The organism is Paenibacillus sp. SORGH_AS_0306 (genome assembly GCF_030819345.1).
Classification (GTDB): domain Bacteria; phylum Bacillota; class Bacilli; order Paenibacillales; family Paenibacillaceae; genus Saccharibacillus; species Saccharibacillus kyungheensis.
Genome location: NZ_JAUTBP010000001.1, coordinates 5,053,701 through 5,111,371, shown reverse-complemented (window position 1 = coordinate 5,111,371; position 57,671 = coordinate 5,053,701). Strand labels below are relative to the sequence as shown.

Here is a 57,671-nt window from a genome sequence, read left to right as displayed (position 1 = left end):
CATGCGTAGCAATAGAAATATGACAGCCCCGCTGTACAGCTAACTCGAATAGCTCTTCATACCGCTGATCTAGCTCTGCTGAACGTGAGAGTGCAATCGTATCTGGCTCCTCGTATGCTCCTTTAACAATCCGTACACGTGTATCTTTAGCTAGCACATCTAATGCATCGCTTGATGTCCGATTCAGCTGTGCTTGTAACGTAATACCGATCAGCGGATAGATTGCTACCGCTTGGCGATAGACCTCCAAGATCGACTCCGTTTTCGCCGACTCTTCCATGCTAATAAATAGCTCGATTGTATACCTCTGCGATAACTCTCCTAACTCCAGGAGATGGCGAAGCGCTAGCTCACGATCTACAAGCAGACCAATATGCGACAGGTCAAACGAGACACGTCCACGCATTCCCTGCTGCCCCATCTCAAGGATTAATCCGATAAGCTCTTGCTGTGCCTGCTGACAGGCTGCGACCGATAATGTATTTTCACCAATGTATTCTAGCGATATCGCATAACCATAGTCTATCAGCTGATTAGCCACCTCTAACGCTTGCGACCGCTCTTCTCCTGTCACATAACGTGCTGCTGCACGCTGTAGTAGGGCATAGCTAGACGGATTATGCTCTATATATCCTTTAATATCTGGACGACGTGCAATCGCCTTTAGCGCCGCGGATGCTTGTGTAGCAAGTCGCTGCTCACGCTCTCTCATTTGATCCATCATTCATCACTCCTCTTCCCTATACACTAGCGAAAAGGAAAAGAGAATTATTGTACAAAATTGCTATGTAGCTACTTTTCTATACAAATCTTATACTTTAAGTTCACAAGTCAAACCATAACTAGCTTCACTACAATACACCTCACCCTAAGTAACCGAAACTTTATATTTTCGCGGTGTAACTCCAACGACACGCGTAAACATCCGGGTAAAATGACTCTGATCATAGAATCCGGCTTCTGTTGCTACATCTACAATAGGACGCTGGCGATGTAGCTCTGTTTTGGCATAATTAATACGTAGCAGATTTTGGTAGACGTGTGGTGGTACGTGCTGCCACTGTTTAAACAGTCGAATCAAGTGAAAACGGCTAATGGATGTGACCTGCTCCAACTCTTCTAACAGGATCGGACGATGGAAGTTCGCATGTAAATACTCCTGTACAATCCCAACATATTTGCGGTCAGCTGGTGAGGTCATGCTTTGGTGCTCCAGATCGCCATGCTCACTACACGTAAGTTGCTGTAGCAATCCAATCAATGCCGTTTCCGTTTCAAGTGGTTCATTCCCATTTATTAGTGAGTTCATCGTCTGCTGCATCTGTATGGTACAATCTTGATTTTTCTGTGTGGACAGCAAATAAGGAATATCAATCTGTGCCAATTCTTGCTGTTCCATGCCTTCTAGCCATTTCGGATCAATAAAAAGCATATCATAGCTCCATTTCAGTCCTTGCTTTGGATGACAAGCATGCAGCATATGCGGAGGAAAACTAATCATACGACCTGCTTCTACTTCCCACAGCTTACCATCACACCATGCCTCCGTATGCCCATGATGAATCAGACCGATTGAATATTCCTCATGAAAATGTCGATGATAGGTTAGTTCATCCGCATAGCAACGCTTACCTTCTACAAAGGGAAGCTGGAGATTGCGATAAAAAGATACATCCGCCATGAACTCCTCTCCTCTCATCTGTTTATTTACTTCTAGTATAAAAAAAGGATAGACACAGGCAATTATGCCCTGCTAATCTTTACTTGGATATTAGCCTATGTTATTCTTCGTTGTTATTGTAGCTCGTTTAAATGTACTATATTACATCTTTATCTAACATAATGGTACATGAAAATAGAAAAATCTCCACTGTACACCTAATGTAACGTATAGATTCATATGTGATTAAATCAGTCATGCTTTATGCAAAACAAGATAAACGTCCAATAAAATCAAACTTACAGTGGAACAATCGTGAATTCAAAGGTCATATTCTTTTTAGACGGAATTTGGTACTCGTCATGGGTCGGAAGCACACTGGCTATCTACGTTATCAGCTATATCATGCTGATGATAAGCTGTCTATAAAATAGGAGTATAGAAAGAGAGGTTGTTATGCGAAAAAGACTTGAAGTGATTGCGACTACTCCAGAAGATGCGATGATTGCAGAGCAAGCAGGTGCAGATCGGATCGAACTGATCGCCGCTCAACAAGAAGGTGGACTCACACCTAGTCTCGGAATCATCGAATATATTACTGAAACGGTACATATTCCGGTTAATGTGATGGTGCGTCCTCATAGTCGTCATTTTCGATATGATCATGCGGAACTAAACAGTATGATACGAGATATTCGTCATATCTCCCGTACAGGTGCAGCAGCGATAGTAACCGGTGTTCTGACTGCGGATGGGCAGATTGATACGAATGCTTTAGAACGATTGCTGGATGCAGCAGATGGCAAGCCTTTTACGTTCCATCGTGCGTTTGACGAATTGGATAATCTGGAGCGCGGTCTGGATATATTGTCACACTATCCTCAGATTACTCATATTTTAACGTCTGGTGGTCAACCTTCTGTGCTACAAGCTGTTGATCAGATGATTGCCCTGAATCGCTTAGCTATACAGTACCCGATACAATTGATTGCTGGAGCAGGATTAACTTTGCAGAGTCTGGCTGATTTTGTTACACATACTTCGATACAAGAAGTTCATTTGGGTAGTGCTGTACGTATCCATAGCGATATCAATCTTGCTCTTGATCCTGTACGTATCGCCCAAGCACAGCAATTATTACAAGCTAGCATTTAACATCGCAATCCGAGCGGCTCCTACCATGCCTGCATGATTACCTAGTTGTGCAGGCATCAATAATACCGGTCTACCACCTAATTCTTGAATACGCTGAAGCAATAATTCCCACCACGTTCCACGTGTAACAATGATGCCCCCACCAATAATAATCGCTTGTGGATCAAAGATTTGATCCATATTAATAATCGTATTTGCAAGATCATTAATCCAACCATCTAATACAAAAAGTGCTTCTGTTGTGCCTTGTTTCGCTTCTCTCATCAACGTATACGCATTCCAGCCCGGTACATATTCATCTGCGCGCCGATGTAGAGCTGTTCCTGATATATACTGTTCTACACATCCTTTTTTACCGCAATTACAAGGCAGACCGCCCGGATGCAGAATCATATGCCCTAATTCACCTGCGCCTCCATACTGACCGGAGATCACTTCGCCATAATGAACAAGTGCACCTCCAACTCCTGTTCCTATCGTTAACATTATCGAAGATTGCACATGAGAAGCCGCACCAATCCAGTCTTCGCCTGCCGCTGCTGCATGAGCATCATTAACAATCCATGTCGGTAGTCCTGTAGAAGCTGTAACTAATTCAGCCAAGCGCATACCTTTCCAACCCGGCAAATTATCTGTCGCATCAATTACGATTCCGCTTTCTCGATCGATTCGACCGGCAGAGCCTATACCGATACCATGAATCGTAATAAAGCGTTGTTTGACACTATCATAAACAATACTTTTTAATTCATTAGCGATATATAATACTCGTCCTAAAATAAATTCAGCACCTTGTTCTGCTTGCGTAGGCAATTCCATACGTTCTATCATCTGCCCTTGCTCATTCACCAAGGCACCTTTGATGCCAGTACCTCCTATATCTATCCCTATCCAGCATGATTGCATGTGTTCATCTCCGTTTTTTTAGATTTCTATGTAGTTGTATACTATAAAATAAATGTCTTTTCAGGTCATTTTAGTCTGTTGGTTTTTCTTTATCTGGATATGCACTATTTTTCAATCCATTTTTAGAGTTATCATCATTATCGTCTTTTCAGCAAAAATAATGAGTAAAAATTAAGATATTGTCTATCTATCATAACATTAAAAAAAGGTCACTTCCTTCACCAATCTCTGTGAAAGAAATGACCTTTTTTTAGACTTTTAGAACCAATTCATTTTGCTCTGTATCAGATACTTGAATCAAAATATCTCCACTATCTTCATCCATACTCCAACCTGATTTTCCTTCAGCAAGATCGTCTAGCGAAATACGCTCTAATCCTACAATCTCTGTCGGTTGAAACTCCGGTTGACGCAGTGTAAAGCGTAACTGATCACGAACAGCTACATACTGTCTATTTGCATAACGGATCGACAATCGCAATTCATCCTGTCCACCACATGCACGAATATCAAGTTTCGAATGATTACCATTTTCATAAGCAAATGTCTCTCCATCATCTTCATACAGGCTATACTCTGCTGTAAATGAAGCATCTGCAACAGCACCATAGATATGGAAAGTAATGGATTCATCTGCCTGATCGCCTGTGTATTGACGTAGCGACCCTTCAACTACAATCGAACCTGCACGTATAAACATCGGTAATACATCTAGCGGAGCATCCACCAAAATATGTCTGCCACCTTCATGACGCTCGCCTGTCCAATAATCATGCCATGTTCCTTCAGGTAGATATACTGCGCGACAATACGTATCCGGTCGGTAAATCGGAGCAATCAACACGTCTGACCCAACCAAAAATTGATCGCAAAGATTAGTAACCTGCGGATCGCGTGGATATTCTAGAATCAATGGACGAATAATCGGCATTCCTGTCTGCGCGGCTTCATGGAACAGATTATATAAATGGGGTAACCAGCGATAACGCAGTCCGATATATTCTCGTAAAATACTTTCCGTCTGCTCGCCAAACGACCACGGTTCTTGACGTGCTGTACCAAGCGATGAGTGATTACGACAATACGGGAAAAAGGCTCCCATCTGTGTCCAGCGTACAAGCAATTGATCTGAAGTATGATGCGCAAATCCACCGATATCCGGCCCGGCAAAAGGTAACCCTGACAATCCCATATTGAGTACCATTGGAATCGCCATCGCCATATGCTCCCAGAAACTGCGATTATCCCCTGTCCAGATTGCCGCATATCGCTGAATTCCTGAATAACCTGCACGTGTCAAAATAAAAGGACGACGACCATTCATATTGTTTTTCATACCTTCATACGTTGCTTTGGACATCAGTAATCCATACAAATTATGCAATTCTTCATGCGTCATCGGTTTACCATTATTTTTATGAATAACATCCAGATCCATTGTTTTGAGTGTATTAAATACAGCAGGTTCGTTCATATCGTTCCAGATGCCTTCAATACCAAGCGATGTATAATAATCGTGCAGTTGTCCCCACCACTCTGCTGTTCTGTTATCGGTGAAATCAGGAAAAGCACTGGTTCCTGGCCATACATCTCCGAAATAAATATCTCCTTCTAAGTAACGACCACAGAAATGATCTTCCTGCACCCCTTCACGATAGACCGGATATTTAGGATCTTTTTTCACTCCGGGATCGACAATCGGCACAATACGGATACCCATTTCTTTTAGTTCCGCAATCATCTCTTTCGGATTCGGAAAACGAATTTTATCAAATGTAAATACACGATAGCCTTCCATATAGTGAATATCCAGATAGATCACATCACAAGGAATTTGTTTTTCCCGAAAATCACGAGCTAACTGCATCACTTCACTTTGATTCATATAGCTATAACGAGATTGATGATATCCAAGCGCCCATTTAGGAGGCAACGAAATCCGTCCAGTCATCGATGTATAACGACGAACTACATCTTTCAATTCCGGTCCATAAATAAAATAAATATCATATTGCCCTGTAGAACATCCAATCGTATACGCTACTCCATGTGAACGCATATCAAAGTCAGAACGTCCGGGATTGTCTAGAAATATGCCGTATGTCGTCTCCCCTTGCATATGCAATAGTAAGGGAATCGATTCATATAGCGCTTCGATCTCTGGCATATGAGGAGCATAGACATCGGTATTCCACATCGTATAGCGCTCACCGCGTTTATCCAAAAAGCTAGATTTCTCACCTAATCCGTAAAAATGAGAGCCTTCCTGCATATTGAACAAACCATTGATCGCACCCCGAGGGCTCCAACTGACGGTTTCTTGACGCGCAATTTCGTTTCCATCTTTATCTAACACCGTTAGTGCAAACGTTTGCCTATTGAGCAAAACTTGAATAAGCGATGTTGTAAAAACCAGGTTTTCTTCCTTTTCTTCGACTTCAGGTTGTGATGTTTCACTGCGAGGTAATACAGCTATTGTTGTCGATAGATCAGGATATTCTCCTTGAAATACTTTAAAGCGAAATTCTCCCTCAGAAAAAAAAATCAGTGCGGCATGACTACGTTCTCCGTAACAAAGATAAGCTCCATTATGTTCTTGCCAGCGAATCATATGTCCAAATGAGTTCCATGTTTCCTGTACAACAGGTAATCCTGCCTTGTCCGGGTGTATCGCTTCGCTTGTATCTTCCATTCTACTGTTCCCCTCCGCTGTTGGATGTTGGTAGACATATAGATACCTTTGATGTAGATCAGGCTTGTATCTATTGCTCGCTTCGCCTGATCTACCCAAAGATATATTCATGTCAGACTATCTTAATTGCAAATTAACCCATTCTGCTTGCATTTGTTCCAGCATTTCATCTCTGGTCAACTCTCCAGCGATATAAGCTTGAATCGTACTGCCGTAATCTTTGGTTAATCCTGTTGCAAATCGTGGGAATACCCATTGGAGCGTTTTGCCTGCTTCATTGTATTTCACAATATCCGAACCAATAGGGCCTAGCTGTTTATCGGTCGTTGGAATACTTTTGAAAGCAGGTATAAATTTAAATTCGTCAGTGATATAGTGTTTTCCTGTATCTGAAGTCACTAACCAATTTAAAAATTCTTTGGCTTCTGCTTTGACTGGTGAATTTTTGTTCACGACCCAGTTGTTCGGCACGCTTACAAATAAGCGATCATTCTCTTGTTTGTCATTATTGATCGGAATCGGCATCAGACCGATATTCATATTTGGCTTAATTCCATCGATCTGTACTTGTGTCCAGTTCCCTTGTTGCATCATCGCTGCTTTGCCATTTGCAAACAGTGTTACCTGTGTATTGTAATCAGTTGTTAAAGGATTACTATTTCCGTATTTTACCATAAGATCGACTAGATTCAACCAATCTGTAAATTTCTCATTTCCCGGTATTTGCGCTGTACCTGCATCCAATTGTTGCAAGAATTGTACCGGATCTTTCTGATGAGCAAATGGAATATTGGAATTATGATTACCCAGTACCCACCACTCTTGGAACGCATTCGAGAATGGAATATAACCAGCAGCTTTCAGTTTTTCGCAGACTGCTTGTAATTCCTCTAACGTAGTAGGTAACTGTTTAATGCCTACTTTATCAAAAATATCTTTGTTATAAATAAATCCATATCCTTCTAGACCAATCGGCTGACCATAGATGTGTCCATCCCGACTAATCGATTCTTTGGCTCCATCGACCAGATCACTTACCCACGGCTGATCCGACAAATCTTCCATATATTCAAACCAGAGATTCATTTCTTCATATCCGCCATTGCTGAAAATATCAGGTTCATCACCTGAAGCGAATTTGGCTTTGAGCGAAGCCGCATAATCACTACCCCCACCGACAGACTGAATATCTAACTTCACGCCCGGATGAGTTTTCTCGTATTCTACTTTTAATTTGGCAAGAGCGCCGGATATCTCTACTTTATATTGATAAATATGAATCGTCTTGGTTCCACTTGCATCTTCTGTATTCTGATTGCCACAACCGGATAATACGGCCGCTAATCCGAAGAGCAAAGTCAGTGGTAGTAAAAGTATTTTTTTCATACTTCAATCCTCCTGTTTTGCTTATTTCAATTCTGTCTCTATTTCATATTGGATATTCATTTAGGTGCTATAAATATTAACCTTTAACAGATCCTGAAGTGATACCTTCAATAATATAGCGTTGCATAAACAGGAAGAAAATAATAATCGGTGTAATACCAAGCACTAGCGCCGGCAATGCCATATCCCATTGCTTCGTATATTGACCGAAAAAGCTGTATGTTGCGATCGGAATTGTACGTAATTCAGGGCTGGATAAGATAAGAGAAGGCAATAGATAATCGTTCCAGATCCATAATGTATTCAAAATAATAACCGTTACAAACATCGGTTGCATTAACGGACACACGATACGGAAAAAGACACCATAACGTGAAGAACCATCTACACGAGCCGCTTGTTCGATTTCAAGAGGAACCGTTTTGACAAATCCATGGAAAAGAAACACAGACAAAGGTGCACCAAACCCAAGATAGCTTACAATCAATCCATACATACTATTATTAAGACGATATTTGCTCGCCATTTCCATTAACGGCAACATAATCGATTGGAAAGGAATAACCATTGCAGCTACAAAAACAAAAAATAAGATGCGATTAAACAATGATGGATGACGTACCATCTGATAAGCAGCCATCGAACTGATTAATACTAATAATAGATTGCTGACAATCGTCACAATCAATGAATTTTTAAGCGCTGTAGGGAAATCGATAGCTGTCCATGCTTTGGCATAATTGCTCCACAAATACGCTTGAGGCAAGCCTGCTGAATTGGACAAAATATCGGCAAAAGATTTCACTGAATTGACCAGTAAAAAGTAAAAAGGAATCAAGAAGATTAAGCCGACAATCACAACAATAATTTCGAGAATTAGTGTACGAACACCGTATCGTTTTTGAATATCCATTATAGTTCAACCTCCCTGCTTTTCGTCAGACGTACCTGCACACTGGTAATCAATGCCACAATGACGAAGAAAATAACAGCTTTTGCTGTACCCAATCCTAGACGGTTATTCGTAAAGGCTTCATTGTAAATATCCAGTGCTACCGATTCAGTCGCTTTGAACGGTCCACCATTGGTTAACGCTAAGTTAAGATCAAACATTTTGAACGCCCATGAGATCGCTAAGAACAAGCAGATCGTAATCGCAGGCATAATTAGTGGGAAAATAATATGACGCACTACTTGCCAGCGTGTAGCTCCATCAATCTCTGCCGATTCCAAAACATCTTTCGGTACATTGTTTAACGAAGATATGTAAATAACCATCAAATAACCTGCGGTTTGCCAGACAAAGACGATAACGATACCCCAGAATGAAGTCGCGCGATCACCTAACCAGGGAAGATTAAATAAAGATAACCCTGTAGCTTCACCGACAGCGGCAAAACCTTTGATAAAAATAAACTGCCAGATAAATCCAAGCAACAATCCACCGATCATATTCGGCATAAAGAAAATTGTACGCATCAGATTACGTGTAAATAGTGGCTTCGTCAAAATATACGCTAAAGCAAACCCTATAACATTGGTAATAATAATGCCTACTACTGTAAAGCGAACGGTAAACCAAAACGCATTACGAAAATCAGGATCTTTGGTAACGATATGTGTGTAATTGCTAAATCCAACCCAGTTGATTGTTTTTGAAATACCATTCCAATCTGTAAATGAATAATACAGACCCAAAATAAATGGAATAATCACAATTAGTGCAAAAAACAAAGTGGCGGGCCCTACAAAAATAATCTGTTGAATCCATTGTGACGCTTTTTTACCGACCATATTCAGTGTCCTCCTTCAAGTCCCTTTTATCAGATGAAACAATCAACATATTGTTATATACCCAAGCTTTGACAAATTGATGACTGTTTTAACAATATTTCTATTCACAAAATGATAGCGCTATCATTTTTATGCTTTTTCAATATGATATTTTAGCACCAACATGCTTCTACTATTACAGGTTACGAAATAGTGATTGCTGTGTAACTACGCTTTGAAATGGGTATATAGTTAAAGCATTCTGTATACCGAATGTCAGCTTTACATATGATCTCAAAAAATAAGGAGGGACTCCTATTGTCCAAACTCAATACGTACAAATGGCTGAATGTAGTAGCTATTGCGGCGGTATTGGTGATGAATTATCTAGCAGCCACCCTACCACTATTCGGTAGAGGTACAGGTGAAATTTCGGATATGTTCGAAATTCTATTAACACCTGCTAGTTATGCATTTTCCATATGGTCTGTGATCTATCTATTGTTAGTAGGCTTTGTGATTTATCAATTCCGCAATTCTTCTGAAAGTAACGAAGGCATCGAAGCGGTTGGAATCTGGTTAATCATCAATTCATTATGTAATATTATCTGGTTGTTCTTCTGGCATTCGTTGTTAACAGAAATTGCGACAGTGATTATTGTTCTGTTATTATTAACCACGATTGTATTGTATGTACGCACAAGAAGAATTGTTCGTCCATCGGTCGCTCAGATTATTCTGGTCAAATTACCGTTCAGTATTTACATGGGTTGGGTATCGGTTGCTACCATTTTGAATATCGGGATCGTGTTACACAAAAATGATTGGTCTGGTTTTGGACTTCCACCGACTGTCTGGTCAGTCATTGGACTAATCGCCGGTGCATTGATTGCTCTTGTGATTGGATATCGCTATCGTGACAGTATTTATCCGCTTGTCTTTGTATGGGCGTACAGCGCGATTGCATTCAAACATCAAGACTCCCATGCTACATGGTTAACGGCTATTATTTTAGCAGTGGTGTTGTTTATTTATGCGATTATTATTTTCTTTGTTCGCAATCGTACACGAGATTAATAGAATTGTCATTTTGTTTTTATATGCAGAGCCCTTTCTTTTATCGAAGAGAGGGCTCTTGTTGAATTATGTATTTTATATTGAGTTATATATTTTCTATTATCAAAAAAAGACATTCTCATCCAACGAGAACGTCTTTTTTTGGTTACAATGAATTATTTTTTCAAAGCGATAACTTCGATCTCAACCAAAGCATCTTTCGGTAGACGAGCGACTTGCACAGCACTACGCGCGGGATACGGTTCTTTGAAAAATTGACCGTAGATTTCGTTCATAGCTGCGAAATCGTTCATATCTTGTAGAAAGACTGTTGTTTTCACTACTTGATCCAGACTGCTTCCTGCTGCATCTAAAACAGCCGTTACATTTTCAAGAGCGACACGTGCTTGTTCTTGTACGCCTTCTGCTAATTCTCCACTTACAGGATCAAGTCCCAATTGACCGGATGCAAAAATAAACATCCCTGTATCAATCGCTTGTGAATAAGGGCCAAGTGCTCCAGGAGCACGATCGGTAGAAATCGGTTGCTTGCTCATGCGTAATAACCTCTTTTCCTAAAAGTAGTATATGTCTGACATCATTTTAAGCGTGCAGACTGACGTTTGGCAATCCTCACTACAAAGTTAATCTAGTCTAAAGCGCTACAGGTTAGCTCAGATCATCTTTGCAACAGATCAGGTTGCGTCCAAGTTAACCACTATACTCGCTGGTTACAACTGTTGCGGACTTGGATTTTTTAATACTTTGCGTCCTATCGTTACCGCTAGAACTAACAATAAGACCCCGACAGCCGTCTGAAATCCAAATACTTGTACCCATCTAGGTAAAGGTTCGATCCACTCAAAGATTTTTCCTCCGACCAATGGCCCGATAAAAGAAGTGAGCCCTGTAATTGCTGAATAGACAGCGATAAACATCGGACGATCATTTTTGGGTGTATCGCCTATAATAAAATTGAACGATAGCTGATTAAATCCACCTACTCCGATCCCAAGTAACATATGAATAATAAGGAGTGCTAACACGACCGGAATAATTGCATTTAGACTCCATGCGATACAAGAAGCTGCAATAAAAGGTAGCGTCCAATATAGCAATGTTTTGTTACTAAAGCGTGCATTCATATTGCCCCAGAAATAAAAGCTGATCATCATAAATATCGTCTGTACGACAGTCATCGTTGACGTAATCGAGTAACTGACATGCAATACTTCTAACATCACATACGAGTATAACGGCACTACCAAAGTCTGCAACAATAACCAGAAGGCTAGAAACCATGTTGCTTTCATAAATAAACGATCATAGAGTGGCTTGCGTAACATCGGTACAAACTTCGTCTCTGCTGATCGCTCAAAAGGCGCATCTGGATAAAATAGAAAAATAACCACATTCATCACAACACAGATCCATACAATAATATACAAAATCAGAAAGCCTTGCCCGCCCGGATACTTATCAAGCAAAAAGCCTCCTACAAATAAAGTGATACTTCCTAACGCATTCAAGATCGTATTGCGAATCCCAAAATATCTACCCCGCAATCGTCCAGGAACAATATCTCCGATTAACGAAGCCCATACGACACCGATCACGGCATTGGCTACGAATGCTGAAATATACAATACGATAAAAGCAGGAACCCAGAGTTCTTTGGTAAAAATAAAGGGGACTAATCCGGTGGCTCCCCATAATACGCGATGCAGAAATACAGATAAAATCAATACCCATTTCCGCTTATGTAAACGTTGGATCAAAAAAGCAACGATCACCTGTCCAACATTTACAAGTGTAGTCAATGCGATTACTAATCCGATTTGTCCTGCGGTTGCTCCAAGATACAATAAAAAACCTGTTAAAAAAGGCCCGCTTAATAATGTGGAAAAGATTGTAGCTGGAATCCCTTCGGTTGTAGCGATTCGTAAATGATTGCGATACATCGAATATCTTCGTTTCTGCAAATTCAAACGGTTGAGTCCAAGAGCACGTCTTCGTTTGATAAGTATCCTCTCCTTTGTACATTACAAAAGATGACTTTGATTACATAAACTTTAGAATGAATTAGGTTTGTTTACCCTCTCTGACGATAACCAAACGTTAACCGCGCTCTTTTTTGGAACATGTATCCGTATTCATTGCAGTACTCATCTAGCATTACAACATTATTAATCTTTTCAAAAAAATCATCGATGAGCATCATAGCAATGCGGAATAGCTATAATGCTTATACATAGATCGTATACAGGATCATTCTACAGATGGAGGTTGTAGCAATGGCAGATACAGTGAAAATATACTGCCTTCATGCTCTCGGCTCTCCATACCCAGATATCCGCCCAACATCGTGGCTAGATCGCGACTGATCGACAATCCTAGACCTGTACCTCCATAACGACGAGTAATCGAACTATCCGCTTGTTCAAAAGCTTCAAAAATTACTTGATGTTGAGAAGGAGCAATGCCTATCCCTGTATCCTGAACAGAGAATACGATCCATTCACTCTGATCTTCACTATTCCAATGTTTGTGTATACGCATAGTGACACTGCCTTTTTGAGTAAATTTAAAAGCATTGGTCAGCAGATTACGTAAAATCTGTTGGATTCGCTGAGCATCTGAAAAAATCGTTTCTGGAACATGAGAATCTTGTACAGTGGCAAATGTAATGCCTTTTTTCTGAGCAGTAATTTCAAAATGCATGCGTAATACTTCTACTAATTCCCACAATCGTACTTCTTCATACGTAATTTCGAGTTTGCCGGCTTCTACTTTGGATAGATCGAGCACATCATTAATCAATTCCAGCAAGTCTAAGCCTGATTGATAGATCATCTGGCTGTACAGAACCGTTTCTTCTTCTGTACGTTGATCTTCTTTGTCAGCCATCATCTGCGCCAGATTAATAATGCTATTGAGCGGTGTTCGTAATTCGTGAGACATATTTGCCAAAAATTCAGATTTGTATTGAGATACTAACAACAATTGCTTTGCTCGTTCTTCTAACACAAATTGAGTCTGTTGCAGTTCCTCGGTCTGTTGATACAGCAGTTCATTGGCATGTTCAAGTTGTAACATTCGTTGTCGTTCGGTATGAAAATCACGCAAAATAAAAACAAATACACCGCTCATTAAGATAGACATCGGTAAGGTAAATGGCATAATTTCGAATACATAAATACGTATTGGCACAACACCCAGTACAGCAATATCAAACGTATTGATTATATTGACGACAAGCACTGTTATAATCGCTTTGATATGAAGTTTGACTGTACTATTGCGCATCCAGATATTCAGAACCGCACAAACTGCTCCCAGAATAGATAGATTCAATACGCCTACAAACGCAGCCATATCGATGCCAAACGTTAAGCGAGTTAATCCAATGCCGACACCGACCAACATGATCACAATAGGTCTAGAATAGACAGCCGCCGCAACAATCAGAGGTAGAAAACGAAGATCAAAAATAACGTTTTCACTTAATCGAAAGCCAAAAAAGCAACTTGCCCAACCAGCAAAAATTAATAAAAAGATCGAACTCACATATTTGATACGTGCCGAAAAACGGATAAGTGCATATTTATAAATAATATTTGCCACATATGCAATGGTGACCATCATCCCCGCATTCATCAGGAAATTCTTTATGAACCCCATATGATCACTCCTGCTTTTAATGTAAAATAAAGTAAAATATATATCGCATATTCCAATTTAAATTGTAGCATAGGTACTTCGTTTATTCCTCTTTTATAACCTTTCTCAATTCTGTTATGATGGATATATCTCAATATCAGGAGGTTTTTATTCGCTATGAAATTTCGCGTATCGGCGGTACAATATCGCCTTCACACCATATCTTCTTTTGAAGAATTTGCTGCTCAAGTCACTCATTATGTGAAGACTGCGCAAGAATTTGAAGTAGACTTTATTCTTTTTCCTGAATTTTTTACCACTCAATTGTTATCGATTGGTGATGAACATGGACAAGCACTAGGTATTGAGAGATTGCCTGATTTTACTGAAGCTTATGTGCAATTATTTCAACAACTGGCTCAGGAAACAGGTACTCATATTATCGGCGGAACCCATGTGATCGAAAAAGCAGGAAAATTATACAATACAGCTCATTTATTTTATCCAGATGGACGGGTCGCTGTACAACCCAAACTTCATATTACGCCAACCGAAGTGACAGAATGGAATATGTCAGCAGGCGATGGCTTAACTGTATTTGAAACAGATAAAGGAACGATTGCTCTGTTAACCTGTTATGATATTGAATTCCCTGAAATTGTGCGTATGGCAAAAGCAAAAGGTGCAGATGTGATTTTCTGTCCGTCTTGTACTGATGATCGTCATGGCTTCCATCGTGTTCGTTACACCAGTCATGCTCGTGCTGTCGAGAATCAAGTCTATGTAGTTACAACGGGTACAGTCGGTTCTTTACCAACAGTAGACTTTATGCGTGGCAACTTCGGACAAGCGGCTGTAATTACGCCGAATGATGTTCCTTTTCCACCACGTGGCATTCTAGTGGAAGGCGAGATCAATGATGATATGATCGTGACCGCTGACCTTGATCTGGAACTGTTATATCAAGTCCGTGAAAAAGGCTCTGTCACTACGTGGCGTGATCGGCGTACAGATTTGTATACCGATTGGTCTTAACATATGACGATGAATGAAGGTACTCTTCCATCATATTATAAATCATGTTATGTATTCCATAACCGCACCCCATATCCTGCTATTGTCCGGTCATATACACAAAAAGATTTTGAACATTTAATAGAGATTCAGCGTGCTGCTTTTCCACCGCCATATCCTTCTGAGCTATGGTGGAATACCGAGCAACTGCATGAACATATAACACGCTTTCCTCAAGGTGCACTTTGTATTGAAATTGATGGTGTGCTAGCAGGTTCAATGACTTCATTATTGATTGATTTCGACCCTAATCATCCACAACACACCTGGGAAGAAGTCACAGATAACGGGTATATTCGCAATCATCAACCGACAGGAGATACATTGTACGTTGCCGATTTATGTGTACATCCTCATTATCGGCAATGGGGGCTTGGTAAATTACTCATGCAGTCCATGTATGAAGTCGTCACTGCGATGGGGCTTACACGATTACTGGGTGCAGGTCGTATGCCCGGTTATCATCAGGTCGCTCAGGACTATACACCACAGCAGTATGTAGAAGCGATCACGCAAGGAGCATTGTATGATCCTGTCATATCATTTCTACTCCGCTGTGGACGAACACCGCTCACGATTATCGAACATTATTTAGACGATGAAGAATCACTCCATTATGCTGTGTTGATGGAATGGCAGAATCCGCTCCTAATTACACGTAACTTGAAAGGATGACTATACTGATGGAATTTGTACGTATTACGAATATTGAAGATCTTTTATTTGCAGATATGCATGGTTTGATGGGACGTATTTTCCCGGCAGAAGAAGTATTATCGTTTGATCTATGGAAAGAACCGTTAGAAGATCCGGGTATTCGTGTTTTTGTAGCTGTACATGAAGGCAAAGTCGTAGGAGCTACCGAGTACCGTTATTACGAAGATGATAACGTGGCGATGACTGATTTTACGATTATCGGCGAACCGGGATTAGGTATCGGAGCTTTTCTAGCTAATCAACGTCAAGCTGATCTACAACAAGTCGCTAGCGAAGCAGGCAAAGAATTATTCGGGATGTTCGCTGAAATCTACGATCCTTACCGTATCGAACATCATGAGTTTGGTGGTATCAAACCGATGGACCCTTTTGTCCGTCGTGAAGTTCTGTCTCATCTGGGTTATCGCAAATTAGATTTCCCTTATATTCACCCATCATGGAACAACGATGGCGAAGCTGTATCTGAACTCGATTTCTGCTTTCTAGCCTATGATCCAACAACTACATCTCTACCTGGATCACTAATCGAAAAGTTCCTACGTCGCTATTACGCCGTTCTCGCTCAAAAACCAGAAGCATGGGAACAAATGGTCACCCAAGTCGGTCAACGCTCCCAAGTTGCCCTACTTCCACTCTAAATCTATTTATAAAAAAATAAAAAAGCTGATGCAAAGCGGTCCATTCTCCCCCTTTGTCATCAGCTTTTTACTTTTCATATGTAGTATTTTATACGTAATATTTTTAAATATAATATATCTTAATTTTATTCCTACTTAAAAGTAAACCATCCCTTCATTCTATCCGTACATAAATTATAACTCTTTCTATTACACAGACTATACCCTAATATCTTTTTAAATATTATTTCTCTACAAATTCATATGTCTTATATATTTTTTCTATCTCTTTCCTAACTCAATTTTTTGAATCACCCTGCCACTTCCGCAGCGGCAGAGCCGCAAGAAAATCATTACTGTATGCTTCAGCACGTAGTGAGCGAAGAGAAGGGGAATCTTCTGAAAGTCGCCTTTGAACGGTGATCCCCACCGCATAGCGGTTATTCAAGGGATCATCGTTCACCAGCGACGCCAAGAAGATCCCCTTCTCGCAGCGCCTCACCACGCGCCCCAGCATTCCAATCATTTTCCCATTACAAATGAATAAGGCGATTGTGATATCCCCGATTAAGGATATTACAATCGCCCTTTATGTTATGTGCCATCTATGTCGTTGTTAGTCACATGCAAGACCAATTCTACGATACTTTTGACCATTCTGGCAAGCCTAAATTGCAAAATTATAAATGCACAGCTTATAACAACGTGTTATTAGCATCATTTTCGTAATGACGTTTACTCCACGTATTGTACTCTTCTTCAGCTGCTTCTTTACTATGACCGTAACGTTCTTGCAATTTCCCGATAAATTTCTCTTTTTCACCGTTGATTACATCTAGATCATCATCCGTCAATTTACCCCACTGCTTTTTCGCTTCACCTTTAAATTGCGTCCATTTGCCTTTGATAATATCATCATTCATTGTTATTCGCTCCTTTATCATTTTGGGTTGGATCAACATTGATAGGTATAGATATGCCGATCAGATGCTGATACTGACTTATTTGACTCAAAGCACATCCATATGAAAATTGTGGTACAATAAAATAAATAGATAGCCTACCTAAATAAAAAGATAATATTCACTTGCTTGTTGAGCCTATAGCGTTTATTATCCATACTCAAGGCATACAACCTGTTGAAGGATTGATATATAAGCTATCCTACGTTGTATTTAACCTGACCTTTTACTTCTGAATCGTTAGGGTAGTGTAAGGAGTTAGAGGTTAAATGATAGTATGAAGTATTGAATTTATTATAGGCGATTAGGTGGTATAACGAAGTTATGAGAAACATTTGGAATATTTATAAAAGTGATTGGAAAAACATTTTCGGTGTCTCTACAGGTATTTTGTTAGTCATTGCGATTATGTTATTACCTTCGGTATACGCGTGGTTTAACCTCAAAGCGATGTGGGACCCGTACAGCAATACGTCAGGTATCAAAATTGCCATCACTTCTCAAGATAAAGGAACCACAATTGAAGGAAAAGAGATTAATGTCGGTGATCAAGTACTGGAGAATCTGAAAAAGAACACAACATTAGGTTGGACATTTGTAGATGAAGATACCGCTAGACATGGTGTCGATACAGGCGAATATTATGCCAGCCTACTTATTCCATCTGACTTTTCCAAAAAAATTGGCAGTATTCTAACCGATAATCCGGTAAAGCCTAAAATTATCTATACTGTAAACGAAAAAATCAGTGCAGTTGCGCCCAAAATTACTGATAAAGGTGCTACTACGATTACACAACAGATCAGCGATGAATTTGTAGAAACCGCCAGTGAAGCAGTTCTTACCAAAATGCAAGACGCTGGAATCAAATTCGAAGAAGAACTTCCAACGATTCGCAATATTGAAAACAAAATTTTGACAGTAGAAGCACGCTTACCAGAGATTGATGAATTTGCGGATAAAGCTTTAGAGCTAGAGAAAAAGCTTCCACAAATCGATGCTCAAGCACAAAAAATTGTCGCTTTGCAAAAACGAATTCCTGAGATCGAAGCCGCCGGTAATATGATTCTCAAAGTAGAAGATAATCTGCCGAAGATCAAAGAAGCAGGCAATCAGATTTTATTGTTACAAAAACGACTACCCGAAATTCAAGCCGCCGCAGATAAAGTGAGCGAACTTGATAAAAACTTTTACAAAGTAGAAGATGCACTCAACCAAGCGATTGAGGATGCTGACAAATTATCCGGTATTATTACAGCTGCTCAAGAAGCATTGCCAAAAGTAAAAGAAATTACAGATATCAGCGCTGATTTTACCAATCGAGTTAATACTTTTTTAGATGAAAATGATGGTGCTTTTGATTCAGTGGCACCGATTATTCGTCAAAATTTAGTTCTGTTACAACAAACAGCCGATGCGACTACTCAATTAGTCGATGCAATTCAAGGCGCAGATATTGATCCGCAAGCGGCTCTGGATGCTCTCTCATTTCTAGATACACGCTTATCTCGTGCTGTCGGTATTATCGAGCGCACTACCGATCTATTAACGCGTCTTAATAATGTATTGCCGAACCATCCGCTGGATAATCCAATCAGTCGACTCAATACGGTACATGACAAATTTGAACGTCAATTGGAACTGGTACGCAGTATTCAGCAAGCGATCACCAATGGTCAACAACCTGCTGAAGATATTTTGAACAATCTTCGTCAATTGTCTACAGATGCTAGCGATACATTAGGGGATATCATCTCAATCTATGATAGTCAGATCGTACCTGATATTAATCAAGGGCTGGACAATCTTAGAACCGTAGCCAAAGATGCAGCAAGTGTGTTGCAGACGGCTCAGCAAAAGTTACCCGATGTTGAAGCGGTGCTAAATGATGCTCAAAGCGGAGTACAGTTCGGTCAAGAAGAATTGAAGCAATTGCAGACCGATCTTCCGAATATCGAGAAAAAATTACATGAGGCTAATCAATTATTACAAAGCAAAATGGCCGAGTTCACCAAGCTTATTAATAATGCGGCTGACTTTGTAAATAACGATCTGCCCGGTATTGAAACGAAAGTTCATGATGCCGCCGATTTTGTACGTAACGACCTACCCAAAGCAGAAAAAGAGTTAGATAAAATTACAGATTTGATCCAAAATAAATTACCAGAAGCCGAAAATGCGGTGCATAAAGTAGGCGATTTTATACGTGATGATCTACCGGGACTTGAAAAATCGGTGCACAGTGCAGCCAATAAAGTCAGACTGCTCAAAAATAGCGATAGCGAGCTGTCCCAAATTATCAAATGGTTAAAAGGAGATATTCAGCAAGAAAGTGACTTTTTATCAAGCCCAGTACAGCTAGAAGAAAATCGCACTTATCCGATTCCTAACTATGGTTCAGCGATGTCGCCATTTTACACTACCCTCTCGATCTGGGTAGGCGCAATGTTATTAGTATCTATGTTCAAAGTCGAAGTCGAAGATATAGAAAAACGTTACCGTCCGTATCAGATTTATTTTGGTCGAATGTTTACCTTTATGACGATCGGTATGGTACAAGCGCTTATTATTTCGCTTGGAGATATCTTTATATTAGGTGCATATGTCGTCGATAAAGTCTGGTTTGTCGGGTTAAGTATATTGATCAGTATGGTTTTTGTAACACTAACCTATACACTCGTATCGGTATTCGGCAATATCGGTAAAGGACTGGCTATCATTTTGCTTGTACTGCAATTTTCAAGTTCAGGTGGTACATTCCCTGTCAGTATGACCGGGACTTTTTTCCAAGCATTACATCCATGGTTCCCATTCACCTACGCTGTAGAAGTGCTACGTGAAGCAGTCGGCGGGATGCTGATGGAGACAGTGTATCGAGATGTACTGTATCTGATTGGATTTATGATATTGTTTATGCTATTTGCAGTTGTATTCAAAAAACCATTAGGACCACTAACTGAAAAAATGGCAGAAAAAGCGAAAAAAACAAAACTAATTCCTTAAGCGTTTGGCATTATAAACGCGACTTCTTCTACTTCAATCAATAATGATTTTTGCACAGCAAAATATCTTACATCTAGCACTTGGCATTATAAGCGCGACTTCTTCTACTTCAATCAACAATGATTTTTGCACAGCAAAATATCTTACATCCAGCGTTTGGTATTATAAACGCGACTTCTTCTACTTCAATCAACAAATATCTCAATCCTATATCCAACCAAAAAAAAGAGCCGATCCCTTAGGAGATCAGCTCTTTTTTCTTACGGTAACTATCAATAAAAATCGAAGCAAATTGCGGGTCCCACTGAGTTCCCCGTCCTTCTTCCAAAATCATAATCGCTTTTTCGGAAGGCATTCCTTTACGATAAGGTCGGTTCGATGTCATCGCATCATACGCATCCGCTACAGCAATAATCCGTCCGAATAACGGAATATCTTCACCTTGTAACCCGTCAGGATAGCCTTTGCCATCATAACGCTCATGATGAGAACGTACACCTGGCAAATACGGTTGCATCGCATCTTTCGGTTCGACCTGTTGTAAAATACTTTCGCCTAGAGCTGGATGTTTTTTGATCTGATCAAATTCTTCATCTGTCAGCTTACCGTCTTTGAGCAATACCGAATCTGTAATCCCGATCTTACCGATATCATGAAGCAAAGCTGTTTTGCGTAAGCGATCCAATTCATATGTGCTTAGACCAGCATTTTCACCAATAATGACAGCATATTCAGCTACACGTAACGAATGTCCGGCTGTATAGGGATCACGCGCATCCAACGCCGCCGCTAATGTAGCAAAGTAACTATCCTGCAATTGAGCACTACGACGATCACGCAATTGTAATCCTTTGATCATATGATTAAATCCTGAAATCAATAGCGAAAAGTCATCTGAGTAATAATCTTCCGCTTCTCCGCTAAAATCACCGTTTTTGACATGTTCCATCTCGCTGTACAGATTACGAATAGGATGCTCTACATCTCTTGCCAGTAACTGTGCTCCGACAATACTAAAAGCAATACTGACTAGAATAACAGCACCTGCCCAGCTCCAATATTCGCCACTTTGCATGCCTGTCATTTCTTGCAAGCGTATCTGCGCCGCCAGACTAAATAACACTAATGGAAACACACCGATCAAAAAAATACTCCATTGAAATTTACGACGAACCGATACATGAACTTGCCCTAATTCCAAAATGTCTTTGCCATACAGACGATGCAGACGTTCTTTCATCAGGATCAACATCGGACGAATCGCGGACGCTGTTAGAAAAAATTCAATAAAAGCGTGCATACTCGCTACCATTAATGCTCCTGCGCCGCCGATCCACAAATAGTAGGTGGGTAACGTAATCCAACCTTTTCCCATACAAATAATCATCAGTATCAATGCCGGCACAGTTAATCCTAAAAAGTGTGGCAACATAATGCGATACACCGATAGCTTGGGAAATTTATGTAGTTGGATATAAGCGCGTTTGATCATTTCTTCTGTTGGAAAATCAATCACACATGCTTCACGAATCGTACGGATATGATGTCTAAATACAATACTTTCAAGCCCTAACATCACGACAAACGAAAACATCATAATGCCAACCATTCTTATATTTTGTAAGAGTGGTGCATCAACCGTTGTTAAAACAAATAATCCGCCAACGACAGCGACTGCAATCACCGATCCGATAATATAGTTCAATAAAATTTGCTTGAGGAACGTTCGATATGACTTCAAAGTAGTCTCCTCTTTTCCTAAATACGTCACTTGATAAACTAGCAATTGATTCTTACTTTATTTATTTCGGTTCTACCTGTTTAAAAGTTGATGTTTTTATAAAGATGATTTCGTTTATATATAAAAGCTTAATATATAACTATAGATATATTTTATGATAAAAAGGGGCTTGCCTATGCATACAACAGAAATGACCAGTAATTTGATCTTACTTCTTGGAAGCCTTCTACTGATTGGCGTGCTTTCTACCAAATTTTCTTCTCGTTTCGGGATGCCTGCACTTGTGTTTTTTATACTAGCTGGTATGGGACTCGGACGTTTTATTTATTATGATAATGCTTTTATCACTCAATGGTTCGGCGTATTAGCACTTGTCATTATTTTGTTTGAAGGCGGGATGCAGACAAGGATGGATATGGTGAAGCCTGTGATTCGTCCTGCTTTATCTCTGGCTACAATAGGTGTATTGCTAACTACTTTTATTATCGGTTATTTTGCTCATTTGATTTTAGGGGTAAGTCTTACCGAAGGATTATTATTTGGAGCGATTGTAGGATCGACCGATGCAGCAGCCGTTTTCTCTGTGCTTGGCAGTAAAAATGTCAGCAAGAAAATTACGTCTACGCTAGAAGCTGAATCTGGTAGTAACGATCCGATGGCGGTATTTTTAACGATTATGTTTATCGAATTAATTCAAGATCCTTCGATTAGCATTTGGAGCAAAATCTTTTCATTTTTCTGGGAAATGGGTTTTGGACTGGTACTCGGTATTATTTGCGGTAAGCTTGCGGTAATGCTGATCAACAAAATTAATTTTGAGACAGCGAGTTTATATCCAGTACTAGCGATTTCAGCCGCACTTTTTACATACGGGGTAAGTTCACTCACTCATGCTAGCGGTTTTTTGGGTGTATATGTGATGGCTCTAGTGATGGGGAATTCTGATCTAACGTATCGACGTTCTATTTTACAGTTCAATCAGGGTTTTGGCTGGATTATGCAAATATTAATGTTTGTATTACTCGGTCTGCTTGTCTTCCCTTCACAATTACCTGCTGTAGCATGGCAAGGGATTATTTTATCAGTCTTATTGATTCTAGTAGCCAGACCTCTTGGAGTATATGCCAGTCTATTGATTAGTAAATTTTCATTTCGTGAAAAAACACTGGTAGCATGGGCAGGGCTTCGCGGAGCTGTTCCCATTGTACTGGCAACGTATCCGCTATTAGCAGGTGTGCCTAATGGACATTTATTTTTTAATGTGGTCTTTTTTATCGTTCTGTCTTCTGCTCTTATTCAAGGAACGACCATATCATCGCTCGCTGACAAATTAGGTTTAACTGAAAATATACCGGATCAACAACCTTCGATTATTGAACTTGTAGCGACCGGTCGTACCACTTCAGAGATTAGCCATCTTACTCTAGATAAGCGAAGTTGTATGATCAATCGAGAAATTCAAGATATCCATTTACCTCAAAGTGTATTGATCACTGCGTTGATTCGTAATGAAGAAATACTGACACCACGCGGCAATACTGTGTTGCTAGCAGGTGATAAAGTGTATCTGCTCGGGCCCAAAGCCAAGCGTGAAGATATTCGCAAATTATTTACAGGTGAGATCGATCCTACGTCTCCACCTCTTACATGATGTAGCCAAATTCTTTTCTGTTGCCTATACACAAAACAAGCGCTCTTCCAATAATGGGAGGGCGCTTGTTATAGGTGTACATATATGATCGAACACGAGATGAAAGTAAACTGGTTACCCCTGAATCTCTGCTGCCAGAATAACAGGTCCTCTTGGTTGATCACCTTTTTCATCCGGTTCAAGTGTAATCGCAATGGTGTCATAATTTTCTGGTTGGAATGTATAATACATCGCTCCTGTTCCGTCTTGAGTAAGGAACGTTCCTGCACTTTGCTTCACATCACCTTTAATCAACCAGACTTGAAACGCTTGTTTACCTTTTAGCTTGGGTAAGTTATCTGCTTGAACAAGTAAATGGGTTCCCTTATCATCAATAACAATTGATGCGAGTCCCTGCGCAACAATATCGGCTGTAGCTGGATTCAGCTTCACTGCTTCATCTACTTTAAGCCCTTGTGTAGGCATAGAAACAGTCGCTAATTTTCCTTGTAGACTATTCACCTGCGTACTTGAAATAGCTAGTTGTTGCTGTAAGCTGTCAATCTCCCCGCGTAAATTAGAAGCATATACTCCTATAATAACAGCAGCAGCGGCAACAAATGTAGTAGCAATGCGCCAGAATCTGCCTTTGTTTTTATCTTTTGTCCATTCTTTATCTTCTTGCGTACTATATACGACTGGTGGCTTCACGATAGACTCATCCGATGATTTTTCCACTTCTATAGGAGTGGTTCCCCGATCATCTGATATTGTCTGTTCTGTATGGCTAGGTGTAAGTATATGACTCAACACACGATTCTTCATACCTTTTGGTGGCGCAACGTCTTCAACGGCGAATGGCAAAATGTCCATCACCTCCCGAAGTTCTTCAACCGCCAGACGGCATTGTTCATCCTCTTTCATGTATGCTTCGAACTGTGCTTGTTCTTCTGGATCCAAACCGCCCAGTACATACATTTCAATCATATCGTTTAGTTCATTTTTATTATATTGATTATCATTATTCATAAATAGTTTTCCCCCCTCACCGCTCCAGCAAGCTTCTTGTGAAGCTGCCTTATGGCAAGTCTTACTCTGCTCTTGACGGTTCCTAGCGGAATACTATATCGCTCGGAGACTTCATGCTGAGTCAATCCTTGAAAATATATAGATTCAATCACTTGCTTCTGATCTTCTCTCAATTCATCCATTGCTTCTTTAATACGCTGCCGCTCCCAGTTCAGCGTCACTTGCTCTTCGGTATTGGCCTTCATATCAGGTATACCACGAAGTGTTTCATCTTTAGTAGGGTCAACAGGTGCCCGTGATGATTTGCGTCGTAACATATCTACAGCGATATTACGCGTAATCGTAAACATCCATGTAGATAGTTTCCCCTGGCTTTGATCGTAACGCTCTGCATGATTCCATACACGCAGAAATAATTCTTGTACTACTTCTTCTGCTGCCATCGTGTCTTGTACAATCCGATAGGCGAACGAATACACTGCCCGTTCATAACGGTCATATATGCATTCAAGTGCTTCGGCATCTTTTTGGGAAATCCGTCGCATAAGTTCTCTGTCTTCAGCTATATCGTTCATCCAAGGGCTCCTTTCCTGTTCCCTTATATTATAACCTTCGCAAGAAAATTTGCTATGGATGACTTTTTAAAAAATATTATTGCTTCTCTGCTTTATTTACATTAAAAGTTTATTTTTGGAAATTTGGTTCAAGTCTAAGTGAATAGCTTATTAAATTAGAGTAAGCAGTTTAGTTGTTACATTTTTAAGAAATGCGTCACAAAGGGGTTACAATTCAGTTAAACATTTTTAATTTTTTTCAGGAAAGATGATCCACTGCTCTAAAGTAAGCGTATTCTTCTATGAAGTACCTGTTTGATGAACACAATGTAACTGATCCCAAATTACCTAAGGAGAGTGGAAACATGTACAAGTCTGTTCTATCTAAGATTGGTATTCTGCTAATGGCAGTTGTATTGATCTTACCAACAACAGCAGGAGCTGCCGCTGCAACAACTAAAGGCGCTAAAGCTGATCTTCGTTCAGCATTGGGGCAAGTTCTTGGAGAACATGCGTTGCTAGCTATTATTGCAATGCAAAAAGGAATTGATGGCAAAGCTGATTTCGATCAAGCTGCCGCTGCTCTAAATGCTAATACAGATGATTTGAGTGCTGCTGTTGCTTCCGTATATGGTAATGAAGCTGGCGCTGCTTTCAAAACGATCTGGGCTTCGCATATCGGATATTTCGTGGATTATGTAAAAGCAACCGCTGCAAACGATAGCGCTGCTAAACAAAAAGCGAAAGACGAATTAGCAGAATATAAAGTAACACAAGCCAAGTTCTTTGCAGACGCAAATCCTAATTTGCCACAAGCTGCACTAGAAGCAGGACTGGAAGAACATATCAATATGCTGTTGACTGCATTTGATGCTTATGTAGCTAAAGATTATACAAAAGCATATACAACAGCAGATGAAGCTTACAAACATATGTTTATGTTTGGTGATACATTAAGCGCTGCAATTGTAAAACAATATCCTGACAAATTTACAACAGATATGTCTACAATGGGAGCTTCTGACTTGCGCTCTGCTCTAGGTATCATCTTGGGCGAGCATGCAACATTAGCTGCGTGGGCAATGCAAAAAGGAGTTGACGGTGCTCCTGATTTTGAACAAGCCGCTGCTCTACTTAACAAAAACACAGATGATTTGAGTGCTGCTGTTGCTTCTGTATATGGTAACGAAGCTGGCGCTGCTTTCAAAACAATCTGGGCTTCTCATATCGGATACTTTGTAGATTATGTAAAAGCAACAGCTGCTGGCGATGCAACAGCGAAGAAAAAAGCAGTTGATGAATTAGCAGAATACAAAGTAAAACAAGCGAAATTCTTCGCAGATGCTAACCCTAACTTGCCTCAAGCTGCTCTTGAATCTGGGCTTGCAGAACATATCGGAATGTTGCTTAAAGCATTCGATTCTTATGTAGCTAAAGATTACACAACAGCTTATTCTGAAGAACGTATGGCTTATCACCACATGTTTGGATTTGGAGACATTTTGAGTGAAGCAATCGTTATGCAATACCCTGCCAAATTCGGCGGTACTGCAACTCCGACTCCTACAACACCAACTACACCATCTATGCCGAACATGCCTAATATGCCAGCTACACCACCAACAACACCTTCTACAGGTGGAGCGAATGGTACTAGCGCTGATACCAGCCCTGAATTGAAAACAAAAGTAATTCAATTTACACCTGGTAGCAAAATGTATATGGTAAATGGCGTATCGATGACTATGAGCACTAAAGCTACAGTATACAATGGTAAAACATATGTGCCATTGCGTTACCTTGCAGCTAATGCAAATATGAAAGTATTCTACACTAAAGAAACAGCTACAACTTGGTTGGATACAGGTATCCAACGTTACGAGTTCTGGGTGAATTCTAAAGTATACAAAGTAGACAACATGCGTAAAGGCATGAACGATATGGTTATCTCTCGTAACGGACAGACTTTAATCCCTGTACGTTGGTTTGCAGATAACTTTGAATGGAACATGAGTGTAAATAATAATACGATCACAATTAGCAAAACGTATTAATATCTCGTTTGCTAGGTAGTATCATATTTCATATCTATACTTCATGATTGTCCACATGGCGACACCTTGTGCAGATTCAATGCGCAAGGTGTTGTTTTTATGAATTGTTAGCTGATGTATACAAGATTTTATCTTTAATTTTTGTATTCCCTGCTAAATATTACTCTATTGTCATTTTTTTTTAATTATTAGCTGATTAGTAATCGGTAAATTGGTTTATAAGTTAGTAAGAGAGCAAAAAATATATCTATTAGACGAAGGAGCACTACACATGAAATTAAACAAATTGCTAGCACCTGTACTTGGATTATCCCTATTGTTACCAGCTGCTGGAGCATTCGCAGCAACACCTACAACAGCAGATATGAGTCCTGAATTAAAAACAAAAGTAATTCAATTTACAATGGGAAGTAAAATGTACATGGTAAACGGCGCTTCAATGTCTATGCCAATGGCTCCTGTTGTATATAAAGGAACTACATATGTACCATTGCGTTACCTTGCAATGAATGCAAACATGAAAGTATCTTACAACAAAGAAACATCTACAACTTGGTTGGATACAGGTATCCAACGTTATGAGTTCTGGGTGAACTCTAAAGTATACAAAGTAGACAACATGCGTAAAGGTTTGAACGATATGGTTATCTCTCGTAACGGACAAACACTTGTACCTGTACGTTGGTTCGTAGACAACTTCGAGTGGGACATGAACGTAAGTAACGGCATGATCACAATCAACAAAACTTATTAATCTGCTAAGTCTAACGTAGATCATATATACAAAAAGAACATTCTAGATCATAGAGTGTTCTTTTTCTTTTGTAAAATATACAGTCTATGGTCTAAAAGTTAATTCTTGCTTTTTATCTGAAATAAGCGTATAATAATTACTGTTATTGTTTAGCCCTCGGTTTTATCCTTCGCATTCTTTTTTCGGTATGCTGCCGGAATCATCTCAAATTTCCTTTATGATTAAAACCCAAGAAATTTGAAGTTTGCCGATTCACACTGGCGCGGTCATCGGAGCCGCAAGGACAAGAGAGAGGTAGGGCTTTTGTTGTTTTGGACTCAACTGTTACTTAGATGTAATACAGAGCGAACCAAAACCGTCCCCGTCCATTTCCAAATTCGGGGTTACGGGTTAAAAATAGCTGCAGTCAGCAGCCATATTATCATCAGATTGGGCAGATTATAGTAATCGTGCTCCTACGAAGTGTATTTTGTATACGCGGCAACTTTGAATATAATGATTTATCACATATTTCTGATATTTTTTACACATATGGCTTTTCGGTTGCAATCAACCGGCATAACCTTTGGATATTATGCCCACACATCCCCGGGAACTTCTACACCTGCTTACAGGTGAGGTTCCCGGGGATTTCTATGTCTTATTCAGATTGGAGTATGATCGATGTCTAAGCAACATCTGCGTTATGTATTGTTATTATGTTTATGTTTTACTGCTGGATTAGTAGATGTGATCGGCTATTTACGGCTAGAGCATGTATTTACAGCAAATATGACAGGAAATATTGTAGTGCTCGGTATGTCACTCGGTCGCTTGCACGATCTGGCGATTGCACGTGTACTTACAGCACTTGTTGGATTCGTCATCGGCAATATGATCGCCGCAATCATTATCGGAAGCGATAAATCTCCTTCGCTCTGGTACTATCGTGTGACTACAGCATTAATCGTGGAATGGGGCTTATTATGTACCTTTGCTCTACTCGCTTATCTTCCTTTAACAGAAACGCTTGTATTTGTATGTCTGGGTAGTTTGAGTATGGCGATGGGGATTCAGACCACCGCAGCTAGACGATTAGGTATAGCAGGTATTTCTACAACTGTACTTACCAATAATCTGGTCAATGCTGTAGAAGATATGGTCGCTCATGTACGTCAACTGTTGTCTGGTCATCCACAGTCGACCAGTCGATTATTATCGACTGAATCCCGGTTACGCATTTTGGGAATTGTTCTATATGCGTGTGGTGCTATTGTAGCGACTGTGTTAGAAAGACATGCCCCTCTTCTGCTTAGCTGGATTCCTGTGAGTCTAGTAACGATCGTTATTGTGATTGCCCTTTGGAAATACTCCAAATCAGACACCACTCCATCTACAAAGAAATTATAATTTTTTGTCAAAACAAAAAAAGAGACCTCAACGGTCGCAGCCGCTGAGGTCAAGGTATAGTAATTCAAAAGGGGTTATTACAGTCATTATAATAGGTACATCTTAATATTACCTTAGGCGAACCTGAAAGAAACATTAATTTTTCAATTTTAGGTATCTTGCTTTATAATGTCTTCCAAAAAAAAGGAACTCCACGGTCGCAGTCCATGGAGTTCAGTAATGCTTATATATTCAAAAGGGGTATGTCATTACTATAACCGCTGTATCTTAAAAGTTTATGAAATGCACCTAAAAATCGCATTAAAATTCATTTTTTCTATTTTTTTAAGATTGCAGCTTTTGATTCACTGAATCTAACTTATACTGTGCTGATGTTGGATGATCCCGTCGATCATCAATTTTGATCGATGTGGATACACGCCCTGCTCCCTCTTGAAAAGGAGATTCATGCAATGCTAGAATCGCTTTCATCACATCTCCAATCTCACCTTCAATAATCGTACTCATCGGTGTTAGTTGTGTCTGTACACCTGTCTGCTCACTTAATACCCGTTGCATCTGCGCTACATAACTACTAATACTGGTACTTCCTGTTCCTAATGGAATAACGGTCACTTCAGCAATAGCCATTTTTTTATCCTCCTTTAATAAATTACACTCGTCTATTATATAGTTTACCCATTCTGCGGTTTGATGCATGTTTATCATCATTGCGATCGTTCATATATGACTACATACCCCTACTTATCCAAAAGGTAAAGAGACAATTATCACTTACATAATCAATATATTGATATAAATTAATAAAGTGTTAACTAGATATAGATAATAATTGAAATAACGAATTATTTTAGGAATGTGATGATCTGTAGATTAGACTTCACTTGATCGATATGTAATCTCTGCTACCCGACACCAGTTGTCTTTATGATGTCGGGTTTTGCTTTATCTGTGAGTTGGATTTTTATTTATATTCTAACGAGAGGAAGTGTGATTGATGTCTATTTTGACTCCACATACTAAATCAGCTTACATAACACCTCCTATATCATCCGAACTGCAATCGGTACTCGATATGGGCGAACATATTATTGAAGGTGAACACGAATCCGCACGTGAAAATGCTAATCTGAATGGAGCAAGCTTTTCTGGAAAAATGAGTCGGTTGGGTAGTGAATATGCGAAATGGTACACCAAACGCCAACTGTTACCTCAACCAATCGCTGAAGCGGTTGCCCAAAATCGTATCTATATTCACGATCTGGATCATTATGCTGTGGGTACGACGAACTGTATCTTTATTCCATTTGATAAATTATTGCGCGATGGATTCAGTAGTGGCAACGGTAGTCTACGGACACCTAATTCGATTATGACTGCTATGGCGCAAGTAGCAATTATTTTTCAATGTCAGCAAAATTCGCAGTATGGCGGTGTAGCAGCGAATAAGCTTGATTATGATCTTGCTCCTTATGTAACCAAATCGTTTCGCAAGCATCTACGCAAAGGATTCCGCTATTTTCAAGAAGAAAGCGAAATGGTTGAAACGATCGTTCAGAATGCAGTCATGGATGATCAAGTGTTAGCTACTGATTATCCGCGTGCATATCAGTATGCTCTTGAAGAAACCAAAGTCGAGACACTGCAAGCCGCAGAAAGTCTTATCCATAATCTTAATACAATGTCCAGTCGTGGTGGCGGACAGATTCCATTTACCAGCATTAACTATGGCACATGTACATCGACAGAAGGACGACTAATTGTACAATGTCTACTCTCTGCAACCGTACGTGGATTAGGTCATGGAGAAACACCGATTTTCCCTATTCAGATTTTCAAATGTAAACAAGGGGTGAATCAACAAGCTGGTGAAGTTAACTATGATTTATTTTTACAAGCGATCGATTGTTCAGCTCGTCGTCTTTATCCTAATTTTGCAAATCTGGATGCTCCAATCAATCGAGAACATGAAATTTCAGGTCAACCGGATACTGAATTTGCAACAATGGGTTGTCGTACACGTGTAATGGCAGATCGATTCGGACGCAATCATCTGTCTGGCAAAGGCAATCTTTCTTTTAATACGATTAATCTTGTGAAATTAGGCATCGATTATGGAATCACCGGACAGCGATCGGTAGCCGATGAGCAAGGGTTTTATCGAGAACTTGATGAATGTATTGAACTTGCGGCTCAAGGGCTGTTGCACCGTTACCGTCTTCAAGCATCTCAACCTGCCAAAGCGTCTGACTTTATGATGCGTGAAGGGGTATGGGAAGGTGGCGATCTACTTGCACCTGACGATCGTGTAGAAGACTGTATTAAGCATGGTTCATTATCGATTGGCTTTATCGGACTTGCCGAATGTATGAAAGCTTTGTACGGCAAGCATCACGGGGAAAATGATATGGTGTATGAGCAAGCACTCTCACTGATTGCTTATATGAGAACAGCTTGTGATGCGCTTAGCGAACAATATAATCTTAACTTTTCATTGATGGCTACGCCAGCAGAAGGATTATCCGGCAAATATTCGTTAACATCGATCGTGAATATTATGGTTCGATTGAAGGAGTAACTGATCGCAAGTATTATACTAATTCTTTTCATATCCCTGTCTATTATTCGATTACAGCCGCTCGCAAAATTCAGCTAGAAGCACCTTTTCACCATTATTGTAATGCAGGAGCCATTTCATATATAGAATTAGACGGTAACGCTCGTCACAATGTCAAAGCCATGTACCAGATTATTCAGTATGCGCTGGCTCAACAGATCAGCTATTTTAGTATCAATCATCCGATTGATCGGTGTACTGGTTGTGGACATGAAGGCATTATCGGAAGTCATTGCCCTGCGTGTGGCGTCTCTGAATTAGAAGTGCCTATCGCCCGTTTGCGCCGTGTCACAGGATATCTGACCGGTGATTATCAGACTCGATTTAATCCTGCCAAGCAAGCTGAAGTGCGGGATCGGTTGAAACATTCACGATGAATATCTGCGGTTATATTCCCGAGTCGGTCAATGAAGGCGATGGATTACGAGCTGTTATTTTTATCAGTGGTTGTAGACATGGTTGCAGTGGGTGTTTTAGCAGACACACCTGGTCGTTTCAAGCAGGCGAACAATTCACAGACAATCTACAACAACAACTGATAGACGAAATGAAGCAAAATCCTTTGTTAGACGGATTAACGATAGCTGGAGGAGACCCTTTCTTCTCCGCTATCGCAGTGTCTGCTTTTGTTCAACAAGTGCGTCAGCAGATTCCTGATTTCTCAATCTGGATCTATAGCGGATACACATGGGAACAATTAATTCATTCTTCAGTAGAGGGTGCGGTTTCTTTGCTACATCTGTGCGATGTACTGATCGATGGTAGATTTATAGAGCAACAACGTGATGTTTCTTTGCGTTACCGGGGAAGTCGTAATCAGCGAATTATTGATATTCAGCAAAGCATAATACAGAACAAACCTATTTTATGTCAATCCAGTGATATGTACGATAATAATGCTGATATCAACGCTATGACTACATTAACATAATTGACTTATTTTCTTAAATTGCTTATGATTTGTTTAGCAAGATAATGGTTAAGTAAGAATTGTAAGAGATTTACTAACCACATAACTCTATATTCCTGTTAAAGGGGAGTAGCTGTACAGGCAAAGTCGTCATTACGGGATTTATCCCCGGTTTTGCTTGGCAATGATAAACATTGTTAGCGAGACCTTTACCATGTTTTGGTGAAGACTCGTTATTTTTCGGGAGACCTTTACCAATCATGGTAAAGGTCTTTTTTATATACTAACGCACAAAAAAACGAGATTTAGGGAGGCAATTCTATGGAAGTAGCATTGTTATTGGAGTACGGATGGGTATTACTTGTACTGATCGTACTGGAAGGTCTGCTCGCAGCAGATAACGCTTTGGTACTCGCAATTATGGTTAAGCATTTACCTGAAGAAGAACGTAAAAGAGCATTGTTCTATGGATTATTCGGTGCATTCGTTTTCAGGCTAGGTTCATTATTTATTATTTCGTTCCTTGTCGATGTATGGCAGGTTCAAGCGATTGGTGCATTGTACCTTCTGTATATCGCGTTCAATCATATTATTCGTAAAATTATTTCCCATCGTTCCAAAATTGATCAAGCTGCTGAAGAACCAGGGCCAGACGGTAAGCCTAAAAAGCAATCTGGTTTCTGGATGACGGTATTCAAAGTCGAAGTTGCTGATATTGCTTTTGCTGTCGATTCTATTTTAGCGGCTGTTGCTCTAGCTGTAGCATTGCCTGCAAGTGGATTGCCTGCGATCGGCGGTATGGATGGCGGACACTTTATCGTTATCTTCCTGGGTGGATTTATCGGTCTAATCATTATGCGTTTTGCCGCTTCTTATTTCGTGAAATTGTTGCAAAGTCGTCCAGGTCTAGAAGTTGCTGCGTTTGTTATCGTAGGTTGGGTAGGTGTGAAGCTTGCGGTTATCACTCTTGCGCATCCAGCACTAGGTGTATTGCCTGAGCATTTCCCTGAAAATACGATCTGGAAATTATCGTTCTATATTGTGCTTGTAGCGATCGCTGTCTGCGGTTGGTTGTTATCAAGCAAAGTGGAAGTCAAAGACGAAGACAATGCTGTACGTGAAGTCGAAAAAGAGATTAAAGAAGATCTATAATTAACTTATGCATGAATGGTTAATAGGTCTGATCGAAGGATTCAAAAGTCTGGGCTATGTTGGCATTGCATTAGCCCTGACGTTCGAATTCATCCCGGCAGAGTTGGTTCTTCCACTCACCGGCTTCTGGATATATGAAGGTGATTTCAATATGATTCTGGTGATTCTAGCAGGTACGATCGGTGGTGTAACCGGTCCATTAACATTATATGCACTGGGTCGTTATGGAGGCAGACCGCTAGTTCTGCGCTTCGGTAAATACTTTTTAGTTCGGGAAAAAGAAATCGTCAAAGCCGAACAGTTTTTTGAAAAGTATGGTAGTGGCGTAGCCTTCTTCGGCAGATTTATTCCCGGTGTACGTACCGCAGTATCGATTCCTTGCGGGATGGCAAATATGAATGTCTGGAAATTCAGTATTTATACATTTGCGGCTATGTTACCGATCACCAGTCTGTATGTATATCTAGGCTATAAGTTAGGCCCGCGCTGGGAAGAAGTAGGTCCACTCGCTTCTCAATATTTAACACCTGTAGCGATTGTGATTCTTGTTGTTCTAGCGGCATGGATCGGTTGGAAGTGGTTAAGTGCTCGCCGAAAAAAAGCGAATACTTCCTCTACTGAACGTGATGCTGAATAAATAATATATCAAGAAAGCGTCTGTTGAATCTCGAAATGTATCTTATTTCGATGATCTACAGGCGCTTTTTTTGTATAGATGCTACAACGATAGAAATGGGTCACGCAGATATTTCAGAAAATGTATAGACTGGCAAAAGCAGTCCTGCACAAGATTGTGGTATTTATAAATCGCTATTTTGAAAAAAGCCTTTATAGACAAGGTTTATAGCCTCTACAGCCAGCAAATAGATGTAGATATTTTGGACGATGTATTTTTTACAATTGAATTGTTATCCACTTATTTACATAATTTATTTACAAAAAATTGAAAAATAGTATTAATAATTGTAATTTATAAGACGACATAGTAAGTATAAACGCTTATTTTGCATAAATACGAAAATAAGCTGCTTTTAAAATTTGATCGATGTAATTGATAATCAAATTACATATCGATATGGAGTGGATAAAATGAGAATAGGTGCTAATTTTCAAACATTTACTAAATTAATTGCTGCTTTTATCTTAGTGGCATTAATTGTAGCGGCTATCGGTTTGTATGGTTTGAATAATCAGAATCGGATGAATGAAAGTGTAAACGGTTTGTACAATAACAATCTAGTATCCATGCAAGCCTTATCTGCTGCCGAGTTGTCTTTGCAAAAAATGCGTGTCGCTTCACGAGATATTGCTCTAACCGCAGATGATGTTGCGAAGAAAAAAGTTGTAGATTCTATTCCTGACCTTATTACCGCTGTTCAACAAAACATGTCCCAGTACAGCAACACCCCGTTATCTGATCAAGAAAGAAACGAATTGCAAAACTTCAATAAATTCTGGGCAAATTATAACGATGTCTACAGCCAAGCTGTGAATCTAGCAGAGAACTCAACGCCAGCCGAATTTCAGACGTATGTTCAAAATAGTGTCGTTCCGGCAGGTACAGATATGTATGATAGTATTGCCAAACTGAACCAAATCAATGAACAAACTGCAAGTGCTGCTAACAATAATGCCAAAGCTGTTTTTGCAAGTGCTAAGTTCTGGACGACTTTATGGATTGTTGTGGCGTTCTTATTCTGTATTTTATTAGGAACGATCATTTCTCGGATGATCAGTGTGCCATTAAAACAGATTAGTCGCTTGCTTAAACAAGTAGCAGCCGGTGATCTACGTGAACAATCCAACCTGACTGGTAAAGATGAAATCGGACAATTAGCGATTGCTGCTAATGATATGACTAACCGTCTAAATGGTCTGATTGCAGATATTATTGAATCTGCTCAAAGTGTAGCGGCTACTTCGGAAGAAATTTCGGCAAGTACAGAAGAAATTGCTGGAAGCAGTGCTAATCAATCGCAATCAGCTCAATCGATCGCTCAATTGTTTAAAGATATGTCTATAGCTATTGATGATGTGGCTCGCAGTGCAGAACAAGCGGCTGAACTTTCTAATACTACCGTAGAAAAAGCACAACATGGTGGTCAAATTGTGGATCAAGGTACACAAGCGATTCAAGAAGTGACTCAGCAAATGTCCAAACTTGAAAATGATTCTACTCGTATCGGCGATATTATCGAAGTGATTGATGAAATTGCGGATCAGACTAATCTGCTTGCTCTCAATGCAGCGATAGAAGCCGCTCGTGCCGGTGAACAAGGTCTTGGCTTCGCTGTAGTCGCTGATGAAGTACGTAAGCTAGCAGAACGCAGTAGCGCTGCGACTAAAGAAATTACAGGCATTATTCGCTCTATGCAGACCAATATGAAACACAGTATTGAAGCGGTAAATAGCAATGCAGAACACTCTGTATTAACGAGCAACGCTTTTGAAGATATTGTGCATCGTGTCAGTGATTCTTCACTCAAAATCAATGGTATTGCCGCAGCTAGTGAACAACAAAGTGCTCAATCTGTCGATGTAATGCATTCTGTTAATGAAATTGCAGCCGCTACAGAAGAAGTAGCATCTGCTTGTGAACAAACAGCTTCTTCTTCGCAGACACTGGCTCATTTGGCAGATCAACTTCATTCATCTGTCAATACGTTTAAAATTTAATTTGTAATGTAGGTTAGTCGGTAAATAACAAAAAAATTGGAGGTCCTACTTATGATCAGATCGTCCGACCAATATATTGAATGTATGGCTGATAATCAACGGATCGCTCTGCCTATTCATGGGGTACAGGAAATTATCCGTTTTGAGTTATTTACCCCTACCCCACAATCCGATCCGCAAGTATTAGGAACAATTAGTTGGTATGGAAATACATTGCCTGTGGTTCGTTTGCAGACCAATCAGGCAACCAACCATACTAATGAACGTGCACAAACATCAGCTACAGCACGCATTTTAATTTTACGCCAGCATAATCAAGCTATCTTAGGCTTATATGTAGATCGAGTATGCAGAATCGCAACATATCCTCAACATCTATGGATAGCTACGTCTACATACCCTTGGATTACACGTTGTGTAGAAGAAGACTACACGCATATTTCACTATTGGATATTCATTGCTTGAATCATACATTCGGTCTTACAACGACTCGATAAGATCACCTGCAAGTAAAGATGCAGGATTACCTGTACGTTGATACGCGGCAACTTCACCAGCATGACCATGTAAATGCACACCAAATGTGGCGGCTTGTATGCCGTTTAATCCTTGAGCTAGTAATCCTACGATGATACCTGTTAATGCATCTCCAGAACCGCCTGTAGCCATTCCCGGGTGTCCGGTAGTATTTACGAATACTTGTCCTTCTGGTGAAGCAATAACCGTTCTAGCGCCTTTGAGCACTAACGTAATATGATGCTTCATTGCAAATTCACGAGCAATGCCGATTCGGTCACGCTGTACTTCCGGTGTAGAGATGCCTGCTAATCTAGCCATCTCTCCCGGATGTGGAGTTAGGACAGTATCGGCTTTTCGCTGTTGCCATGTAGATAATCCATCTGCTTCAGCAATCATATTCAGACCATCTGCATCTAACACAAGCGGTTGGTCGGTTTGCTCCCATAGCGTCTGCAACCATGCTCCATCCTGTTCAAATCGACCTAGTCCTGGTCCTATCGCTAATACATCACATTTTTCTGCCAATGTTAAAATCGATGTTGCGCTTTTATATTCCCATTTGCCTTCTGCTCCGTCTACCGCAGGAGCAAGCATTAACTCAGGTACATGCCCTGCAATATGGGGTAACAATGCTTGCGGAAGCGCCCATGTCACCAGTCCGCTACCGATACGTAATGCGGCTCGGGATGCAAGTAAGCCTGCACCACTCATATTCATACTGCCACCTATAATAAGTACATGTCCGTAGGTTCCTTTATGTCCATCTACTGCTCGAGCACGTTCAGGATCGACTTCCAAAACATCCTCCAACACTTGCTCTGTGACCAAATGAGTATCCACCGCTAGCGTTTGAGCAGTAAACCGAGGAATACCAATATTACGCACAACGACATCGCCTGCTACTCCTGCTCCCGGGTATTGCACTAATCCACGTTTGAGAAAAGCAAGGCTTACAGTTAATGATGCTTGAATACAGGTATCTGCTACTTCGCCTGTATCTGCATTTAGCCCACTTGGAATATCTGCTGCAATGATTGGCTTACCGCTACAATTCGCCGCATGGATGATCGCATCATACGGTGCACGTGGTTCTCCTTGACTCCCTGTACCCAAAAGCGCATCCACAATTCCTGTATACCCTTGCCAACGGGATTCAGTCTCCCATTGTTCACTCCAGATATCCGATACAATACCAGAATATTGCGCTGCATCACGCTGGGTCGCTGCATCACCTGTTAATTCTGCCGGATCTTGAGCATATAGCACAGTCACTTGAATACCCGCATCTTGAAGATAGCGAGCAACGACTAATCCATCGCCTCCATTGTTTCCTTTGCCGACAAGAATAAGCCAGTGTTGCTTATGGTCTTGAACGTTCCATGTATGGTCGTTACGAATCTGTCCTACTTTTGATAGACTTTTGCCAAAAGGGATATCCGCTTGTTCTTGCTTGGAAGTATTATTCCAATGAATCACTTCTTCAGCGATAGCTTTGCCAGCACTCTCCATCAGAGATAAAGCAGGTATTCCTAATTTCTGAATCGTATGTTGATCCAAATCACGCATTTCTTGTGCGGTCACAATATACATTATCTATTCGCTCCTCTATAGCTCAACGTGATGACGTTTGGCTTTGTTGATTTACTTTTACAATCTATTTACTATGTATTAACCGCATTTAGCGCATAACAAAAACACCGCCTACCTAGACGGTGTTTTGATCAAGTATAGCAACAGCTCTATACCTTTTAATATGCGACTGTAAAACGAGTGCGTGTAAATAATGGATCAGCCACTTCATCAAATAAAGCTGCTGCATAATCTTCTACCGAGATGCGACTTGCTCCATCATCATCTGTGATCAGGCGATTGGTTCCGATACGGAAATTACCTGTCCGTTTGCCCGGTTCGATCCAACTTGCCGGACTGATATACGTCCAATCCAGATCGCTCTGGCTATAAATTTCGTAAGCATCGACATGAGCTTGTGCCAGTGGTCTAATTTCTGCTGGAAAATCAGGTGTATCCATCAAGCGCACACCCGGTTCTACTTCCAGACTTCCTGCACCACCAACGACTAGAAGACGCTGTACTCCTGCTCTTTTCATCCCTTCTACAATAGCACTCGCTGCTTCTGTTAGTTCGCCTTCATTTCCAAATTGAGGGCCATACGCGTTGATTACTACATCATGTCCTGAGACAACCGCTTCTACACTAATTGGATCAAGTACATTTAAACTTATACCTTGTAGACGTTCTGTATTTTTATCGATTTTGGAAGAATCACGAGTAGCTGCTGTGATCTCATATTTACGTCGTAGTCCTTCTTGTACAAGGCGTTGTCCGATCGTTCCGGTTGCGCCAATAATAGCTATTTTCATTTGTGGTTCCATCCTTTCCGTCATGAGCGGTCTTTTCTTTTACATACCCGACTCAGCCGATGATGATTCAGTATTAGTTCTGGATCGCTTGACGAACCTGTTCCATTTCCTGCAAATCAGTTGTCACCTGCTTGAGTGTAATCTTTTCTAGCTCATGTTCCATAGCTCGCTGTGCCCGTTGAAATACGCTTTCAAGTTCTGCTTGAATATTACGTCCAATATCGCAATTGGGATTCGGATTCTCGTGAATAGCAAACAGCTCATCTTTGGCATCATTTTGCGCTGCACGATAAATATCCAACAAGGTAATTTCAGACGCAGGACGTGTCATTTGCGCTCCAGCTACTCCTGGCTGAGTACGAACAATACCTGCTTTGGCTAATTGACTAATCATCCGCCGGATCACAACAGGATTGGTATTCACACTTGAAGCAATCCATTCTGAAGTGATACGTCCATCACTTGCATCCAATAATGACAATGTGTGAATAGCCACAGCAAAACGGCTATTATATGCCATACATGTACACCCCTTCTTTATCTTTTTATAATCATTTGATCAAGTTATATGAGACTCATCTATATAAGAATGATTTTTGTGAAAAATAAAACCAGCACTACACTTCAAAAAGCATCTTATTTCAAGCACTTATATACTATAGTATACATCAAAGAGTTATACTTCTAAAAGAAAGTTACTCTGTTGTACAAAGAATTATTGTCAGGACACTTATTCTGTAATAACCATTTTGGTTAAGGATAAGATGTACGCACAAAAAACGATATATACAAGTACGGATGATAGCTAAAGGAGTGAATCTGTTGGATTGGTCTATGTTACTGCGTTCTCATGCTCTCGGATTATATATGGTCGGGATGATAGGACTGTTGGCTTTTGCAGTTGTGTATGGATTTACAGCCAAGCAACGTAAATATAGAGATGATGAACGTATGCGCCGGATTCAAAATAGTCTCGATCGATTAACCCGGGCAGCCGGAGAAGTCTATCCAGCTATTATGAACAAAAATCATAGTGCTCATACAAATCAAACTGCTTTCCCTGTTCCTGCTGAAAGTGTACTGGCTTGCAAAGCCGCTACGTATGCTTCTGATGAATTGTTAGAGCGAATTGATCAGTATATGGAAGAACGAGATCGCAAAAGTCTGGTGTTACTTTATCGTACGTTAGATAGTGATATTCGCCGCTTAACTCGTGAGCGCAAAATGGTACTTGCTCGTGGTGAACATCCACGTTGGGGATTATTGTTATGGCTAACAATTCGACCAGCTATCCCTTTTATCGTTATTATTGCAGAATCATTATTACTATGGAATCTATGGCATGATCTATCTACCGCTATGTCTGTACAACCTTCTTCTGTAGCATTATTTGCTATTTTGCGCTTTATCTCTTGCACAGGAGCTTTGATTGTACTGTATGCTGTTATTACGGCTGATTTTCGTGAAAATGCGCGCAGACTGGTATTTATTTGGTTAGCTTTGTTGATTAGCGGATTATGCTTTATACATATATTCAGTCTTCAAGCCGCTCCTTATCTACTGATTGCCCAGATTCTTATTTTTGTGACCGGATTCCGTTTTACCCGGGAACCCAAGCGCAAAGAACGTCCTTTTGTAGGCGAATACGAATAAGATTGTTATCGCAAGCAAAAACACTTCAGTTATAGAGCAGATACAGTCTGCTTATACTGAAGTGTTTTTTATTATAAAGTATGATTTATAGCGTATTGCTTGCTAGTGATGGCGTAGTATCAATCAATCGTTTATTGTACACCAGGTTCTGGTTGTTCAGCCATTACACATACTGGACGACTCAGTGTTAATTCATTGCCTGTGATCAACAATTTACCTGTATCCGCTTCAATCGCAAATTGTACAATATTGTTGCTATCCTGATTGCTGACGAGAATATATCCACCCGGTACAACAGCAACATTACGCGGCGTTTCCCCTTTGACAGGTACCCATTCGATAGGTGTTAATGCACCGGACATTTCATCGATATTATAATGCACCAGACTGTTATGCCCACGATTTGAAGCATAGACAAAGCGTCCACATGGAGAGATACGAATATCTCCGCCTGTATTTTCACCTGTAAAGTCTTCTGGCAATGTCGATACATGACCAATAATCTCTAATTGACCATCTTCCGGATTACGACCATATGCTGTTACAGTACTATTCAGCTCATTGATTCCATAAGCTAATTGTCCGTTAGGATGGAAAATTAAATGACGGGGACCTGATTCCGCGGATAGCTCAGTAGCCCCTTCTTCTGTTAATGTCCCATTATCTTCTAACCGATATGTAAATACCTTATCCAACCCTAGATCAGATACATACACATGATGATTATCCAAAGAAGCAACAGCAGAATGTGGATGTGGCGCATCTTGACGATCTGGATTAGTGCCACTTCCGGTATGTTTGACTTCACCTGTCATTTCAGCCAAAGCGCCTTGATCCCCTACAGCAAACACATTAACATTAGCACCTGTATAATTCGATGCTACTAAATGCTTACCATCTGGAGTCAATTGCACATAACAAGGAGCGCCTCCACCTGTAGACTTGCGATCTAACAAATGAAGTTCACGCGTCTCTGGATTGATTGTATACGTTAAAATTTCACCTTCGTCTTTTTCACTAGCGGCATATAATGCAGTGCTATCTGTCGATAATGCAAGATACGAAGGATTTTCAATACCTTTGATCCCACCCACCAGACGCAATTCACCTGTATCTGTATTCATTACTGCGGTCTGAATACCTACTTCTTCTTCACTTGCATACGTACCGATATAGAACCAGACTTCATTTTCAAAAACAGACATGATTATATCCCCTTTCAGATCATCAACTGGATAAAGACTTCCTCTATCTTATAACGACCCCGAGAAGGGATTGAATCATTTATCTAGCAATTCGCCGGAAAATCAGCTTCAATAACGGTGGTACAGCAAGAAAAATAAACAATGTTCGAAATAACTGATAACAGCTTACGGTCGCGATATCCGCACCTACTTCATGTGCAATAATACTCATCTGATCCATACCGCCCGGCGCCATACTCAACATTGCTGTAGCTGGAGATACGTGATGCCATTTCATCAATATAAAAGCAAGTATGCATGCAAATAGCAACAGCACAATCCCACTGCCGATTGCTAGACCAATCATCTGTATTTTGTTGGTTAACAGTTCAGGCTTGAGCATAAGACCGATAGAACTACCGATCAATAATTGAGCGATATCTAACATCACAGACGGTAACACTGGTGCAGAGATACCAGCAAATTGAATCATCGCAGTAGTGATCATCGGTAACAAAATAAAGGCGGTTGGAAAATGAATCTTTTTCCCGAGTAGCGCCATACCTGTACATGCTATAGCAAATAAAAAGATATTGGGAAACAGCCCATTCCAACTGGCTGTTGAATGTTCTAACGCCTGTGTCACCATCTCCATATCCACACCGAAAATAGGGCTAAATATCAATAATGGCACAAAAATAATAATCATCATTAAGCGAGAAACCTGAAGAAAAGTAACGACTGTGATATCGATTCCTTTCACTTCTTCGGCTAGAACTACCATCTGGGTCAAGCCACCTGGAATACTTCCTAACAAGACAGTAGGAAAAGAAACACCAGAAATTTTGAAAATGATATACGCTGTAAGCAAAGCAAACAAAATCAGCAATGTAGTCAAGCCGATCATAGAAGGCAATTGTCCGCCAATCTGTTGCAAAGTTGCCGCAGTCAATGATAATCCAATCGAATAACCGACAATAATCATACCTGCATTACGTGCTGCTCCCGGCCATAGCGGTGGCATCGAAGGCCATAATTTAGAACCGATGAAAATAATAATCATCGGTCCTAGTAACCATGGAATAGGTAAATGAGCCACTTTGAATAACAATCCACCGATCAAAGCAAGTGCCAGTGTATACAACCATCTGATCCACGGCTTGGGCTTAATCACGAAGGATTCACTAACTCGTTAAGTCGTTGTTGAATATCTCCTTTAAACAATCCACCATGATAACAAACGATCGCTTCGATCGGAAGCTTCTGAAAAGCTCGCAAAGAATTTGTCGCTTGTTCCATATCTAACGTAAATGATGGATTTGGACCATGTAATTCACCATTTTCTACAATCAGAGCATCTGCAGCGATAAGTGTTTTACTAGCGATATCATAAAAGCTAGTATGCCCTGGCGTATGTCCCGGTGTATGTATTACTTGTAGTCCTTCACCAAAAGGCAGAACTTCATTTCCTTGTAATACATGGTTCACATTTTCAGGTGTATCGGTTGAAAATACGCTACGAAACGATTTTTGGATCGATTCTGGAAATTGTTCTAACATAGAATTAATTCGTTCAGGATTCGCTTTGGAAAAAGGTTCTGTACCGTTAATAGCCCCTACATTTTGCGCATGAGTATACACATCTAACGTACCTGAAGCAGCTTCTAAAAATTGTGGAAAACTTCCAATATGATCGAGATCATCATGAGTCAAAATCACCGATTGAACAGGATAAGCTGGATCGATCTGCTCAATAATCTTGTCGTAACAACCAGGCACTCCAGTATCAAACAATACAGCTTGATTGTCTGCATAGATAACGACAGGATGAATCACCATTTCATGTTCACCCATCGGTACTTTAATTTCTAACATTTCGATATGATCTGCAATTTTCATAAATAGCCCAGAGCCTTCAATAAGAACTCTGGTTCACCTCCTTATGGTATATAAATCATAAAAGTCACTGCTTCTTATATCCAACCATTCTAGTCCGTTCTCAAACAGCATATATTCTGTTACGTCCTTGATGCTTCGCTTCATATAAAGCTTCATCCACTTTATCGAGCATCAGATTAGACTTTGTATCTGGAAAAGTAGCTACACCGATAGAGACGGTAATTGCTAATAAACGATTATTCGGCAATACAAATTCATTTTGTTCGATCAAAACACGCAACTTTTCAGCGATATGAATAGCATGATCACGAGTGCATGAGTTCAAAATAATAATAAACTCTTCGCCACCTTTACGAGCGCAGACATCCCCGGAGCGTACAAAATCTTGAAGCAATTCTCCGATTTGAGACAATACCGCATCTCCACTACTATGCCCGTACGTATCGTTAATCGCTTTGAAATGATCGATATCTAGCATCAATAACGACATATTTTTTTGATGGGATTTGGCATAATTCAGCGTTTCTTCAAATAAAGCTTCAAAAGCACGAGGATTATGCAATCCTGTTAGATGATCGCGATTAGCCAACTCTTTGAGTAGTACAAATAAATGATTGGAACGTGTGAGATACACAAGAATAATATACGTAAATAATCCGCCTACCAAAAATACAATTAAAATCGTAATAAATTGCCAGAATATACGGGTCTGTAATGTAAAATAAAACAAAATAGAAGGCAAAATCATCGAGCAACAAATAATGATCAACCAGCGGCTCAAAGATACCCGATAATCTCCTTTAAGCAAAAAGGAAGATAAAATCCAGGCAATCATAACAATACTTGCTCCTACAACTAATACGTCTATATTACCATACTCAAAAAACAAAACGCGACCTGAGATAATAATCAGAGCTGCAATCAGACCGGCTACACTACCTACCGTATAGACAGCTCCAATAACTGCAAGTGCTCTCAAGTCAATCAGTATATGACTTTCAGGTAAATGAAATCCCCATAAAATAAGAACCAGACCAAATAATCCATATGTTATACCTGCTAGACTGATAAACAGTCGTTTACGATTTTCAAATTTATTACGAATTTTATTTAAAAGCAAATTGCCTAAAAATAAAAAGGTTGATGTTAATGTTAAATTGTTAATTAAGTCAATCGCCATAAGATTTACTTTCACATCCTATTACATTTCTTTTATGCCCTCTCTTATATTTCGACATATAGCGCCAAAAAGTTCACAGTAGCGAGCCAAATTTAACGCTATTTGGATATTTAATTGATAAATATAGAAAAAGCCTGGCAATCAATCGCCAGGCAGAACATATAAATAGGATTTTTTTTAATTTAGAATGAGTTTTTGATAATAGCTTCACTTAAATCAAAACGTCCAGAAGCATAAGCAGGTTTAGCTGCTTTACCTACACTGATTAAGATGGTAGGAATATAACGAGCCGGTACATTGAAATGTTCTACAAATTTATTTTTATCGAATCCACCCATAGCACAAGTGTCATAACCAAGTGCTTTTGCTGCAAGCATTAAGTTCATCGCTGCAAAAGAAGAATTGATATTCGCGCTATCACGTGCTACTTCTGCACTTTGATAAGCTCCATTAATTTGACCTACTAATGAATCACGAATTTCTTGAGTCATTGCGCCTGCTTCAACAGCTCCATCATAGATTGTTCCTGCATTTTTGTTCGCTTCTAGATCACCTAGAATAGCAACTACAAAAGAACTATCTGCTACTTGAGATTGGTTGTAAGCGATTGGCAACAATTCTTGTTTTTTCGCTTGATCATCAATCACAAGGAATTTCCAGTGTTGTAGGTTCCAAGCAGAAGGAGCATCATTAGCAGCTTGCATAATCGTATCTATATCTTCTTGTGGAATTTGGTATCCTTTTTCGTACGATTTTACAGAATGGCGTTGCTCAATAACCTGAATAGTTTCTGGCTTAATTGCATTAGACATGGGTGTATTCTCCTTTTGGATGGGGGGTTATAAAACATATCAACTAACATAATTTCATTTTTGAATTAAGTAATATTTAGTAACTATCTATATAATTCATTGTTATTGTAATAGATATACTAACAGCTTGTCAACATATGTTAAATAGTATGAAATTGGCTCTTTACTTTAGTAAAATCAAATAAGCTCTCATCCAAAATCTTTTGTAGGATCTAAGGATTTTTGATGTAGAGCTTATACTATATTCAGTTATTTTTGTAGCGTGCCTGTCCAGTCTTTGACCCATTGTAGTAAACGGATATCTTGACCTTTGCCTGCAATAATAGATAAGCCTATAGGTGCTCCTTGTAAAGTAGCTACAGGAATAGTGATCTGTGGCAGACCGGATAGACCAGCAATACACGATAATTGCATCGTTTGAGAACGACGACGTTCATTCGCTTCTCCTTGAATATCCAATGAAGGGGCTGAACTTGTCGCTGTTGGCAAAACAAGTAATTGATGAGTATCTAATAATTGATGCAGACGCTCACTAACTTGCTGTTTGAGAGCAAATGAATGTTGATTCTCTTCTGCACGCAAAGTCGAAGCCCAATCAAACCGATCTGCTATATCTTTGCCAAATACAGGCTGTGCTGTTTGAATCCATTCTTCATGTTCTTGCCAGATCTCTAGCGCTTGAATCGTGCGGAAAGCGGTCATCCATGCAGATAATCCTTCAGGAGCAATTTCTGTCCATGATGTGCGACCGTTAGTGCTTGTCATATGATAGGTGATCTGCTCCAACGATTTTTGCAAAGCCTCACGTGTCTCCGGTTCTGCCAGAGCCCATGCTTCTTCTGGAAAATAAATATGATCAAATGCAGACTGCTCTGCCTCTTCTTCTGAATCATGGATCAATACTTTGCCGACTTCTAATAACACATCGGCAGAATTAGCCATCCATCCCACTGTATCAAACCCCGGTGCAAGTGGAATCACTCCATCAATAGGAACCAGACCATGCGTAGGTCGCATTCCATAAATACCACAATACGACGAAGGAATACGCACCGAACCCCCTGTATCTGTGCCGATAGCGAAATCTCGCAGTCCAGCTGCTACTGCTACAGCAGAACCGCTCGATGATCCTCCTGGAATACGATCTGTCGCTTGTGGATTCGTAGGAGTGCCATAATGTATATTTTGTCCATTCAAACTATACATCAACTCATCGGTATGAGTCGTTCCTTGAAGCATAGCTCCTGCTTCGAGCAATCGCTGGATCGCCGATGCAGTCTGCGTTGCAGGTGAATGAGTACGTAACCAATCTGGATTACCTGCGCTAGAAGTATGACCTGCAAGTGCAAATACATCTTTGACTCCGAACGTCCATCCCGATAATGGCCCTTGTACCGCTAGAGGCGAAGATGAAGTCATCGTCAATTGTTCATTCATAAAGGCATTCCATGTTGATCCCATATCTATTCCTCCTACCGATAACATTTCTGTATATCACTACATCACCGCGTAAGCTTTGTGTAAGTGAATTTTGATTTTTATGTTGAAAACGATTTTTAATCATTATATATTTAAACATATCGTAAATGAAAGAGTTATTTTTTGATCAAAATGAAATAAAATAAACGATAGATATTACATACAAGGAGGCACACTTATTTATGAACCACCACCGTTCTACATCCGATAATCAACCGGTTGATATTGATGAGATCGATCGCAAAATCATTACGATTTTGAATAAAAATGGTCGCATCTCTTATACCGATCTTGCTAAAGATATTGGGTTATCTCGTGTAGCTGTGCAAGCACGAATTAATGCGTTAATCGAAAATGAAGTGATCGAACGATTCACTGCTGTGATTAATCCTGCCAAAATTGGGATTACGGTTTCTGCCTTTTTTAATGTAGAAGTAGAGCCCAAACATCTACAAGAAACGGCTGATCAATTAGCAGAAGAACCTTTTGTAACCAGTCTTTATCATATGACAGGTCCGAGCAAATTGCATATGCATGGATTATTTATGGACAATCAAGAAATGGAATCGTTTCTTAAAGACAAATTATACAATATGCCTGGTATTATGAGCGTGGACTGTCAAGTGTTGATCACCCGTTACAAAAGCCGGATGGGAATGAGGTTGTAATACATGAGTACTCAACCGACAATACCTTCAGAACATAGCTCAACTGCTCCTTCTTATCATAAAGCCACTTATCGTGAATTATCATGGGCCATGGTGCGAACCGGTATTCTTGGTTATGGCGGAGGGCCTTCGGTTATGCCACTGTTCCGCTATGAAGCAGTTACCCGTTATCGCTGGTTAAGTGATGATGAATTCGGCGAAATTCTGGCGCTTGGTAATGCACTTCCCGGGCCGATTGCGACCAAGATGGCGGCATACCTGGGTTATCGTGGCAAAGGAGTCCTAGGCGCTATTCTAGCAGTCATCGCTCATATTCTCCCTTCTTGCCTGGCGATGATCGTCTTGTTATCTGCGGTGTCTTACTTGAGCCATTCCAAAATCATTCAAGGAATGATTGCCGCTGTAGTGCCTGTCATTGCTGTTATGCTAGGTGTTATGGCGTATGAATTTGGTGAGAAAGCTGTAAAAGGGCTAGGAATCAAAGTAGGGATCGGACTGTTTATCGTTGCTTTTATTTTACTGCAACTGTTGAGCGTTCATGCCGCTATAGTGATTGCATTATTTTTAGCATATGGAGCAGTTCATTTCAAATTTGTACAATGGTTAAAAGATCGACGCAATCCACCTAATCCACCTAATCCGCCTGTGAAGAAAACCGAAGGCGGTGAGTCTTAATGCATACATTCACGATTGAATGGGTCGAATGGCTGCGGTTATTCTGGGGATTCTTTCTAGCCAATGTACTCGGTTATGGTGGTGGCCCTGCTTCTATTCCGTTGATGTACAACGAGATTGTCACTCATTATCACTGGTTAGATGATAAGACATTTTCGAATGTGCTGGCACTTGGGAATACACTTCCCGGGCCGATTGCAACCAAAATTGCGGCATTTGTTGGTTATGATGTATCTGGGATAGGCGGTATATTTATTGCATTATTCGCAACGATTGTGCCTTCTGCGGTTGCATTGATTTTACTGCTTAATCTATTGCAAAAATACCGTACTTCTCCTGTAGTCAAAGGATTAACATTACTCGTTCAGCCTGTTATTGCTGTAATGATGGCGGTACTGACATGGCAATTAACCGCAGGTTCTTTTGTCTCGATAGGTATCTGGCAAAGTCTTGGTATTGCTGTCGTCGCCTTCTGGGCGATGCAAATTCGTAAAATCCACCCTGCCTTTGTGATTCTGGCGGCATTTGTCTATGGAGCATTAGTTCTTCCGAATTTTATTTGAATATCAAAAAGGACGGTATAGATTATCTATACCGTCCTTTTTATTAATTACTTTTCTTTAGATGTAATTGACCATATTAGATACACAATTCCTAATATTATAAATAATATAGGAATAATAAGTGAATAAGGTTGAGGAACGTATTCTAATCTAGTCTCAATTAAACTATCTGACATACCACTTACTTTAAACGTAAGTGCTGAAGCTACTAAAAAACGAATTGCATCTTTGAAAATAAACAATAATAAACCTAACGATAGAAAAATAACACCTGCACTACGTTTATTCATTAAGTCCTCCCGTTAAACACAAAATAATATTAATAGTTTGGTAAAGTAGTTGACTCTTTAACTGTATATACTCCATCAGGAAGTTTTGTTGTTTGTTGTTTTTTAGGACCATAAACATTTAAATTTTTACTAACTGAGCTAATTAATGTTGTAGATCCAGTATCGGTAATATTATAAGTATTTGTTGTAAGTGTACCGTAAGAATAAGTCATTATTGGATAAAAATCCATCCAAGCATACTTTCCTTTAGGAATAGATTGAGTTATTGAATCATCTCCACTTTGAGATTGGAGTTATTTTTCCGTCCGTTACTGTGAATGCTTTAACAATTTCTACATTATCCTTATAAGAGTTCGCATGATCTTCAGAATCTGCTTTTACTGGAACTGCTGTTGTCATATCTAATGTTATGCTTATTGCTAATGTAATACCTGCTACTTTCTTCATCAAATTCTCTTCAAAACCATATTTTTCCTTCCATATGTTAACATATAAATATATAGTAAACAATTTTAATTATAATCAACAAAAATATACTTTATTAATATAAAAAAACGACTGTATCTTATCTACAGTCGTTTTTATATACCTATTTATATTATTAATCTGCAATATTGCTGTTATCACTTACTCCGCTGATACTACCTGCTTTGCCTTGTACCGGTGAACCGTCGCCATTACTTGCAAATTGAAAAGCATAGCCGTAATTTGTATTCGCTTTGAATTGTTGCAATTGATCCGCTGTTAGATAGGCACCTACATACGTGTAATCTACTTTTTGCAAATTCCCTTCATATGTCCATGCTTTAGCAAAATCAATATCATAATTCAATCCTTGTAGACGTTTTACTTCTGCTTGTACTTCTTTGCTATTGGTAGCTAAAGGAGTTCCATTTGAGAATAAATCGATCGCTACAAAATACTTCACATCTTGTCCTGCATGTTGATCCAAAGCCATTTTTACTGCTCGAACATATAGTTTTTCTCCGTTAGTTGGTGTGGCATAACTTTCAGATACCATACTTCCATTATTCGGCTGAGTCACAGGATTAGACCCTTTTTCCTCATGTGGTAATACATCAATCGTAGTTTGTTGGCCTTTCATTTTGTCCTGTGCACTTTTATTCAGATAGTCTAATGCATCATAAAGAATAACGGCTGCTTCTGCGCGTGTGATTTCTTTTTGCGGGTACAAGTTTTTGCTGCTATCTAGCTTCACGATACCAAGTGCAATCGCTAATTGAGAGGAATCCAACATAGCAGGATCTAATTTGTCGATATCTTTGATATCCGGTGTAATCACATCAATAGCTGGCATTTTTCCTACTGTTTGTAGGGCTGTCATCACATAATCGATATATTGTTCGCGTGTAATCTTTGTTGTAGGATTAACAGATTTAGGAATATCTACACCGTTTTTATAAGCGTCACGAAAAGCATCGGTATACCATGCATTGTCTTTAACAGATGGGAATACTGTAGATAACTTTTGATTATCTTTCAAAGCAATTACGCCTGTTTTGGCATCTAGTTTGAATCCTTTTACGATAAACTGAATCGCTTGTGCCTGTGTTAAAGAGGATTGCGGAGCAAATGCTGTATCACTTAATCCATTCAGAATGTGTTGGTCATGTAATTTCACAATTTTGTCTTGCCCGTTTACCCCTTTCAAATCTTGAAACGATGATGTTGTAGCAGCAAAAGATACACTTCCTAGCGATATTGATAAAATAGATGCAGATAAGATTGAAGTTACGATTTTTTTGTTCATTTTGTTTGTTTTGTTATTCATGGTAATTCCTCCTCGAATGTTTGAATCATAATGGCTTACACTATAAAAGACGACGTTTAGCAGATCAGGTTATTTTTGATTTCAATTATTTTTTAAAATTTATATGGATACCTTGATCCGCAGATACAGGCGATCCATCTCCATTGGTGGCAAAGTGGAATACATATCCATATTGAGTATTGATAGCAAAGTTTTTCAATTGATCGGCTGTAAAGTAACCAGCGATATACGAATAATTTACTTTTTGTTGATTGCCTTGATATGTCCATGCTGTCGCATAACCAACGTTATAATTCAACGCTGTCAGACGTTCTAACTCGGCTTGAGCTTGTGGACTGTTGTACTCTACAGGGTTCATATTGGCAAATAAATCGATCGCTACAAAATACTTCACATCTTGCCCGGCGTACTTGGTTAATGCTTGTTGTACTCCTGCATCATAGACTTTGCTTCCATTGGCTGGTGCAACCGTACTGCCTGACAAGACATCGCTTGGAACCCCTTCTATATTTTGAATAACAGTTCCAGATGCAGTGTAGATCTGACTTTGTTCATTCCATACACTGGTAGCCATAAAGGCGATAATAACAGCCGCCGCGGCAAAAGCAACAGTGCTAGACCATTTCAGCCAATAGGTAGACTTCGGTTGACGGCGTGCTTCATATCGAGTCAATAACTCATCGTCAATCTGACCGATAGCACGATACAGTTGTTCACTATTCATAGATAGATTCCTTCCTCCATAAGATAAGCTTTGAGTTTGGTACGCGTTCGAAACAGACTGGCTTTGACATTGTTTTCTTTCATAGCAAATTGCTCTGCGATCTCTGCTTGTGACTGACTATACCAATACCTGGCTAAAAATAAATTGCACTCCCGTTCAGGTAACGTATGCAGAAATCGATTGATCGTTTGACTCAAATCTTTTTCCAAAATAGCTTGTTCCACATCATGTTCGGAAGGAATACAATCATCCAGTTCACCTAAAATAATAGTCATTTCGCCACCACGCTTTTGAGCTTTTTTGGCTTTGAATTTATCAAGTGAAAGATTTCTGGTGATTCTGCCTACAAAAAAAGACAGCTTATTCGGTCGTTGCGGAGGGATCGCGTTCCATGTACGAAGCCATGTATCATTGACACATTCTTCCGCATCTTCAGAATCACTTAAAATGTTATAAGAGATCGTATAGCAATATCTTCCGTACTGACGGGAAGATTCGGTTATAGCTGATTCGTTACGTGTCATAAACAGTTCTACAATTTCGTTATCCTCCACCTGTATGCTCTCCTTTGTTATGAATACGCCCTTCACTTATACAGACGATAAATAAAGGGTCAGGTTATTTTTAAATATAAAAAAATATCATTAATTTCTTACCTCTTACAAATGTAATATAATTCCAATCAAAATAAAATTCATTTTGCTAATTGGTATCTGATTGTAGTGGTGCTATTTATATGTAACTATTTTCTTTTTACTGTAAAAAGAAGGATAATTCTGTCTTGTAGCGAATGCTACCGTTAGGCTTACGATGCCAAATTAAAAGTACAGGAGGGATTATTTTTGAAAAAAAGCAAGTCGCTTGGCGTAATTGTTGCTATGACGGGGTGTCTGTTGTTATCGCCATCGACAGGATGGGCAGCAGAAGCAGTGGATTCAGATCTCCAAACGATTATTGAAGGCACAAGCACCAATTGGGATAGCCATTTGATCGGAAAAAGCCTATACAGCCCTTACGCGGTAGTGGCTACTCAGTTGGGCGCTCAAGCCACATGGAATGCTGAAAAAAATGTATTAACATTGACTAAAGGAAATACTACATTCACATTACATGAAGAATCTTCATCTGCTACGACCACCTCACCAGCGCACCATACACTACAGCTTGTAGGGGATAATGTACTGGTTCCTGTACGTGCGGTTTTCGAAGCTTTTGATTACAAAGTGGTCTATACTCCTGCTACTCGCTCTGTAAATATACAATCAGCGTCTACGGAGATCAGCAATCCTAATCCTAGTGTCACTTCAGACACTTACCGATCCGTATCGATTCTGACAGACCTTGATCCAAGCACAGCGACAGGGCTACGGATTGAAGGCGTGATTGCTAATGAAGATAACCAAGTGTTTACTGTTGAAATGGGTAGTAAAAAGTTATATCGCATCGCCGCAGATACCGGACAGATCGATACATTGACTGAACTGCCACGTTCAGGTACAGGTATGGCGTTAGATGCTGAAGGTAATCTGTATATTGCAAGCGGAGGCGAAGAAGGTCTTATTTATAGAATCAATGAAGAAGATTTATCTAGCGCTGCTTTTGATTCATCCAAAGTGGAAACGTATGCGAGTGGTGTGCCCGGAGCGAACGGATTAGCTTTTGATCGTAGTGGTAATCTATATGTTAGTGGCGGAGCGAACGGAGCGATCTACAAAGTATCTTCTAATGGACAAGTAAGTACGTATGCAAGTGGTATCTTGCCTACACGAGAAGAGCAAAAAATCGTAGTGAATGGTATTGCTTTTGGCACTGATGGACAATTATATGTTAGTAATACCAGTTCTGGAGAAGTAAACCGCTTTGCAATCAACAATGATGGTTCTTTAGGTGAGCGCCAACTTGTTGCTCAAAGCCCGCTATTATATGGAGCAGACGGCTTGAACTTTGGCCCTGATGGAGCGATCTATGTAGCGGCTAATGAACGTAATGCTATCGTACGCGTAAGCCTGAATGGACAGGTCAGCGATATCGCTAGCAATAATAACAATGGGCCTTTAGAATTCCCTGCTAGCCTTCATTTTGTAGGAAATACATTATATATTAGTAATTTTGATCAACCACGTGGAGTCAATAATCCGAATGATCCCGGTATCGGCGCTTCGATTGCAACGATTGATTTCAGTCAATAATCTGGTTCTGGATCACATAACAAATACAAGCCTAACTGCTTATTCGATAGGAGCAGTTAGGCTTGTATGATGTTGCACTCGTACATGATATATGGTTATACGATAAGTATCTACAGACTATTTAGTCTGTAATATTGTCATTATAGTATTCAATAATATCTTTACGGCGAATAATGCCGAGGAATATTCCTTTGGTATCTGTCACAGGTACAAAATTCTGATCTGCGGCGAGCGATAACATATCTTCCATTGCGGCTGTAATAATAACACTTTCATTGCGAACATGCTTTTGAATATCATAGACAGGAATCTCACGCATTTTTTCAAAATCAAGATTGCAGGTATTTTTGAGTTTCCATAATAAGTCCCCTTCAGAAAGAGTACCTACATATCGTCCAGATTCATCGATAATCGGCAATGCTGTATAAAAATGACTTTCTAATATTTCTAATGCTTCAAACATCGAGATTGTCGAAGGAATATAAGCGACTTGTTCTTTCGGCAGTAAAAAAGAAGAGATTTGCATCTGCTGTAGACACTCCTTTGGCTATAAATTGTGATGTATATCTATTAAAACATACATATGACTAGATGTGAAAGCGATTGCAGGTTGAGATTTTGTAACTATTTGATGAGATTGAAGCAGTCATTCTGTTTATTTATACTATAATAGACACGACAAAATGACACCCGAGCTATACTCAAGCTCTAGAAATGAGGTTCTTGTTATCATGATCTATCATGCCAATCAAATTATAGAAAAGATCACAGCACTACTTCAGAAAACAATGATCTATGATCAACAGCACCATATGAAATGGGTACGTGCTCCTTTTTTTGATCAAGAGCGATTTGAACTTTCTCCGTATGTTCAGATTACAGACGAAGGATATGTATTACAAATGTACGAACGCAATGTGCAAATGCTCAACAAACTTACGACCGATGTAGATGATGTGGTGTACTGGATTTTGGAAGATACGATTCAACTGATTCTACATACCGATCGATTACAGCGTCAACAGGATTCTTCTTATACAACTACAGATGAAATATCTATTGCAGAACAAGCCAATCAAGCCTTTTCTGAAATAGGTGGAATCTATGAACAATGGCATCATCAACATCGTCGCAGTACATTAGAGACGCCGTAGATACATCATAATCACTACCAGAACAGTGGATAGCACGCAAAAGGATCTTGTCTCTACAAGATCCTTTTTTGGCTAACACCAAACAACGTTAGATCGTTTGCTGATCTTTGCTCATAGTAGGTACAAGAGATTTGTGATCGATAGGAGAAGAAAGTGTGATTAACGTGGTGTATGAACCGTGGCTGGTAATGCAATTTTCGAACGGTTCCAAATCCATAATAGATGAGGTCACCACTTTGATCAAATAATTGTAATCTCCGCTAACTCGATGACATTCTACGATCTGAGCCGTCTCCTGACAAAACTGAACAAACGATATTCCATCATTCGCGCGGAATAAATAATACGCTGTTGTCAATTTGCCAATCTTATCCGGTGCAACTATGGCTCTATATTGCTGAATCACTCCACTCTCTTCCATCCGACGTACTCGTTCCGTTACTGCCGGTTGAGACAGCCCTACTTCTTTCCCTAGTTCGGTCATTGAAATACGTGCTTGGGTTTGTAGACAGAGTAGAATATGTTGATCCACCTGATCCATGAATGTTCACTCCTTTAATTTCAAGGTTATATCGCTAAATAAATTTAAATCATGATGCATTTAAGCGAAATAAATCGGTTGTTATATGTAGTATTGCGATAATATCATATAAAATGAATAGAGTAAATCATAACTATAAATAGCTCATAACAAAAACACCTTCATACTTCAGTCGCTGTAGATCTACTTCATCCTGTTCAGTCGACGTTACAAGCAGAAGGTGTTTGTATCATTTACAGATTACTCTTGAGGCGGGGTATCTTCTTTAATCCAATCCACTTGAATAAAATCTTCATTAAGCTGTAATTCAGCTTCGCCAAGTCCATTTTTTTGCAAAGTTGTTTTGACAGTATCTTCATTTTGCATCGCTACAACCAATCCTGTACTTTTCGTATCACTATGGATTAAGTTCATCCCTAACTCTAACAACCGTTCTACACTAAATGGCTTTTGTAAATAGCGCTCATTCGATGTCTCGGCATAATTGTCCGGTTGATCTAGTGCTGACGAGATAATCACAGGCACATGACGATACGCTTTGTCATTTTTGAGCGCTTGAATAAAGTCCCATCCATTTTGCGAACCATGTAGCTGTACATCGACCAGACACAATAAAGGCGGTTGCTGACTATACTCTAGAGCAAGCAATGCTTCTTCTGCGGTATCCATACGCAAAATTTCGTAATTTTGTTCTTCAAACGTAGCCCCAATCAGTCGAGCTAGATTTTCATCGTCTTCCAGTACCACAATTTTGTCATCCAGCGCACGCAGATGGAATTTGGGCAATTTAATATAGAATG

General features: G+C 39.8%; 54 protein-coding genes and 1 pseudogene (2 of these 55 cut by a window edge). 22 read left to right on the top strand and 33 right to left on the bottom strand.

The window, feature by feature from the left end; all coding sequences use genetic code 11:
- Together QE450_RS22695 and QE450_RS22690 are read right to left on the bottom strand one after the other, a co-directional pair.
- Positions 1–721: the 5' portion of a proline dehydrogenase family protein gene (locus tag QE450_RS22695; protein WP_307302311.1), read on the bottom strand. It extends 269 nt beyond the left edge of the window; only the first 721 of its 990 coding nucleotides appear in the window; its start codon is at positions 719–721; its stop codon lies beyond the left edge, outside the window.
- Positions 722–868: 147 nt separating this feature from the next.
- On the bottom strand, positions 869–1,681 hold the full coding sequence (locus tag QE450_RS22690) for a helix-turn-helix transcriptional regulator (RefSeq protein ID WP_307302309.1): 813 nt from the start codon (positions 1,679–1,681) through the stop codon (positions 869–871).
- Positions 1,682–2,116: 435 nt separating this feature from the next.
- Between QE450_RS22690 and QE450_RS22685 the strand changes: the two genes are divergently transcribed.
- Positions 2,117–2,815, top strand: a complete 699-nt coding sequence (locus tag QE450_RS22685) for a copper homeostasis protein CutC (RefSeq protein ID WP_307302308.1) — start codon at positions 2,117–2,119, stop codon at positions 2,813–2,815.
- Here the strand turns inward: QE450_RS22685 and QE450_RS22680 are convergent.
- The 5 genes from QE450_RS22680 to QE450_RS22660 form a co-directional block, all read right to left on the bottom strand.
- Complete coding sequence (locus QE450_RS22680) at positions 2,798–3,721, bottom strand: ROK family protein (RefSeq protein ID WP_274171110.1); 924 nt, start codon at positions 3,719–3,721, stop codon at positions 2,798–2,800. The genes QE450_RS22685 and QE450_RS22680 overlap by 18 nt on opposite strands.
- A 250-nt stretch (positions 3,722–3,971) precedes the next feature.
- Entirely contained in the window at positions 3,972–6,413 is a 2,442-nt protein-coding gene (locus tag QE450_RS22675; RefSeq protein ID WP_307302304.1) for a glycoside hydrolase family 31 protein, read from the bottom strand.
- A 117-nt stretch (positions 6,414–6,530) separates the two neighbouring features.
- On the bottom strand, positions 6,531–7,799 hold the full coding sequence (locus QE450_RS22670) for an ABC transporter substrate-binding protein (protein ID WP_307302301.1): 1,269 nt from the start codon (positions 7,797–7,799) through the stop codon (positions 6,531–6,533).
- A gap of 76 nt (positions 7,800–7,875) precedes the next feature.
- Entirely contained in the window at positions 7,876–8,712 is an 837-nt protein-coding gene (locus tag QE450_RS22665; protein WP_273614672.1) for a carbohydrate ABC transporter permease, read from the bottom strand.
- On the bottom strand, positions 8,712–9,593 hold the full coding sequence (locus QE450_RS22660) for a carbohydrate ABC transporter permease (protein WP_273614671.1): 882 nt from the start codon (positions 9,591–9,593) through the stop codon (positions 8,712–8,714). Before QE450_RS22660 ends, QE450_RS22665 begins: the two co-directional genes overlap by 1 nt.
- A gap of 297 nt (positions 9,594–9,890) precedes the next feature.
- On the opposite strand from QE450_RS22660, the gene QE450_RS22655 reads away from it, so the two are divergent.
- Positions 9,891–10,649: a tryptophan-rich sensory protein gene (locus QE450_RS22655; RefSeq protein WP_307302298.1), complete on the top strand. Its 759-nt coding sequence runs from the start codon at positions 9,891–9,893 to the stop codon at positions 10,647–10,649.
- Between the two features lie 155 nt (positions 10,650–10,804).
- Here QE450_RS22655 and QE450_RS22650 read toward each other — a convergent pair whose 3' ends face one another.
- From QE450_RS22650 to QE450_RS22640, 3 genes are all read right to left on the bottom strand, one after another.
- Entirely contained in the window at positions 10,805–11,185 is a 381-nt protein-coding gene (locus QE450_RS22650) for a RidA family protein (protein ID WP_273614669.1), read from the bottom strand.
- 174 nt (positions 11,186–11,359) lie between these two features.
- Positions 11,360–12,589 (bottom strand): MFS transporter, encoded by a 1,230-nt coding sequence (locus QE450_RS22645; protein WP_274172986.1) that lies wholly within the window; start codon positions 12,587–12,589, stop codon positions 11,360–11,362.
- A gap of 307 nt (positions 12,590–12,896) precedes the next feature.
- Positions 12,897–14,309, bottom strand: coding sequence for a sensor histidine kinase (locus QE450_RS22640; protein WP_307302294.1), 1,413 nt, complete (start codon positions 14,307–14,309; stop codon positions 12,897–12,899).
- Positions 14,310–14,465: 156 nt separating this feature from the next.
- Between QE450_RS22640 and QE450_RS22635 the strand changes: the two genes are divergently transcribed.
- Genes QE450_RS22635 through QE450_RS22625 form a run of 3 tightly spaced genes read left to right on the top strand, consistent with a single transcriptional unit; the run spans position 14,466 to position 16,717 of the window.
- A complete protein-coding gene (locus tag QE450_RS22635) occupies positions 14,466–15,323 on the top strand; it encodes a carbon-nitrogen hydrolase family protein (RefSeq protein ID WP_273614667.1) in 858 nt (285 codons plus the stop codon).
- Positions 15,324–15,326: 3 nt separating this feature from the next.
- Positions 15,327–16,037: a GNAT family N-acetyltransferase gene (locus QE450_RS22630; RefSeq protein ID WP_373462028.1), complete on the top strand. Its 711-nt coding sequence runs from the start codon at positions 15,327–15,329 to the stop codon at positions 16,035–16,037.
- 8 nt (positions 16,038–16,045) lie between these two features.
- On the top strand, positions 16,046–16,717 hold the full coding sequence (locus tag QE450_RS22625; protein WP_307302291.1) for a GNAT family N-acetyltransferase: 672 nt from the start codon (positions 16,046–16,048) through the stop codon (positions 16,715–16,717).
- 674 nt (positions 16,718–17,391) lie between these two features.
- Here QE450_RS22625 and QE450_RS22620 read toward each other — a convergent pair.
- Complete coding sequence (locus QE450_RS22620) at positions 17,392–17,619, bottom strand: CsbD family protein (RefSeq protein WP_204826491.1); 228 nt, start codon at positions 17,617–17,619, stop codon at positions 17,392–17,394.
- Between the two features lie 363 nt (positions 17,620–17,982).
- On the opposite strand from QE450_RS22620, the gene QE450_RS22615 reads away from it, so the two are divergent.
- Positions 17,983–20,661, top strand: a complete 2,679-nt coding sequence (locus QE450_RS22615) for a YhgE/Pip domain-containing protein (protein ID WP_307302288.1) — start codon at positions 17,983–17,985, stop codon at positions 20,659–20,661.
- 238 nt (positions 20,662–20,899) lie between these two features.
- Here the strand turns inward: QE450_RS22615 and QE450_RS22610 are convergent, their stop codons facing one another.
- Positions 20,900–22,402, bottom strand: a complete 1,503-nt coding sequence (locus QE450_RS22610; protein ID WP_273614664.1) for an HD-GYP domain-containing protein — start codon at positions 22,400–22,402, stop codon at positions 20,900–20,902.
- A gap of 175 nt (positions 22,403–22,577) precedes the next feature.
- On the opposite strand from QE450_RS22610, the gene QE450_RS22605 reads away from it, so the two are divergent.
- Positions 22,578–24,053, top strand: a complete 1,476-nt coding sequence (locus QE450_RS22605; RefSeq protein WP_273614663.1) for a potassium/proton antiporter — start codon at positions 22,578–22,580, stop codon at positions 24,051–24,053.
- A gap of 114 nt (positions 24,054–24,167) precedes the next feature.
- On the opposite strand, the gene QE450_RS22600 is transcribed toward QE450_RS22605, so the two are convergent.
- Both QE450_RS22600 and QE450_RS22595 read right to left on the bottom strand, forming a co-directional pair.
- A complete protein-coding gene (locus QE450_RS22600; protein WP_307302285.1) occupies positions 24,168–25,061 on the bottom strand; it encodes an anti-sigma factor domain-containing protein in 894 nt (297 codons plus the stop codon).
- Positions 25,058–25,636: an RNA polymerase sigma factor gene (locus tag QE450_RS22595; protein ID WP_273614661.1), complete on the bottom strand. Its 579-nt coding sequence runs from the start codon at positions 25,634–25,636 to the stop codon at positions 25,058–25,060. Before QE450_RS22595 ends, QE450_RS22600 begins: the two co-directional genes overlap by 4 nt.
- A 344-nt stretch (positions 25,637–25,980) precedes the next feature.
- Here QE450_RS22595 and QE450_RS22590 point away from each other — a divergent pair, with 344 nt between their 5' ends.
- The 3 genes from QE450_RS22590 (at position 25,981) to QE450_RS22580 (ending at position 29,812) form a co-directional block, all read left to right on the top strand.
- Positions 25,981–27,669: a copper amine oxidase N-terminal domain-containing protein gene (locus QE450_RS22590; protein WP_273614660.1), complete on the top strand. Its 1,689-nt coding sequence runs from the start codon at positions 25,981–25,983 to the stop codon at positions 27,667–27,669.
- Positions 27,670–27,940: 271 nt separating this feature from the next.
- The gene (locus QE450_RS22585) at positions 27,941–28,423 is read left to right on the top strand and encodes a copper amine oxidase N-terminal domain-containing protein (RefSeq protein WP_273614659.1); all 483 of its coding nucleotides are present in this window, start codon (positions 27,941–27,943) and stop codon (positions 28,421–28,423) included.
- A gap of 663 nt (positions 28,424–29,086) precedes the next feature.
- Positions 29,087–29,812: a YoaK family protein gene (locus tag QE450_RS22580; RefSeq protein ID WP_307302281.1), complete on the top strand. Its 726-nt coding sequence runs from the start codon at positions 29,087–29,089 to the stop codon at positions 29,810–29,812.
- Between the two features lie 324 nt (positions 29,813–30,136).
- Here the strand turns inward: QE450_RS22580 and QE450_RS22575 are convergent, their stop codons facing one another.
- Positions 30,137–30,442 (bottom strand): MTH1187 family thiamine-binding protein, encoded by a 306-nt coding sequence (locus QE450_RS22575; RefSeq protein WP_273614657.1) that lies wholly within the window; start codon positions 30,440–30,442, stop codon positions 30,137–30,139.
- A 445-nt stretch (positions 30,443–30,887) separates the two neighbouring features.
- On the opposite strand from QE450_RS22575, the pseudogene QE450_RS22570 reads away from it, so the two are divergent.
- From QE450_RS22570 to QE450_RS22545, 6 genes and pseudogenes are all read left to right on the top strand, one after another.
- Positions 30,888–32,806 (top strand): annotated as a pseudogene (locus QE450_RS22570) (anaerobic ribonucleoside triphosphate reductase).
- Entirely contained in the window at positions 32,803–33,360 is a 558-nt protein-coding gene (gene nrdG / locus QE450_RS22565; RefSeq protein WP_307302279.1) for an anaerobic ribonucleoside-triphosphate reductase activating protein, read from the top strand. Before QE450_RS22570 ends, nrdG begins: the two are co-directional and overlap by 4 nt.
- A gap of 300 nt (positions 33,361–33,660) precedes the next feature.
- Entirely contained in the window at positions 33,661–34,491 is an 831-nt protein-coding gene (locus tag QE450_RS22560; RefSeq protein ID WP_307302276.1) for a TerC family protein, read from the top strand.
- Positions 34,492–34,498: 7 nt separating this feature from the next.
- Positions 34,499–35,128, top strand: a complete 630-nt coding sequence (locus QE450_RS22555; protein WP_273614654.1) for a DedA family protein — start codon at positions 34,499–34,501, stop codon at positions 35,126–35,128.
- Between the two features lie 452 nt (positions 35,129–35,580).
- Positions 35,581–37,167: a methyl-accepting chemotaxis protein gene (locus tag QE450_RS22550; protein ID WP_307302273.1), complete on the top strand. Its 1,587-nt coding sequence runs from the start codon at positions 35,581–35,583 to the stop codon at positions 37,165–37,167.
- A gap of 51 nt (positions 37,168–37,218) precedes the next feature.
- Positions 37,219–37,665 carry a chemotaxis protein CheW gene (locus tag QE450_RS22545; protein WP_274171126.1) on the top strand — a complete coding sequence of 149 codons (447 nt, stop codon included), beginning with the start codon at positions 37,219–37,221 and terminating at the stop codon, positions 37,663–37,665.
- Here the strand turns inward: QE450_RS22545 and QE450_RS22540 are convergent.
- The 3 genes from QE450_RS22540 to QE450_RS22530 form a co-directional block, all read right to left on the bottom strand.
- On the bottom strand, positions 37,649–39,277 hold the full coding sequence (locus QE450_RS22540) for an NAD(P)H-hydrate dehydratase (RefSeq protein WP_307302270.1): 1,629 nt from the start codon (positions 39,275–39,277) through the stop codon (positions 37,649–37,651). The genes QE450_RS22545 and QE450_RS22540 overlap by 17 nt on opposite strands.
- 158 nt (positions 39,278–39,435) lie before the next feature.
- A complete protein-coding gene (locus tag QE450_RS22535; protein WP_273614650.1) occupies positions 39,436–40,068 on the bottom strand; it encodes an NAD(P)-dependent oxidoreductase in 633 nt (210 codons plus the stop codon).
- 73 nt (positions 40,069–40,141) lie between these two features.
- Positions 40,142–40,588: an Rrf2 family transcriptional regulator gene (locus QE450_RS22530; protein WP_307302267.1), complete on the bottom strand. Its 447-nt coding sequence runs from the start codon at positions 40,586–40,588 to the stop codon at positions 40,142–40,144.
- Between the two features lie 302 nt (positions 40,589–40,890).
- Between QE450_RS22530 and QE450_RS22525 the strand changes: the two genes are divergently transcribed.
- Entirely contained in the window at positions 40,891–41,721 is an 831-nt protein-coding gene (locus QE450_RS22525) for a hypothetical protein (RefSeq protein WP_273614648.1), read from the top strand.
- 131 nt (positions 41,722–41,852) lie between these two features.
- On the opposite strand, the gene QE450_RS22520 is transcribed toward QE450_RS22525, so the two are convergent.
- The 6 genes from QE450_RS22520 to QE450_RS22495 form a co-directional block, all read right to left on the bottom strand.
- The gene (locus QE450_RS22520) at positions 41,853–42,926 is read right to left on the bottom strand and encodes a lactonase family protein (protein ID WP_307302265.1); all 1,074 of its coding nucleotides are present in this window, start codon (positions 42,924–42,926) and stop codon (positions 41,853–41,855) included.
- A gap of 79 nt (positions 42,927–43,005) precedes the next feature.
- On the bottom strand, positions 43,006–44,079 hold the full coding sequence (locus tag QE450_RS22515; RefSeq protein WP_307302263.1) for an AbrB family transcriptional regulator: 1,074 nt from the start codon (positions 44,077–44,079) through the stop codon (positions 43,006–43,008).
- Entirely contained in the window at positions 44,076–44,804 is a 729-nt protein-coding gene (locus tag QE450_RS22510) for an MBL fold metallo-hydrolase (protein ID WP_307302261.1), read from the bottom strand. Before QE450_RS22510 ends, QE450_RS22515 begins: the two co-directional genes overlap by 4 nt.
- A gap of 100 nt (positions 44,805–44,904) precedes the next feature.
- On the bottom strand, positions 44,905–45,984 hold the full coding sequence (locus QE450_RS22505; RefSeq protein WP_307302259.1) for a GGDEF domain-containing protein: 1,080 nt from the start codon (positions 45,982–45,984) through the stop codon (positions 44,905–44,907).
- Between the two features lie 182 nt (positions 45,985–46,166).
- Positions 46,167–46,796, bottom strand: a complete 630-nt coding sequence (locus QE450_RS22500) for a nitroreductase family protein (protein WP_273614643.1) — start codon at positions 46,794–46,796, stop codon at positions 46,167–46,169.
- Positions 46,797–47,045: 249 nt separating this feature from the next.
- A complete protein-coding gene (locus QE450_RS22495) occupies positions 47,046–48,257 on the bottom strand; it encodes an amidase (RefSeq protein ID WP_307302255.1) in 1,212 nt (403 codons plus the stop codon).
- A gap of 200 nt (positions 48,258–48,457) precedes the next feature.
- Here QE450_RS22495 and chrS point away from each other — a divergent pair, with 200 nt between their 5' ends.
- Genes chrS through chrA form a run of 3 tightly spaced genes read left to right on the top strand, consistent with a single transcriptional unit; the run spans position 48,458 to position 50,181 of the window.
- Positions 48,458–48,943, top strand: a complete 486-nt coding sequence (chrS, locus tag QE450_RS22490; RefSeq protein ID WP_273614641.1) for a chromate efflux transcriptional regulator ChrS — start codon at positions 48,458–48,460, stop codon at positions 48,941–48,943.
- A gap of 3 nt (positions 48,944–48,946) precedes the next feature.
- The gene (chrB, locus tag QE450_RS22485; protein ID WP_307302253.1) at positions 48,947–49,618 is read left to right on the top strand and encodes a chromate efflux transporter ChrB; all 672 of its coding nucleotides are present in this window, start codon (positions 48,947–48,949) and stop codon (positions 49,616–49,618) included.
- Positions 49,618–50,181 (top strand): chromate efflux transporter ChrA, encoded by a 564-nt coding sequence (gene chrA, locus QE450_RS22480; protein WP_273614639.1) that lies wholly within the window; start codon positions 49,618–49,620, stop codon positions 50,179–50,181. Before chrB ends, chrA begins: the two co-directional genes overlap by 1 nt.
- 47 nt (positions 50,182–50,228) lie before the next feature.
- Here chrA and QE450_RS22475 read toward each other — a convergent pair whose 3' ends face one another.
- The 6 genes from QE450_RS22475 to QE450_RS22450 form a co-directional block, all read right to left on the bottom strand.
- Complete coding sequence (locus QE450_RS22475; RefSeq protein WP_301263148.1) at positions 50,229–50,471, bottom strand: hypothetical protein; 243 nt, start codon at positions 50,469–50,471, stop codon at positions 50,229–50,231.
- 29 nt (positions 50,472–50,500) lie between these two features.
- Entirely contained in the window at positions 50,501–50,701 is a 201-nt protein-coding gene (locus tag QE450_RS22470) for a hypothetical protein (protein ID WP_307302249.1), read from the bottom strand.
- A 40-nt stretch (positions 50,702–50,741) separates the two neighbouring features.
- Positions 50,742–50,918, bottom strand: a complete 177-nt coding sequence (locus QE450_RS22465) for a hypothetical protein (RefSeq protein WP_301263149.1) — start codon at positions 50,916–50,918, stop codon at positions 50,742–50,744.
- Positions 50,919–51,072: 154 nt separating this feature from the next.
- Positions 51,073–52,263 carry an S-layer homology domain-containing protein gene (locus tag QE450_RS22460; protein WP_307302246.1) on the bottom strand — a complete coding sequence of 397 codons (1,191 nt, stop codon included), beginning with the start codon at positions 52,261–52,263 and terminating at the stop codon, positions 51,073–51,075.
- 85 nt (positions 52,264–52,348) lie between these two features.
- Positions 52,349–52,987: a hypothetical protein gene (locus QE450_RS22455; protein WP_307302244.1), complete on the bottom strand. Its 639-nt coding sequence runs from the start codon at positions 52,985–52,987 to the stop codon at positions 52,349–52,351.
- A complete protein-coding gene (locus QE450_RS22450) occupies positions 52,984–53,541 on the bottom strand; it encodes an RNA polymerase sigma factor (RefSeq protein ID WP_274171136.1) in 558 nt (185 codons plus the stop codon). Before QE450_RS22450 ends, QE450_RS22455 begins: the two co-directional genes overlap by 4 nt.
- A gap of 288 nt (positions 53,542–53,829) precedes the next feature.
- Between QE450_RS22450 and QE450_RS22445 the strand changes: the two genes are divergently transcribed.
- Positions 53,830–55,176 carry an SMP-30/gluconolactonase/LRE family protein gene (locus QE450_RS22445; protein ID WP_307302241.1) on the top strand — a complete coding sequence of 449 codons (1,347 nt, stop codon included), beginning with the start codon at positions 53,830–53,832 and terminating at the stop codon, positions 55,174–55,176.
- A 121-nt stretch (positions 55,177–55,297) separates the two neighbouring features.
- Here QE450_RS22445 and QE450_RS22440 read toward each other — a convergent pair whose 3' ends face one another.
- Positions 55,298–55,702, bottom strand: a complete 405-nt coding sequence (locus QE450_RS22440) for a CBS domain-containing protein (RefSeq protein ID WP_273614634.1) — start codon at positions 55,700–55,702, stop codon at positions 55,298–55,300.
- Positions 55,703–55,907: 205 nt separating this feature from the next.
- On the opposite strand from QE450_RS22440, the gene QE450_RS22435 reads away from it, so the two are divergent.
- Positions 55,908–56,330 carry an Imm63 family immunity protein gene (locus QE450_RS22435; protein WP_307302239.1) on the top strand — a complete coding sequence of 141 codons (423 nt, stop codon included), beginning with the start codon at positions 55,908–55,910 and terminating at the stop codon, positions 56,328–56,330.
- Positions 56,331–56,418: 88 nt separating this feature from the next.
- Here the strand turns inward: QE450_RS22435 and QE450_RS22430 are convergent, their stop codons facing one another.
- A complete protein-coding gene (locus QE450_RS22430; protein ID WP_273614632.1) occupies positions 56,419–56,871 on the bottom strand; it encodes an Lrp/AsnC family transcriptional regulator in 453 nt (150 codons plus the stop codon).
- Positions 56,872–57,111: 240 nt separating this feature from the next.
- Positions 57,112–57,671: the 3' end of an ATP-binding protein gene (locus QE450_RS22425; RefSeq protein WP_307302236.1), read on the bottom strand. It continues 2,461 nt past the right edge of the window; the window shows 560 of its 3,021 coding nt (coding positions 2,462–3,021); its start codon lies off the right edge, out of view — the gene reads right to left on this strand; it ends in the stop codon at positions 57,112–57,114.

Bases quoted from the DNA above. Each gene is read 5' to 3' on its own strand.
- QE450_RS22585 (WP_273614659.1), top strand. From the start codon at position 27,941: ATGAAATTAAACAAATTGCTAGCACCTGTACTTGGATTATCCCTATTG.
- QE450_RS22435 (WP_307302239.1), top strand. From the start codon at position 55,908: ATGATCTATCATGCCAATCAAATTATAGAAAAGATCACAGCACTACTT.
- QE450_RS22680 (WP_274171110.1), bottom strand. From the start codon at position 3,721: ATGCAATCATGCTGGATAGGGATAGATATAGGAGGTACTGGCATCAAA.
- QE450_RS22545 (WP_274171126.1), top strand. From the start codon at position 37,219: ATGATCAGATCGTCCGACCAATATATTGAATGTATGGCTGATAATCAA.
- QE450_RS22540 (WP_307302270.1), bottom strand. From the start codon at position 39,277: ATGTATATTGTGACCGCACAAGAAATGCGTGATTTGGATCAACATACG.
- QE450_RS22455 (WP_307302244.1), bottom strand. From the start codon at position 52,987: ATGAATAGTGAACAACTGTATCGTGCTATCGGTCAGATTGACGATGAG.
- QE450_RS22675 (WP_307302304.1), bottom strand. From the start codon at position 6,413: ATGGAAGATACAAGCGAAGCGATACACCCGGACAAGGCAGGATTACCT.
- QE450_RS22505 (WP_307302259.1), bottom strand. From the start codon at position 45,984: ATGGCGATTGACTTAATTAACAATTTAACATTAACATCAACCTTTTTA.
- QE450_RS22470 (WP_307302249.1), bottom strand. From the start codon at position 50,701: ATGGATTTTTATCCAATAATGACTTATTCTTACGGTACACTTACAACA.
- QE450_RS22440 (WP_273614634.1), bottom strand. From the start codon at position 55,702: ATGCAAATCTCTTCTTTTTTACTGCCGAAAGAACAAGTCGCTTATATT.
- QE450_RS22510 (WP_307302261.1), bottom strand. From the start codon at position 44,804: ATGAAAATTGCAGATCATATCGAAATGTTAGAAATTAAAGTACCGATG.
- QE450_RS22465 (WP_301263149.1), bottom strand. From the start codon at position 50,918: ATGAAGAAAGTAGCAGGTATTACATTAGCAATAAGCATAACATTAGAT.
- QE450_RS22460 (WP_307302246.1), bottom strand. From the start codon at position 52,263: ATGAATAACAAAACAAACAAAATGAACAAAAAAATCGTAACTTCAATC.
- QE450_RS22650 (WP_273614669.1), bottom strand. From the start codon at position 11,185: ATGAGCAAGCAACCGATTTCTACCGATCGTGCTCCTGGAGCACTTGGC.
- chrA (WP_273614639.1), top strand. From the start codon at position 49,618: ATGCATACATTCACGATTGAATGGGTCGAATGGCTGCGGTTATTCTGG.
- QE450_RS22555 (WP_273614654.1), top strand. From the start codon at position 34,499: ATGCATGAATGGTTAATAGGTCTGATCGAAGGATTCAAAAGTCTGGGC.
- QE450_RS22625 (WP_307302291.1), top strand. From the start codon at position 16,046: ATGGAATTTGTACGTATTACGAATATTGAAGATCTTTTATTTGCAGAT.
- QE450_RS22615 (WP_307302288.1), top strand. From the start codon at position 17,983: ATGAGAAACATTTGGAATATTTATAAAAGTGATTGGAAAAACATTTTC.
- QE450_RS22645 (WP_274172986.1), bottom strand. From the start codon at position 12,589: ATGTATCGCAATCATTTACGAATCGCTACAACCGAAGGGATTCCAGCT.
- QE450_RS22665 (WP_273614672.1), bottom strand. From the start codon at position 8,712: ATGGATATTCAAAAACGATACGGTGTTCGTACACTAATTCTCGAAATT.
- QE450_RS22560 (WP_307302276.1), top strand. From the start codon at position 33,661: ATGGAAGTAGCATTGTTATTGGAGTACGGATGGGTATTACTTGTACTG.
- chrB (WP_307302253.1), top strand. From the start codon at position 48,947: ATGAGTACTCAACCGACAATACCTTCAGAACATAGCTCAACTGCTCCT.
- QE450_RS22500 (WP_273614643.1), bottom strand. From the start codon at position 46,796: ATGTCTAATGCAATTAAGCCAGAAACTATTCAGGTTATTGAGCAACGC.
- QE450_RS22575 (WP_273614657.1), bottom strand. From the start codon at position 30,442: ATGGCTATTGCTGAAGTGACCGTTATTCCATTAGGAACAGGAAGTACC.
- QE450_RS22690 (WP_307302309.1), bottom strand. From the start codon at position 1,681: ATGGCGGATGTATCTTTTTATCGCAATCTCCAGCTTCCCTTTGTAGAA.
- QE450_RS22640 (WP_307302294.1), bottom strand. From the start codon at position 14,309: ATGGGGTTCATAAAGAATTTCCTGATGAATGCGGGGATGATGGTCACC.
- chrS (WP_273614641.1), top strand. From the start codon at position 48,458: ATGAACCACCACCGTTCTACATCCGATAATCAACCGGTTGATATTGAT.
- QE450_RS22590 (WP_273614660.1), top strand. From the start codon at position 25,981: ATGTACAAGTCTGTTCTATCTAAGATTGGTATTCTGCTAATGGCAGTT.
- QE450_RS22550 (WP_307302273.1), top strand. From the start codon at position 35,581: ATGAGAATAGGTGCTAATTTTCAAACATTTACTAAATTAATTGCTGCT.
- QE450_RS22580 (WP_307302281.1), top strand. From the start codon at position 29,087: ATGTCTAAGCAACATCTGCGTTATGTATTGTTATTATGTTTATGTTTT.
- QE450_RS22600 (WP_307302285.1), bottom strand. From the start codon at position 25,061: ATGAATAATGATAATCAATATAATAAAAATGAACTAAACGATATGATT.
- QE450_RS22660 (WP_273614671.1), bottom strand. From the start codon at position 9,593: ATGGTCGGTAAAAAAGCGTCACAATGGATTCAACAGATTATTTTTGTA.
- QE450_RS22520 (WP_307302265.1), bottom strand. From the start codon at position 42,926: ATGTCTGTTTTTGAAAATGAAGTCTGGTTCTATATCGGTACGTATGCA.
- QE450_RS22670 (WP_307302301.1), bottom strand. From the start codon at position 7,799: ATGAAAAAAATACTTTTACTACCACTGACTTTGCTCTTCGGATTAGCG.
- QE450_RS22535 (WP_273614650.1), bottom strand. From the start codon at position 40,068: ATGAAAATAGCTATTATTGGCGCAACCGGAACGATCGGACAACGCCTT.
- QE450_RS22630 (WP_373462028.1), top strand. From the start codon at position 15,327: ATGACGATGAATGAAGGTACTCTTCCATCATATTATAAATCATGTTAT.
- QE450_RS22620 (WP_204826491.1), bottom strand. From the start codon at position 17,619: ATGAATGATGATATTATCAAAGGCAAATGGACGCAATTTAAAGGTGAA.
- QE450_RS22635 (WP_273614667.1), top strand. From the start codon at position 14,466: ATGAAATTTCGCGTATCGGCGGTACAATATCGCCTTCACACCATATCT.
- QE450_RS22685 (WP_307302308.1), top strand. From the start codon at position 2,117: ATGCGAAAAAGACTTGAAGTGATTGCGACTACTCCAGAAGATGCGATG.
- nrdG (WP_307302279.1), top strand. From the start codon at position 32,803: ATGAATATCTGCGGTTATATTCCCGAGTCGGTCAATGAAGGCGATGGA.
- QE450_RS22530 (WP_307302267.1), bottom strand. From the start codon at position 40,588: ATGGCATATAATAGCCGTTTTGCTGTGGCTATTCACACATTGTCATTA.
- QE450_RS22605 (WP_273614663.1), top strand. From the start codon at position 22,578: ATGCATACAACAGAAATGACCAGTAATTTGATCTTACTTCTTGGAAGC.
- QE450_RS22430 (WP_273614632.1), bottom strand. From the start codon at position 56,871: ATGGATCAGGTGGATCAACATATTCTACTCTGTCTACAAACCCAAGCA.
- QE450_RS22595 (WP_273614661.1), bottom strand. From the start codon at position 25,636: ATGAACGATATAGCTGAAGACAGAGAACTTATGCGACGGATTTCCCAA.
- QE450_RS22495 (WP_307302255.1), bottom strand. From the start codon at position 48,257: ATGGGATCAACATGGAATGCCTTTATGAATGAACAATTGACGATGACT.
- QE450_RS22475 (WP_301263148.1), bottom strand. From the start codon at position 50,471: ATGAATAAACGTAGTGCAGGTGTTATTTTTCTATCGTTAGGTTTATTA.